General features: G+C 67.2%; 43 protein-coding genes and 1 pseudogene (2 of these 44 running past the window's edge). 25 read left to right on the forward strand and 19 right to left on the reverse strand.

Annotated features, from left to right (window positions below):
- Together EO139_RS04050 and EO139_RS04055 are read right to left on the reverse strand one after the other, a co-directional pair.
- A protein-coding gene (locus EO139_RS04050) for a carboxypeptidase regulatory-like domain-containing protein (protein WP_126969401.1) crosses the window boundary here: on the reverse strand, positions 1-2684 show its 5' portion. Its footprint begins 376 nt before the window's first position; the window shows 2684 of its 3060 coding nt (coding positions 1-2684); the start codon lies at positions 2682-2684; the stop codon falls past the left edge of the window.
- 673 nt (positions 2685-3357) lie between these two features.
- On the reverse strand, positions 3358-4218 hold the full coding sequence (locus tag EO139_RS04055; RefSeq protein ID WP_126969403.1) for a phosphatase PAP2 family protein: 861 nt from the start codon (positions 4216-4218) through the stop codon (positions 3358-3360).
- 193 nt (positions 4219-4411) lie between these two features.
- Here EO139_RS04055 and EO139_RS04060 point away from each other — a divergent pair, with 193 nt between their 5' ends.
- Together EO139_RS04060 and EO139_RS04065 are read left to right on the forward strand one after the other, a co-directional pair.
- Positions 4412-6712: a TonB-dependent receptor gene (locus tag EO139_RS04060; protein ID WP_126969405.1), complete on the forward strand. Its 2301-nt coding sequence runs from the start codon at positions 4412-4414 to the stop codon at positions 6710-6712.
- Positions 6713-6960: 248 nt separating this feature from the next.
- A complete protein-coding gene (locus EO139_RS04065) occupies positions 6961-8061 on the forward strand; it encodes a glycerophosphodiester phosphodiesterase (protein ID WP_164739721.1) in 1101 nt (366 codons plus the stop codon).
- Positions 8062-8180: 119 nt separating this feature from the next.
- Here the strand turns inward: EO139_RS04065 and EO139_RS04070 are convergent, their stop codons facing one another.
- On the reverse strand, positions 8181-8969 hold the full coding sequence (locus EO139_RS04070) for a rhomboid family intramembrane serine protease (RefSeq protein WP_104585918.1): 789 nt from the start codon (positions 8967-8969) through the stop codon (positions 8181-8183).
- Positions 8970-9454: 485 nt separating this feature from the next.
- On the reverse strand, positions 9455-10411 hold the full coding sequence (locus EO139_RS04075) for a TerC family protein (protein WP_126969409.1): 957 nt from the start codon (positions 10409-10411) through the stop codon (positions 9455-9457).
- Positions 10412-10672: 261 nt separating this feature from the next.
- On the opposite strand from EO139_RS04075, the gene EO139_RS04085 reads away from it, so the two are divergent.
- From EO139_RS04085 to EO139_RS04155, 14 genes are all read left to right on the forward strand, one after another.
- The gene (locus tag EO139_RS04085; protein WP_126969411.1) at positions 10673-11839 is read left to right on the forward strand and encodes a class I SAM-dependent rRNA methyltransferase; all 1167 of its coding nucleotides are present in this window, start codon (positions 10673-10675) and stop codon (positions 11837-11839) included.
- 31 nt (positions 11840-11870) lie between these two features.
- On the forward strand, positions 11871-12188 hold the full coding sequence (locus tag EO139_RS04090) for a hypothetical protein (RefSeq protein WP_104585914.1): 318 nt from the start codon (positions 11871-11873) through the stop codon (positions 12186-12188).
- A gap of 736 nt (positions 12189-12924) precedes the next feature.
- Complete coding sequence (locus EO139_RS04100; RefSeq protein WP_104585912.1) at positions 12925-13512, forward strand: RNA polymerase sigma factor; 588 nt, start codon at positions 12925-12927, stop codon at positions 13510-13512.
- A gap of 2 nt (positions 13513-13514) precedes the next feature.
- The gene (locus EO139_RS04105) at positions 13515-14483 is read left to right on the forward strand and encodes a FecR domain-containing protein (protein ID WP_126969413.1); all 969 of its coding nucleotides are present in this window, start codon (positions 13515-13517) and stop codon (positions 14481-14483) included.
- 156 nt (positions 14484-14639) lie between these two features.
- Positions 14640-17402 (forward strand): TonB-dependent receptor, encoded by a 2763-nt coding sequence (locus tag EO139_RS04110; protein ID WP_206515055.1) that lies wholly within the window; start codon positions 14640-14642, stop codon positions 17400-17402.
- 11 nt (positions 17403-17413) lie between these two features.
- Positions 17414-19546 (forward strand): acylase, encoded by a 2133-nt coding sequence (locus tag EO139_RS04115; RefSeq protein WP_241235908.1) that lies wholly within the window; start codon positions 17414-17416, stop codon positions 19544-19546.
- 82 nt (positions 19547-19628) lie between these two features.
- Positions 19629-20105, forward strand: coding sequence for a hypothetical protein (locus EO139_RS04120; protein WP_126943771.1), 477 nt, complete (start codon positions 19629-19631; stop codon positions 20103-20105).
- A 116-nt stretch (positions 20106-20221) separates the two neighbouring features.
- Entirely contained in the window at positions 20222-21475 is a 1254-nt protein-coding gene (locus EO139_RS04125; protein ID WP_126943774.1) for a dipeptidase, read from the forward strand.
- Positions 21476-21736: 261 nt separating this feature from the next.
- Positions 21737-23047: an MFS transporter gene (locus EO139_RS04130; RefSeq protein WP_164739722.1), complete on the forward strand. Its 1311-nt coding sequence runs from the start codon at positions 21737-21739 to the stop codon at positions 23045-23047.
- 25 nt (positions 23048-23072) lie between these two features.
- Entirely contained in the window at positions 23073-24242 is a 1170-nt protein-coding gene (locus EO139_RS04135) for a glycerate kinase (protein ID WP_126969417.1), read from the forward strand.
- A gap of 330 nt (positions 24243-24572) precedes the next feature.
- Complete coding sequence (locus tag EO139_RS04140) at positions 24573-25751, forward strand: sugar diacid recognition domain-containing protein (protein ID WP_126969419.1); 1179 nt, start codon at positions 24573-24575, stop codon at positions 25749-25751.
- A gap of 156 nt (positions 25752-25907) precedes the next feature.
- Complete coding sequence (locus tag EO139_RS04145) at positions 25908-27659, forward strand: diguanylate cyclase (RefSeq protein WP_126969422.1); 1752 nt, start codon at positions 25908-25910, stop codon at positions 27657-27659.
- Positions 27660-27795: 136 nt separating this feature from the next.
- On the forward strand, positions 27796-28188 hold the full coding sequence (locus EO139_RS04150) for a DUF2628 domain-containing protein (protein ID WP_016902101.1): 393 nt from the start codon (positions 27796-27798) through the stop codon (positions 28186-28188).
- A gap of 634 nt (positions 28189-28822) precedes the next feature.
- Positions 28823-31300: a GH92 family glycosyl hydrolase gene (locus EO139_RS04155; RefSeq protein WP_126969424.1), complete on the forward strand. Its 2478-nt coding sequence runs from the start codon at positions 28823-28825 to the stop codon at positions 31298-31300.
- 202 nt (positions 31301-31502) lie between these two features.
- Here EO139_RS04155 and EO139_RS04160 read toward each other — a convergent pair whose 3' ends face one another.
- The 5 genes from EO139_RS04160 to EO139_RS04180 form a co-directional block, all read right to left on the reverse strand.
- Positions 31503-32918, reverse strand: coding sequence for an amino acid permease (locus EO139_RS04160; RefSeq protein WP_119129964.1), 1416 nt, complete (start codon positions 32916-32918; stop codon positions 31503-31505).
- A 214-nt stretch (positions 32919-33132) separates the two neighbouring features.
- Positions 33133-33513: a hypothetical protein gene (locus EO139_RS04165; RefSeq protein ID WP_104585894.1), complete on the reverse strand. Its 381-nt coding sequence runs from the start codon at positions 33511-33513 to the stop codon at positions 33133-33135.
- Positions 33514-33648: 135 nt separating this feature from the next.
- Positions 33649-34269, reverse strand: a complete 621-nt coding sequence (locus EO139_RS04170; protein ID WP_126969426.1) for a glutathione S-transferase — start codon at positions 34267-34269, stop codon at positions 33649-33651.
- 200 nt (positions 34270-34469) lie between these two features.
- Entirely contained in the window at positions 34470-34700 is a 231-nt protein-coding gene (locus EO139_RS04175) for a hypothetical protein (protein ID WP_104585887.1), read from the reverse strand.
- A 135-nt stretch (positions 34701-34835) separates the two neighbouring features.
- Positions 34836-35759, reverse strand: coding sequence for a LysR family transcriptional regulator (locus EO139_RS04180; protein ID WP_126969428.1), 924 nt, complete (start codon positions 35757-35759; stop codon positions 34836-34838).
- A gap of 96 nt (positions 35760-35855) precedes the next feature.
- On the opposite strand from EO139_RS04180, the gene EO139_RS04185 reads away from it, so the two are divergent.
- From EO139_RS04185 to EO139_RS04205, 5 genes are all read left to right on the forward strand, one after another.
- Positions 35856-36863 carry a zinc-binding alcohol dehydrogenase family protein gene (locus tag EO139_RS04185; RefSeq protein WP_119132646.1) on the forward strand — a complete coding sequence of 336 codons (1008 nt, stop codon included), beginning with the start codon at positions 35856-35858 and terminating at the stop codon, positions 36861-36863.
- 181 nt (positions 36864-37044) lie between these two features.
- A complete protein-coding gene (gene rmuC / locus EO139_RS04190; RefSeq protein WP_126969430.1) occupies positions 37045-38628 on the forward strand; it encodes a DNA recombination protein RmuC in 1584 nt (527 codons plus the stop codon).
- A 181-nt stretch (positions 38629-38809) separates the two neighbouring features.
- Positions 38810-39214: a hypothetical protein gene (locus tag EO139_RS04195; protein WP_180497057.1), complete on the forward strand. Its 405-nt coding sequence runs from the start codon at positions 38810-38812 to the stop codon at positions 39212-39214.
- A gap of 153 nt (positions 39215-39367) precedes the next feature.
- Positions 39368-39919, forward strand: a complete 552-nt coding sequence (locus EO139_RS04200) for a glutathione peroxidase (RefSeq protein WP_126969432.1) — start codon at positions 39368-39370, stop codon at positions 39917-39919.
- 125 nt (positions 39920-40044) lie between these two features.
- Positions 40045-40464, forward strand: coding sequence for a lysozyme inhibitor LprI family protein (locus EO139_RS04205; RefSeq protein ID WP_126969434.1), 420 nt, complete (start codon positions 40045-40047; stop codon positions 40462-40464).
- A 163-nt stretch (positions 40465-40627) separates the two neighbouring features.
- Here EO139_RS04205 and EO139_RS04210 read toward each other — a convergent pair whose 3' ends face one another.
- From EO139_RS04210 to EO139_RS04235, 6 genes are read right to left on the reverse strand one after another with little or no spacing between them, the layout of a single operon-like run.
- Positions 40628-41686, reverse strand: a complete 1059-nt coding sequence (locus EO139_RS04210; protein ID WP_126943799.1) for a VacJ family lipoprotein — start codon at positions 41684-41686, stop codon at positions 40628-40630.
- A 10-nt stretch (positions 41687-41696) separates the two neighbouring features.
- Positions 41697-41996 (reverse strand): STAS domain-containing protein, encoded by a 300-nt coding sequence (locus EO139_RS04215; RefSeq protein ID WP_126969436.1) that lies wholly within the window; start codon positions 41994-41996, stop codon positions 41697-41699.
- On the reverse strand, positions 41986-42648 hold the full coding sequence (locus tag EO139_RS04220) for an ABC transporter substrate-binding protein (protein ID WP_104586194.1): 663 nt from the start codon (positions 42646-42648) through the stop codon (positions 41986-41988). The genes EO139_RS04215 and EO139_RS04220 overlap by 11 nt, the downstream gene beginning before the upstream one ends.
- Entirely contained in the window at positions 42645-43178 is a 534-nt protein-coding gene (mlaD, locus tag EO139_RS04225) for an outer membrane lipid asymmetry maintenance protein MlaD (protein WP_126969438.1), read from the reverse strand. Before mlaD ends, EO139_RS04220 begins: the two co-directional genes overlap by 4 nt.
- An 11-nt stretch (positions 43179-43189) precedes the next feature.
- On the reverse strand, positions 43190-43939 hold the full coding sequence (locus EO139_RS04230; protein ID WP_104535395.1) for an MlaE family lipid ABC transporter permease subunit: 750 nt from the start codon (positions 43937-43939) through the stop codon (positions 43190-43192).
- Positions 43939-44733, reverse strand: a complete 795-nt coding sequence (locus EO139_RS04235; protein WP_104535396.1) for an ATP-binding cassette domain-containing protein — start codon at positions 44731-44733, stop codon at positions 43939-43941. Before EO139_RS04235 ends, EO139_RS04230 begins: the two co-directional genes overlap by 1 nt.
- A 235-nt stretch (positions 44734-44968) precedes the next feature.
- On the opposite strand from EO139_RS04235, the gene EO139_RS04240 reads away from it, so the two are divergent.
- Positions 44969-45256: a hypothetical protein gene (locus tag EO139_RS04240; RefSeq protein ID WP_104586190.1), complete on the forward strand. Its 288-nt coding sequence runs from the start codon at positions 44969-44971 to the stop codon at positions 45254-45256.
- 6 nt (positions 45257-45262) lie between these two features.
- Here EO139_RS04240 and EO139_RS04245 read toward each other — a convergent pair whose 3' ends face one another.
- The 4 genes from EO139_RS04245 to EO139_RS04260 all read right to left on the reverse strand — a co-directional run bounded on the left by EO139_RS04245 (position 45263) and on the right by EO139_RS04260 (position 47565).
- Positions 45263-45790 carry a GNAT family N-acetyltransferase gene (locus EO139_RS04245; protein WP_119129957.1) on the reverse strand — a complete coding sequence of 176 codons (528 nt, stop codon included), beginning with the start codon at positions 45788-45790 and terminating at the stop codon, positions 45263-45265.
- 36 nt (positions 45791-45826) lie between these two features.
- Complete coding sequence (locus EO139_RS04250; protein WP_126969440.1) at positions 45827-46363, reverse strand: tail fiber protein; 537 nt, start codon at positions 46361-46363, stop codon at positions 45827-45829.
- 57 nt (positions 46364-46420) lie between these two features.
- Entirely contained in the window at positions 46421-46948 is a 528-nt protein-coding gene (locus tag EO139_RS04255; protein WP_115678192.1) for a tail fiber protein, read from the reverse strand.
- A gap of 71 nt (positions 46949-47019) precedes the next feature.
- Positions 47020-47565, reverse strand: coding sequence for a tail fiber protein (locus EO139_RS04260; protein ID WP_126969442.1), 546 nt, complete (start codon positions 47563-47565; stop codon positions 47020-47022).
- Between the two features lie 451 nt (positions 47566-48016).
- On the opposite strand from EO139_RS04260, the pseudogene EO139_RS21630 reads away from it, so the two are divergent.
- The 3 genes and pseudogenes from EO139_RS21630 to recC all read left to right on the forward strand — a co-directional run.
- Positions 48017-48730 (forward strand): annotated as a pseudogene (locus tag EO139_RS21630) (Calx-beta domain-containing protein); the annotation flags it as partial.
- Positions 48731-48886: 156 nt separating this feature from the next.
- A complete protein-coding gene (locus EO139_RS04265) occupies positions 48887-54220 on the forward strand; it encodes a putative Ig domain-containing protein (RefSeq protein ID WP_241235910.1) in 5334 nt (1777 codons plus the stop codon).
- 379 nt (positions 54221-54599) lie between these two features.
- Positions 54600-57671, forward strand: the 5' portion of a protein-coding gene (recC, locus tag EO139_RS04270) for an exodeoxyribonuclease V subunit gamma (protein WP_126969446.1). The gene runs 333 nt beyond the window's last position; 3072 of the gene's 3405 nt are visible here — the first part of the coding sequence; the start codon lies at positions 54600-54602; the stop codon falls past the right edge of the window.

Here is a 57671-nt window from a genome sequence, read left to right on the forward strand (position 1 = left end):
CCGGACTGCAGAATCAGATTGCCGCCGAGCTGCCATTCCGGTGTGAGCGCGTAAGCGCCGAACAGCTTGAGTGTGTGCTGGCGATCGTTGGGTGTCGGCCCGTAGGTGCCGTCGGTGAACAGACGGTGGTCGAAGTCCTGCGTCAGGCCCGGATCTTCCTGCTCCAATGTGGAATTGACGTAGCCCTCCACATTGCCGCGCGTTCTGGCAAATGTATAGGAGCCTTGGAAATTGAATCTTTCCCCGGTGCGCTCCCAGAAGAACTCCAGTGCGGTGTGAATGCGCCGATACTCGGGAAGGCCGAGATACGAGGCTGGTAGGGTTGCCAGTTCCACTTCACCATCGCCATTCAAGTCGACATTGATGGTGACGTCGCTACCCGGATTCAGGAAGTAGCAGCTCGGGACCGAACTCGGATCAAAGTCGGTAAAGCCATTGTCTGCGGCCCAATCGATCCACGGATTGGTCGTGCAGGTATCGTCCATCCCCGATTTCACTTCGCGGCGGATCATACGTGCGCCCGCCATCCAGTTTTCCGTCAGCTGCAGTTGCCCACCCAGAATCACCTCGTCCTGATACATGGGCGAAAGATTGGTGGACGCAACCGAAGCCGGGTTTGGCGCAACCAGCGAGCCGTTGGTCTGAGTCGCACCGATCTGGGCGCCCTGGCCGACCGGTGTGCCGTCTGCTTCACTCCAGCCGTTGACGAAGTACCAGTTGGAGACCGTGGATTCGGCACCCGTTGCACGGATGCTTGAGTTCGTGGCGACCGGAATGTAGTACCGACCGGCGGTTCCGAACAGCTTCAAGCTGGCATCGCCGAGCACGTCCCACGAGAAACCAAGCCGTGGCGCGAGTTTGTAATCCGATTCTACCCAGGCAATACCGTCGCCATTCTTGTTTTCGAACTTCTCCCCGCGCAAACCAAGCACGGCGAGGAAGTTTTCCGTCACCCGCCAATTGTCTTCGACATAGAAGGCGCTGTTGATGTTTTCATAGGTGGAGCTGCTGGTCTGATAGACACGGGAGCGCGCGTAAAGCGCACCACGTGGTACCAATTGACCATTCACCGTCCGCCCCGGCTGGCCAGCAAAAGCGCCAGTGGCCACGGCATTGCCGGGAACCGTGTAATACGCCCAGTTGATTCCGCCGGCGTAGGTCTGACCGCGATGACTGGACTCGTACTTTTCCTGATCCACACCAAAGCGCACGCGGTGGTCGCCCAACACCCACTCGCCATCAACGCGAAATGCCTTGCGGATGTCCTCGTCCGGCTCAGCATTGCGATCGGCAACCGTTGAGATCGTGCCAGGGTTACAGCCGATGTAGCGATCGACCACGCTGGTAGTCAGGCCGAAGCTGTAGGCCCACGGACACTCACTGCCGGCCGGATCGGTCGGCAGGCGTGAGTCAATGAGATTGCTCAAATAGCCGTATTGCGCCGACAAGGTGAAGTTGTCAGTGAAATAGCCGGTGTATTTGAGGATGCCGACCTTGCCGCCGTTTTCCATCTCGTACTGTTCGATCGGCGCTTCGTGGCGACCGACGTTGTAACGGCTCTCGCCGTTGGCGTCCGGGTTGTATTCGTAGGTGCTGTACTTGGTTTTGGCCTGGTTGTAGATGCCGGTGAACTCCACCAGGTTGCTGTCGTTGATGTACCAGTCGAGTTTGACCAGACCTTGCGGCGTGGTGTCGCGCCGACGTTCGCTGTTGACCGATCTGAAAATATCGATCGTTTCGTTGCGGCCCTCGGCCATGGCGAAGAAGAACAATCTGTCCTTGATGATCGGACCACTCGCATACGCCGAATAGATGGTGCTGTCGAACTGGTTGTCGCTGCGATATTGGTAGAGCGGATCCGCAGCATCCGGATCACGATCACGCACGTTCTTGCCCTTCGCGGCTCCCCAATCCGGAGCCCACTCGACGCTGCCACCGTAATGCCAGTCATTGGAGCCGGACTTGGTCACGATACTTACAATGCCGCCCAGCGAGCGACCGTACTCGGCCCCATAACCACCGGTCTTCACCTGCAGCTGCGCGATCCCCTGGAACGGCACATTGGCGAACGACAGGAACGTACGCATGTTGGTGACGTCGAAGCCGTTGATGTAATAGCCGTTTTCGGCCACTGAGGAGCCACCGAACGAAGCAAGATTGCCGTTGCCGAGACCGTTGTCGCCTAGGCCGCCATCGCCTCTGGTGGCACCAGGAGCCAGCAAGGCAACCGAGGAAACGTCGCTGGCTACAGGCAGCGAGATCATCTGTTCGGCCGTGAATACCGTGGTGGATTCCACCGAGGACACGTCGATGGGATTGAGCGCGCGTGTACCCACCACATTGATCCTGTCCAACTCGGTGGTTTGCTTCCCGAACAGCACCTGCGAGCCGCTACCGACCTTGACCTCGACCTCGCGGGTGACCCCGTCTGCGGTGATCACATATCTGCCTGGAGGCAGCTGACTGAAGGTGAATCGGCCATCGGCAGCAGCGGTGGCCGAGCGGCTTACACCTGTCTGGGGGCTTTGGATGGCAATGGTGCTGCCAGGCTCCACGCTACCGAAGATGGAGCCGACCGCGCTCTGGGCCTGGACACCGCCGGCAACGCACATGCTCAGCGCAATGCTCAACGCGCTGCGTGTGATGTTCTTGGACAAAGACCTACGAACCCCTGGACGTGTCATTCCTCTTTCTCCTGATGAAGTACCTTCACAACGCCTGCAAACCGTGGGACCCAACTGCACTGCGGCGCAGTTGAGGTGGGGAGCCACTTCGAGGGAACGCCGACCAGCCCGGCGTATCACTTTCCTGAAGGGAGTCTGAAGATTAACCCAAGATTTACAGATATGTCATTTTCCGGGAACTTTTTTATGAAACAGGGCTATCGGACCAGGACCTGGTCAGCTGTTTCGTGTAGGGATGCTTATCTGATCGAACACAACCGGTTGCGATTCGCGCCTGGTGAGGGCAATGAGTACGCGTCTGACCATCCCGATAGGGAGGGCGGCTCGATCAGCAGGCGCAGCTTTGCCGCGACTGGGTCTTCGCGGTGCGGGCTGGGAGTGAGATGGCGGTCGCCGTGAACAGGCAAGCGCTGCGCCGGTTGTCAGGGCTGGCGGCTAAGGGCCTGCATCGGTCATGCAGGGCGTATGCAAGCAACCGGCGGCGAGCGGACGCATAGAGTGATCCAGACCAGATGGTCTCAATCGGCGCTTGGCCGAGTTACCCGATGCGTTTGCGGCCACTTAGTGTCCGGCCAGGAGAGACGTGGCCAGGGACTCGAAAAAAAACGAATGACGTACAGGCGACAGATCGCTGGCGCACGGTGTTTGTAGCAGGTTGCAGGAGCCTGACTTGCTACATCACCCCAGGCAGCACGGTCTGCAGTGCAGCGTTCTCTGCCGCGCAGGCTGGCGATTCCGCCAGCGCGACCGGCTGCTTCGCACGTGCCTTGGCGATCTCGCGACGTGCGGCGGTGAGATCCTTCTGGAACTCGGCATTGTCGTGCAACGCGGCGACGGTGGCGGCGCCCATGATGCGGCCCTGCAGGACATCGCTCTGCCAGTGCACGTTGCAGACCAGGCGGCTGTCGCCGAAGGCGCGGCCGCGGGCGAGCAGGGCATCGCGTTGGGCGGGGACCAGCTCGGCCAGGATCAGGCCCCAGCTCCAGCCGATGGCAGTGTGGCCGGAGGGATAGGAGCCGTTCTTACGCAGTGCCGCGTCGTCGCCGGGCGTGCACATCGGTTGGTCGTTGCGCATGAACGGGCGGGGGCGTTGGTAGCGCGCCTTCGCTGCGCTGGTGCTGGTACTGGCATCGCGCATGCTGCGCTCCAGCAGGCGCAGCAGGTGCGGGGTGTGGGCCTGGTCGATCTGGATGCCGAGCGCGCAGCTGAAGTGGGTGGCGGCTGCGGGAAACCCCAGCGCGGCGTCCCGTGTGGCCAGGTCCCAGCGCGGTGTGCCGCGCAGGGCGAGCATGGACGTGGCGATGGCCTGATCGTTGGCGAGCGCGGCGCTGCCGTCCTGCGGCGGCGGCGGTACCAGGCGCAGGCTGTCGGGCACGTGTGTCTTTTCCAGGTAGCCATGTGCATCGGTGGCGATCACCGAGCCCGTCGCGGCGACGTTATCCCGCGCGCTGGCGATGCCGCATCCCCAGGCCAACACGGCGATGGCGGCGCTGGTCAGCGTCCGGGAACAAGCGCGGGCAATGCGATGGGACATGGACCAACCCTCGGACAACACAGATGGATGAGGTCGCAGATTACGACGCGCAGATGACATCTGCATGCAAGCGCGGCGCAGCGCTTGCGCGGGATGCACTGCGACTGTCGCGGCACTGTCACCTGGCCGTCGCATCGGCGCAAGACAGCTGTCGCACGCTTGCCGTCATCTTTTGACTCGTTCCCTGCCGCCCATGCCCAAGACCCATCTCTTAAGTGCCGCTGTCCTCACCGCGCTCGTGCTGTCGCCGGCCGCCCATGCTGCCGACCCCGACGTGACTGCCGACACCGGCACGACCGTGCAGCAACTCGATGCGGTCTCGGTGATCGGCCAGGGCGAAACGCGTCAGGTGCAGCGCATCACCCAGCAGGACATCCCGGTGTTGCCGCCGGGTACCAGCATCCAGAAGCTGCTCAACCGCATGCCGGGCGTGAACGTGCAATCCAACGATGCCTTCGGTGCCAACGAGGAGTCGCAGACGATCAGCCTGCGCGGCTTCAACGGCACGCGCCTGGGCTATACGCTCGACGGCCTGCCGCTGGGCGACAACGCCTACGGCAACTACAACGGCCTCAACATCAGCCGCGCCCTGATTGCGGAAAACTTCGGCGGCGTGGAGCTGGCCTCGGGCATCGGTGCGCTGGGCACTGCATCCACCAGCAATCTGGGCGGCACCATCCAGTACTACTCGGCCGATCCGTCAAGCGTGTTCGGCGGGCAGCTGTCGCAGACGGTGGGCTCGGACGCCAATCGCCGCACCTTCCTGCGTGTGGATACCGGCGACTACAACGGCTTTTCGGCCTATCTGTCCGGCATCAATGCCGAAGCCGACATGTGGACGCGCCCGGACTCGCCGACCACCACGCGGCAGTTCAATGCCAAGGGCGTGTACCAGTTCGATGGCGGCAAGCTGACCGCATTTGCCGATACCTCGCGCACCTCGCAGGCGGACTATGCGTATCTGTCCAAGAGCGGCATGGCGCGTGGCCTGGGCTGGGACTGGAACCTGTACGCACCGGACTGGAACCGCGCGTTGGCCGCGGCGTACTGCGCACCGGCCACGCGCAATGCGGCGCGCTGCGGTTTCAGCGGCGGCGTGGACAATGTCGACGATGCCTACTACCAGAGCCGCGCCTTGCGCGACGACGATCTGTTCTACGTGGCCGGCGACTTCCAACCCAACGATGCGATCAGCCTGCACACCCAGGTCTATCACCACGAAAACAAGGGGCAGGGCCACTGGTGGTCGCCGGGCCAGGCATCCAATCCGGGGACGCCGCAGGCGCTGCCGATCTCGATCCGCAGCACCAATTACTGGATCAACCGCACCGGCGGCATCGCGTCGCTCGGCTGGAACCTGGGCGCGCATCACCTCGAAGCCGGGCTGTGGTACGAGCGCAATCACCACGATGTGGAGCGCAATTTCTACTGGATCGACGGGCCGGTCAGCGACGACAAGTTCCTGCAGGATCCGGATCGCCGGCTGTTCTCGCAGAACTACATCATCACCACGCGGCAGTTCTACGTGCAGGGCAACTTCAAGTTCCTCGACGAGCGCCTGAGCGTGGATCTGGGCATCAAGAGTCCGAGTACCGAAATGACCGCGCGCGAGACGCCGGGGCTGGCGGTGGAAGCACCGGTGGCGACCGGCTCGATCAAGGCCAGCGAGTCGGTGCTGCCGCAGGTCGGCCTGGGCTATCGCATCGCCGACGGGCAGGAGGTGTTTGCCTCGTACGCGGAAAACATCGCCGCGTTCCAGGGCGGCGGCGCCGGTGGTCCGTTGCTGGTGACGCAGGCCTCGTTCGATGCCAGCGCCGGTGCGCTGGAGCCGGAAAAGTCGCGCACCGTGGAGGCAGGTTATCGCTTCGTGCGTGACCGCTTCGAAGCCTCGCTGGTCGGCTACGACGTCACCTTCGACAACCGCCTGCTCTCGCTCAATCCCTGCGCCAGCATCCAGCAGGGCACCACGCCGGCCTGCACCACACGCTTCTTCAACGTGGGCTCGGTGAGCAGCCGCGGTGGCGAACTGACGGTGATCTGGAAGCCGACCAGCTACCTGCAGTGGTACAACTCGGCCTCGATCAACCGTTCGACCTACGACGACAACTATGTGCAGAACGGGGTGACCATTCCGACCGCCGGCAAGACCACGGTGGATACGCCAAAGCGCATGTTCGCCAGCGAAATCGCGTTCAACTACGCCAACTGGAACATCAATCTGCGCAGCAAGTACACCGGCCAGCGCTACTACACCTACACCAACGATCAGGGCTTTGGCGGCTACACCTCGTTCGACGCAGGCGCCGGCTACGACTTCGGCCAGGCCGGCGTGCTGCAGGGGCTCAAGCTCTCGCTCAACGTCACCAACCTCACCGACAAGCGGTACGCGTCCAACCTCACCGCGTTCGCCAACAGCGATCCGACTGGCCGCCAGCTGGCGTTCCATGCCAGCGCGCCGCGGCAGGTGTTTTTGACGCTGGATGCCAAGTTCTGAGGACGGGAATTGGGAATCGGGATTCGGGAATCGTAAAAGCGGGTCTTGTTGCTGTTTAGGAATTCCCGATGCCGGATGATGCTGGGCGTCTTCGTGGTTGGCAAACGTTGTGACGCGTCGTTAGGTGGGCATCGACCGTGCTCGGCAACGCAGCGCATCAGCGATCCATGAGACGGTAACCAGCACCTGCCACGCCGGCTTGACGATCAGGGCCAGCGTTTGATGGCAACACTCAGTTGGAGAAAGGCATGATGCAGTTCCACCGTATCTGGCTGTTGGGGGCAATGATGGTCGGCATGAGCGGGCCCGCGTTGGCAGAGGCGCCGTTGGCGAAGACGGTGCAGATCTTTGCGCACCGTGGCGCCAGCGCACTGCGCCCGGAACACACCTTGGCCGCGTATGCCAAAGCGATTGTCGATGGCGCTGATTTTGTCGAGCCGGACCTGGTGTCCACCAGGGATGGCGTGCTGGTGGCGCGCCATGAGAACGAGATCGGCGGTACGACCGATGTGGCCAGTCACCCGGAGTTCGCTGCGCGCAAGACCCGCAAGACCATCGATGGTCAGGCGATGGAAGGCTGGTTCACCGAGGATTTCACCCTGGCCGAATTGAAGACGCTGCGCGCGCGCGAGCGTCTGCCGCAGTTGCGCGGCACGCGCTGGGATGGGCAGTTTCAGATCGTCACCTTCGACGAGATCATCGATTTTGTCGCAGCCGAATCGGCGGCAACCGGGCGCAGCATCGGGCTGATTCCGGAGATCAAGCACCCGAGCTATTTCAGCCGGCTGCATCTGGCGATGGAAGACAAGGTGCTGGCGAGCCTGCGTGCGCATGCCTACACGCAGACCGCGCCGGTGGTGATCCAGTCGTTCGAGACCGGCAACCTGCGTTATTTGCGCGGCAAGATCGGGCGCAGCAGCAACATTCGCCTGCTGCAGTTGCTGGCCGGCGCGCAGATGGCGTTGCCCGATGCGGGCGTGGGCAGCGCGCCGCGGACCTACTGGCAGATGATCACGCCCGAGGGGTTGACGCAGGTCGCCAGCTACGCCGATGCGATCGGCCCGGACATCCGCAGCATCATTCCGCTGGATGCGCAGCAGCGCCTGGGCACGCCGACCAGCCTGGTGCACGACGCGCATGCGGCAGGACTGCAGGTGCAGCCGTACACGTTCCGCCCGGAGAACTACTTCTTGGCTGCCGAAAACCGCAGCAGCGGCGCGGTGACCGAGCGTAACGACGCCGGTGCACTGGCCGAGCTCAAGACCTATCTGGACGCCGGCATCGATGCCTTCTTCGCCGACGATCCGGGCCTGGCACGGCGTGCGTTGCAGGGGCAAGCATCGCGCTAGGCAGCGCCTTTGTAGGAGCGTGCCTGCGCGCGATGGGGCGGTCCCGGTAATGCCCTGTCGCGCGCAGGCACGCTCCTACGGGAACCAGCGGCCGTTTTGGTGGTTGCTCCATGCAGGCACTAGCTGCCCGGTGGGCGCTCGCGCGGTGGGAAGTGCAGCACCACGTTGTGCGAGCCGTCTTCCTGGCGCTGCCACAGCACCGGCACCTGGCGCGGCGGTGGCGGTTCCAGCACGTCGTGCTCGCCATTGCTCACTTCCCACGCAGCATCTTCGTCTTCGTCCTCCCAGCTGTAGCGCGGCCTGGCCTGTTGCGGGTCGCGCAGGCGCAGCAGCAACGCGGCGATCAGGCCGGCCACCGCGCCGCCCAGATGCGATTGCCAGGACACGCCGGCTTCGTGCGGCAGGATGGTCAGCAACATGCCGCCATAGAACAGGAAGGCGATCATGCTGGTGGCGATCGCCGGGCGGTCGCGGCGCAGCAGGCCCAGCACGAACACCAGGAACATCAACCCGTGGGTGACGCCGCTGGCGCCCAGATGCCGGCTGCCGGGCTCGCCCAGCAACCACGCGCCCAGGCCCGAGCCCAGCCACAACAACGGCAGCGCCAGGGCGGTGGCACGCGGATACACGCTGCCGGCCAGCGTGCCCAGGATCAGTAGCGCGGCGGCATTGGCGCCCAGATGCGCGAGCGAGCCATGCAGCAGCGGTGCGGTGAGGATGCCGAGCAGGCCGTCTGCCTGCAGCGGTGCCACCGCCCAGGCGCGCCAGTCGAACATGCCCTGGGCGGTGAACACCGCCACCAGCAGCAGCACGGCGGCCAGGCTGAAGTTGAAGGCACGCAATACCCGGGAACGATCCAGGCGGTCTTGCGCGGTGGCGTCGGCGGCGGTAACAGGAGGCGGTGTCATACCTTCACGGATGGCGTCGCGCGGATTTTTTACAAGCTATCCGCCTCGGGATAAGCAGGCCCGACGACGGGATAATCCAGCCCCGCCACCGAACATTGGCGCAGCGGCCGCACGGCACCATGCAGGTGACCGGGGCGCGACACGAACATGCGCGGCATCACGCCCTCGCCAGTTCGGCCCGGGAACGCTCCAGCGACCTGGCGCCTGAAATCCCGGCGGCCTTGAGAGGGGATTGAACGGTGTGGATGCCTCGGTCCTAGGGCAGACGATCTGCGGCTTGGCTGCAGGGCCCTTGCCCTCCCACCATCGCGGGACACGCCGCAAGTACGTCCATGTAGGCTCTTACGCGGCATCCATGCCGCGTAAGGTCCCGCGACGGTGGGCGGGCAAGGTCCCGTCGAGAGAGTCGGTGTGCGTAGTTACCAGCAATGCACGTGTAGCTACCGCTCCCGATTCCCGAATCCCGAATCCCGAATCCCAGCCCCTCAGTGCCTGGCCGGCTTGGGCGGCCGCAGCAGGCTCAGCACGATGGTGAAGACCAGGATCACGATCACCACTGCCAGCGAGACCAGCACCGGGATCTTGTACAGATCGATGATCATCATCTTGGTGCCGATGAACACCAGGATCACCGCCAGCCCATACGGCAGCAGGTGGAAGCGGTCGGCCATGCCGGCCAGCAGGAAGAACATCGCACGCAGGCCCAGCACCGCGAACACGTTGGAGGTCAGCACGATGAACGGGTCGGTGGTGATCGCAAAGATCGCCGGGATGCTGTCCACCGCAAAGATCACGTCGATCACCGCAATCAGGATCAGCACCACGAACAGCGGGGTGAACCAGCGCTTGCCGTCCTTGATCACGCTCAGCGCATGGCCGTGGTATTGCGGACTCAGGCGCAGATGCCCGCGCATCCAGCGCAGCACCGGGTTGGCTTCCAGATCCAGCTCCTTGCCGGCGGAGAACCACATCTTGATGCCGGTCAGCAGCAGGAACGCGCCGAACACATACAGCAGCCAATGGAACTTGGTCAGCAGCACCGAGCCGGCAAAGATCATGATCGCGCGCAGCACGATCGCGCCCAGCACGCCGATGATCAGCACGCGCTGGCGCTGTTCCTCGGGAACGCCGAAGTAGGTCATCACCATCAGGAACACGAAGATGTTGTCGACCGCCAGCGATTTCTCGACCAGGTAGCCGGTCAGGAACTCCAGCCCGATGCGGTCGGCTGCCGCGTCGCCCATGCTGCCCTGCAGGTACCACCACAGGCCGGCGTTGAAGGCCAGCGCCAGCAGCACCCAGCCGATGCTCCACCAGGTGGCTTCCTTGAAGGTGACCTTGTGGGCACCGCCGTGGCGCATCAGCACCAGATCGACCAACAGCGCCACGATCACCACGATCGCGAAGCCGCCCCATAACCAGACATTGCCAATGGTTTGCATAAAAGAATCCCGAAAGTGAAACGACCTGGACAGCCGGTGGGCTGAGGCCTTGTGACACGGAAATCGTGGATTCCGGGTGACGGACCTTCGCCTGCGCGGCGAAGGTCTCGCTCACAACCGGCCTGGCCGGTTGCCGTTGCACCGGAGCCTGGCGGGCAGGACTCGTCATGACGGCGACAACGCTGGGAGCTACTCCCCTTCTGCGCCCGATTCTGCGTGCCGGAGGGCAGGCACGTCAATCCAGCCGGATACAATGGGCGGATGAATACTCCAGTCCCCGTCGTCCGACTCAAGAATGCCTGGCGCTCCAGCCACCCGTGGATCTTCCAGAAGCTGGTGGAAAAGCCCGCCGCCAAGCCCAAACCCGGCACCATCGTCGATGTGGTCGGCGTGGACGGGGAGTGGGTCGGCCGCGGCTTCTACAACGGCCACTCGCGCATCGCCGTGCGCATCCTGGAAACCGACCAGTCGGTGCCGGTGGATGCGGGCTGGTTCTCGCGCAAGATCGCCGCGGCAGTGAGCCTGCGCCGCGACTGGCTCAAGCTCGACGCGGTGTCCGATGCCTGGCGCGTGGTGCACAGCGAAGGCGACGGCCTGTCCGGCCTGGTGGTGGACCGCTACGGTGACCTGGTGGTGGTGGAGTTCTTCGCCGCCGGCATGTTCCGCCACCGCGAGTGGATCTACGAGGCGCTGCGCGCGCAGTTCCCGAACTGCCGCTTCCACAGCTTTGCCGACGAACACGTGCAGAAGCAGGAAAGCTTCGATTTCCACGGCAATACCACCACCGAAGCATCGGTGATCACCGAGTACGGCATCAGGTTCCGCGCCGACCCGGCCGGTGCGCACAAGACCGGCTTCTTCGCCGACCAGCGCGAGAACCGCCAGTGGCTGAGCGAGCAGGTCGAGGGCAAGAGCGTGCTTGACCTGTGCTGCAACACCGGCGGCTTTGCGGTGTATGCGGCCGCGCGCGGTGCGTCCGAGGTGCTGGGCGTGGACATCGACGAGGACGTGATCGCCATCGCCAAGGGCAACGCCAAGCTCAACAACGTGCGGCCCAAGTTCGTGCAGGCCGACATCTTCCCGTGGCTGCGCGATGCGTCCAACCGCGGCGAGCAGTTCGATGTGGTGATCCTGGACCCGGCCAAGATGACCCGCGACCGCGAGCAGGTGATCCCGGCGCTGAAGAAGTACCTGGACATGAACAAGCTGGCGCTGGGCGTGGTCAAGCCCGGCGGCCTGTTCGCCACCTTCTCGTGCACCGGGCTGGTGGCCGAGCAGGAGTTTCTGGACATGCTGCGGCGCGCCTCGTATTTCTCCGGGCGCACCATCCAGATCCTGAAGGTGGCCGGTGCCGGTCCGGACCATCCGTTCATGGCGCACGTGCAGGAATCGCGCTACCTGAAGGCTGTTTTCTGCCGCGTGATCTAGCGCGGCGACCAATCCGTGGAGCGGCCAGTCGATGACACCGGACGATGAGGAACGCAAGGCGCTGACCCGGTTGCTGCGCGAGATCGAGCGGCCCCACGCCAGCCTGCTGGCCAGCAACTGGCCGGTGTTCGGCGTGTGGCTGCTGTTTTCCGGGGCCTTCATGTATCTGTTCCAGACCGGCAGCGGCTCGCCGTTGCATCCGTTGACGTTGGCGCTGGGCTCGACCTGTCTGGGCGTGTTCGGTGCCTGGATCGTGTTGCGCTCGGTGTGGGCGCGGCAGTGGCTGCACCTGCGCGAGCACGTCGATGTGGAGAGCGTGCGCGCGCGCCTGGCCGAACTGGGCGACTGAACACGACGCGCAGCACCACTGCGCGCCGATCGGCGCGTGCGATGGATTGCGCGCAGGCCAGATCAAATCGTTTGCGTGCTGCGTGCTGCCAACTGCGCACGCCCGATCGCTTCTGCCAGCCGCTCGAAGGACCGCTGGTCGCAGGCCATCTTCGGCCTGCGCGTATCCGGCCCATCCGCCGATGACCTGCGGCTGGTTGCAGCGGCAACCGATCACCAACCCACCGGCCCTGCGGCGATGTCCGGCACCGCCTGGCGCAGATCGGCCCCGAAACCGGACTTTGTCACGGTCCCCGGATCGACATCGCCACAGCACGCCCGGCCCCATAAACACCGTACTCGCTAGCGCATCGGCGCCGCTCGTCGCGCCCGGATGCCACACGTTCAGACCGCCAGATACTGCAGTGCCCTGCACGGCGGCGCCCATCACCACGGGGTTGCCATTCGCGTTGCCATTGGCGTGGCGGCGCGCCCGTGTTCGCGGCGCGCCTGCATAACCCAAGGCAGTCAGGTCATTGCCAACGGCCATTTCGTTGGCCGCATCCGACCGGACATTGTCGATGTCCGGCGCGCGCTGCGCGGGTAGTGCCATCGCAGCGGGCCACCCGTCGGAGTGCATGGCGGAGTTGCGCCGCTGGCGCATCGTGACTTCAAGAGCAGGCCCTTCGCTCGAACCCCCGGAGAACGCAATGACTTCCTCACTTCGACGTGCGGGCACGTCAGCGGCCGCGTCCTAGATGCCGGCCATCGATTCCCAGCGCGCCGCCTGGCTGGCGACGCAGGTCCTGCCGCACGAGCCGGCGCTGCGGCGCTGGCTGCGCAAGCATGCCCCCGGCAACGTCGATTGCGACGACGTCATCCAGGAGACCTACGCCATCCTGGCCGGGCTGGGCGAGGTGGGTCATATCGCCAATCCGCGCGCCTATCTGTTCACCGCTGCGCAGTCGGTGCTACTGCAGCAGGTGCGCCGCGCCAGGATCGTGTCGATCGAGAGCGTGGCGGAAATCGAGCGCCTGGACATCACACAGGACGAGCGCTCACCCGAGCGCCACGCCATTGCCGGTCAGGAGCTGCGCCGCATCGGCGAAGCGCTGGCGGCACTGCCGGACAAATGCCGCCAGGTGTTTCTGCTGCGCAAGGTCGACGGCCTGTCGCAGCGCGAGATCGCCGCGCGGCTCGGAATCAGCGAGAACACCGTGGAAAAACACATCGTGAAGGGATTGCGTCTGCTGATGGCACGCATGGGCCGCACGCCCGCATCGGCACCGGCCGCGGGCCACGCCGCGCCGGCCACGCGCCTGGCCGATCCGCAGCGCGGCAGCTGAGCATGCGCAGCATCGACGACATTGCCGCCGCCTGGGTGGGACGCGAGGACCGCGACCCGCTCACGCCGGCCGAGCGCGTGCAGCGCGACCGCTGGCTGGCCGAAGACGTGCGCCATCGCGGCGCCTATGCACGGGCGCACGCGGTGCATCTGCATTTCGATCGTGCGCGCGCGCTGGGGCAGGGCTTTGCCGCGGAAGCGACGTATTCGCGGCGCACGCACCGACGCGGCAGGTGGCTGGCCGCACTTGCCGCCTGCATGGTCGCTGCGGCCACCGGCATGCTGGCATTGCAGCCCGCCGTCCCCGACACTGGCGCGCCCGGCAGCGGCCATCACCTCACCCGCATCGGCGAGGTGTTGCGCCTGCCGTTGGCAGACGGCTCGGCGGTGACGCTGAATTCCGGCTCGGAAGTGGTGGTGGAGTTCAGCGCCGACCGTCGCCAGATCCAGTTGCTGCGTGGCGAGGCCTTGTTCGACGTGGCCAAGGACCGTCATCGTCCGTTCGTGGTGATGGCGGCCGGCGCGGAAGTGCGCGCGGTCGGCACCAGTTTCAGCGTGCGTCGGCGGCAGGACGATGCGGTCAAGGTCGTCGTGCGCGAAGGCACCGTCGAAGTGGAGGCCGACCGGCGCACACCGCAGCGGGTGGCCGCCAACATGCTGGCCATGGTCAGCCCGACGCAGGCGGTGCAGGTGCAGCCGCTGCCAGCACGGCGCGTGCAGCAGTTGCTGGTCTGGCGCGAGGGAATGATCGCCTTCGACGGCGACACCTTGGCGCAGGCCGCGGCCGAATTCGCCCGCTACAACGACATGCGCATCCTGATCGACGACCCCGCGGTGGCGCGGCGCACCGTGGTCGGCCTGTATTCGGCCAACGATCCGGAAGGCTTCGCACGCTCCGTTGCGCTGAGCATGGGCCTGCAGATCGAACACACCCGTGGCGGCATCCACTTGCGCGGCGCGCTCGCGCAGTGAGGTGCACCGCTGCACGTCACCACCCGCGATGTCGATGGCGGAAAAGCGGCGGCCACGCATCCAACAGACAGGGGGCCACACAGCAACGGTGACGACGACCGGACAGCGGCGCACGCGCGCCAGCGGAGAGCAGTGATGCAGGCAGCAAGCAGGCGTTTGAGCAAGGCCATCGGCACGGCCGTGGCGACGATGGCAGCGGGAGCGGCCTTGGCAGCCTCGCCGCAGGGGCGCACGTTCTCGCTCCCCGAGAGCAATGCGGTGGTGGCGTTGCCGGAATTTGCGCGGCAGGCCGGCGTGCAGATCGTGGCACCCGGCGAATACCTGCAGCAGGTACGCACGCCGGCGGTGCAGGGCACGCTGGAATCGCGCGTGGCATTGCGGCAGTTGCTGGCCGGCACCGGACTGAGCGTGGTTCAAGACGATGGCGAACGCATCACGCTGGCCTCGGCGCAGCCGATGACGGCCGCGTTGCACGGATATCCCGCCGTGGGCTACGCACAGGTGGACGCATCCGCACCGACGCCACCAGCCGCTGCACCGCCAGCCGATGCCGCAGTCGGCAACCTGGATGCGGTGGTGGTCACCGGCGCACGCGGCGTGCAGCGCACCGTCACCGAAAGCCCCACCCCGATCGATGTGATCGGCGCGGCGGAACTGGAAAAGACCGGTCGCCCGGGCCTGCTGTCGGCGCTCAACGATCTGGTGCCCTCGTTCAATGCACCGGCCAAATCCGGCAACGGCACCTCGTATGTGATCGCCACCGGCGGGCTGCGCGGGCTCAATCCGGATCACACCCTGGTGCTGGTCAACGGCAAGCGCCGCCACCGCACCGCCAGCATCAACATCGCCGGCATCGTCGGGCGCGGTTCGGTGCCGGTGGACATGAGCCTGATCCCGGTCTCGGCGGTGGATCACATCGAGGTGCTGCGCGACGGCGCCGCCGCGCAGTACGGCTCGGACGCAATCGCCGGCGTCATCAACATCCTGCTCAAGTCCGATGCCGAGGGTGGCAAGGCCGACCTGCTGTGGGGCCAGAACATCGACCGCGCCGATGGCGACAGCAGCAGCGCCAGCATCGGCAAGGGGCTGGCGCTGGGCAGCGACGGCTTCGTCTATCTGGCCGCCGACGCCAGGTACCAGCAGAGCTCCAATCGCGCAGTACCGGTGGCCGACGATTACCGGCTGTACTACCCGGTCAACGGCCAGCCGGACCCGCGCGAGGCCACCGCCAACCGCCTGATCACGCGCAACTTCGGCCAGCCCTGGCAGAAGGGCGCCAACCTGTCCTACAACGCCGAACTGGGCCTGGGCGGCGAGCTGCGTGGGTATTCCTACGCCACCTACAGCCGCCGCCTGAGCGACCTGGAATGGTCGTTCCGCAATCCCAACGCCAACAACACCCTGCAGGAGATCTATCCGGACGGGTACAGCCCGCGCCTGCGCATCGACGAGACCGATTACGAGTTCACCGCCGGCATCAAGGGCCTGTGGGGCCAGTGGGATTGGGACCTGGCCACCAGCTACGGCAGCAACGCCTCCGAACGCGACGGCCTGCACACGCTCAACGCCAGCCTGGGGCCGACCAGCCCCACCGCGTTCTATCTCGGCCAGCTGACCTCCACCGACTGGACCACCAGCCTGGACATCACCCGCGGCCTGCAACTGGCCGAGCGCCCGCTGCAGGTGTCGTTGGGTGTGCAGCATCGCTACGAAAAATACGAGATCCAGGCCGGCGAGCAGGCGGCCTACGCGGCCGGCAGCTACGTGTTCCCGGCCGGGCATCCGCGTGCCGGGCAGGCGCCGCCGCCCGGCGCGCAGGGCGCGATCACCTTTCAGCCCGACGAAGCCGGCAGCCTGGATCGCAACAGCGGCGCGGCCTATGTCGACCTGACCTGGGACGTGGCCGACAGCGTGTCGCTGGGCCTGGCCGGACGCTACGAGCGCTTCGATGATTCGGCCGGCGACACCGCGGTGGGCAAGTTCACCGCGCGCTGGGCCATCACCCCGACCTTCGCGCTGCGTGGCGCGGCCAGCACCGGCTTCCGCGCGCCGGCCCTGGCGCAGGCCCTGTACGCGGCCACCAACAGCAGCTGGCGCACGCTGGACAACGGCGACCGCGAGCTGTTCCTGGCCAAGACGCTGCCGGTGGATTCCCCCGCCGCGCTGGCACTGGGGGCCGAACCGCTGAAGCCGGAGGAATCCACCAATGCCAGCATCGGCTTCACCTACAACCCCACGCGCGCGCTCAGCCTCACCGTGGATGCCTACCGCATCGATCTGGACGACCGCATCGGCATGACCGGCTACATCACCGGTGCGGCGATCACCGACCTGCTCACCCGCGCCGGCGTGTCCGGCGTCGACAGCGCGCAGTACTTCACCAACGCCATCGACACCCGCACTGAAGGCGTGGACGTGGTGGCGACCTGGCGCATGGAGGCCGGCGACTGGGGCCGGGTCAACTGGAACCTGGGCTACAACTACAACACCACCGAGATCACCCGCATCGCCGACAACCCGTCCGCACTGGACTCGCTGGGCGCCGGCTACGAACTGTTCGACCGTGCCTCGCGCGGCTACCTGTCGCGCACCCCGCGCAGCAAGCTGCTGCTGGGCGGCAATTGGGTGATCGGCGACTTCGCGCTCAACGTGCGCGTCAACCGCTTCGGCAGCTTCGACGTGCTGGAAAACAACCCGGCCAACGACGAACACGTGCCGGCCAAATGGATCACCGATCTGGAAGCGTCCTACGCACTGTCCGGGCGCATCACCTGGACGCTCGGCGCCAACAACCTGTTCAACCAATACCCGAACAACATCGGTGCGGTCGCCAGCACCGGCAGCGGTTTCTATGTGACCAGCGTGCCGTACGGCTTCACCGGCGGGTCCTACTACACCAAGTTGACCTACACCTTTTGAGGAGTGACCCAGTGCCGCGACTTTCTTCGATGCGGGCGCATGCGCGCAGCGCTTCCATCTGCGCAGGGCTGTTGATCGCGTTGGCGTGTGTCCCGCTGGCGGCGCTTGCCGGCGCCGGCAAGGACACCGGCGAGATCCTGTGGGACCGCTACGGCGTGCCGCATGTCTATGCCAGGACCGAAGCCGGCACCTTCTACGGTTTCGGTTGGGCGCAGACCCATAGCCATGGCAATCTGCTGCTGCATCTGTATGGCGAAGCGCGCGGCCGCGCCGCCGAATACTGGGGCGAGAAGTACGCCGAACAGGATCGCTGGCTGGTCAGCAACGCTGTCTACCCACGCGCGCAGCAGTGGTACCGGCAGCAGGCCCCGGGCTTTCGTGCCGACCTGGACGCCTTCGCGCAAGGCATCAACGCCTACGCGGCCGCACATCCGGAGGCCCTGGACGCCAACGTCAAGGTGGTGCTGCCGATCACCGGCGTGGACGTGGTGGCGCACGCGCACCGGCTGATGAATTACGTCTACATCGCCTCGCCGGCCAAGGTGCTGGGCGAAGCGCCCAAGGACGGCCAGGCCCGCGATGGCTCCAATGCCTGGGCGCTGATGCCGAGCAAGACCCGCGACGGCCATGCCATGCTGCTGGCCAACCCGCACCTGCCCTGGGGCAGCGGCTTTTTCACCTATTACGAAGCGCATCTCAACGGACCGGGCGTGGATCTGTACGGCGCCACCCAGGTCGGCCTGCCGATCCTGCGTTTCGGCTTCAACAAGCAACTGGGTTTCACCAATACGGTGAACACGCTGCTGGGCCAGACCACCTACAAACTCACGCTGTCGGGCGAGGGTTATCTGCTGGACGGCAAGGTGCTGCCGTTCAAGCGGGAGACCAGAACGCTGAAGATCCGTCAGGCCGATGGCGCGCTGAAAACCCAGACGCTGGACGTGCGGCAGTCGGTGCACGGCCCGGTGTTCGAACGCTACGACGGCAGTACCGTGGCGCTGCGCGTGGCTGGCCTGGATCGCCCCGACATGCTCAAGCAGTACTGGGACATGGGCAAGGCGCAGGACTTTGCGCAGTTCCAGCGCGCGCTCAAGCAGCTGCAGGTGCCGATGTTCAACATCGTCTATGCCGACAACGCCGGCAACGTGCTGTTCCTGGACAACGGCATCCTGCCCAGGCATGCGCAAGGCGATCTGAAGTACTGGAGCGGCCTGGTGCCCGGCGATACCGCGTCCACGCTATGGAGCGATGTGCACAGCTACGACGAGCTGCCCAAGGTGATCAATCCGGCCGGCGGTTTCGTGCAGAACACCAACGACCCGCCGTGGCTGGCGAGCTGGCCGCGCGCGCTGGACCCCAGCGCATTTCCGGCCTATGTCGCCCCAACCGGGCCGATGTCGTTGCGCGCGCAGAACTCGGTGAAGATGCTGGCCGAGCACGACAGCATCGACTTCGACCAGCTGGTGGCACTCAAGCGCACCGCACAGGCGCTGGCGGCCGATCGCACGTTGCCGCAGCTGTACGCCGCAGCCGCAGACAGCACCGATCCGGACATTGTCGCTGCGGTCGACGTGCTCAAGGCCTGGGACCGCCACTTCGAAGCCGACAGCCGCGGCGCGTTGTTGTTCGAGGAATGGGCGCGCCTGTTCACCGGCGATGCGCGCTACCTCTCGCAGGCCGGTTATGCCACGCCGTGGTCGCTGGACGCGCCGCTGACCACACCCAGCGGCCTGAAGGACCCGGCGCTGGCGCTGCGCCGACTCAAGCAGGCCGTCGCCAGCACCAAGAAGACCTATGGCGCCATCGACCGGCCGTATGGCGAGGTGTCGCGCTTCCACCTGGGCGCTGTCGATGTGCCCGGGCGCGGCGGTTTCGGCAATCTCGGTGCGTTCGATGTGATCACCTGGAACCCGCCCAATACCGATGGCCAACGCCTGCCGCAGCACGGCGAAACCTGGGTCTCGCTGGTGGAGTTTTCCACGCCGCTCAAGGCCAAGGGCCTGATGAGCTACGGCAATGCCAGCCAGCCTGGTTCGGCGCACATCAGCGACCAGCTGCCACTGCTGTCCAAGGGCGAGTTCCGCACCTTGTGGACCACCCGCGAGCAGGTCGAACAGCACCTGGAATCGCGCACCGACTTCTGATGCCCAGCTCCCGACGATCGCCCGACGCCAAGCAGCTACCCGACAGCACCGCCCACTATCCCAGCCTCCAAGGACACCGCCCATGCGCACCTTTCTGACCGCCGCCCTGTTCGCCGTCTCGGCGTTGACTGCCACGTTCGCCGCATCGGCGGCCGATCCGCACGACGGCGCCTGGACCCTGGTGGAATCCAAATCCAACTGGAGCGACGGCAAATTTCCCAAGGGCATGCGGCTGACCATCAACGTGCAGTTCTCCGACAACCGCATCGAGTACCACTCCATCAACACCACCCGCCCGGACACGCCGTACAAGGTCGATTACGTCACCACGCTGGACGGCAAACCCAGCCCGCTCAACGAGCAGGCGCGCTTCAACCAGATCGCGGTGAGCAAGACCGGCGCCGACACCTACCAGATCCTCAAGATGAAGGACGACGACGTGATCGTCGGCGAGTTCTGGACGTTCTCTGCAGATGGCAAGACGCTGATCCGCAATGGGGTGGGCAAGTCGCCGGAAGGCAAATCCAAGGCCTATCACGAGTTCTTCGAACGCAAGTGAGCGCCGGGGCGTGGTCGGCGACGACGCCCCGGACCACGCAGGCGAACCTCCTGATCGTGCAGCGGCTGAGGCCAGCGCGGCTATGATCGATACACCCCCAACTTCTGCGAGCTGCCATGACCCTGCATCGCCTGTGCACCGCCATCGTGCTGAGTCTGGCCGTGGCCGCACCCAGCCACGCGCTGGAGTTTTCCAGGGCCGAACTGGCGCGCGCCACCGCTCTGCAACAGCGGCTGGTCACGCTGGATTCGCATCTGGACACGCCGGCCAATCTGGAGCGCCCCGACTTCGACGTCCTGCAGGCGCATGCCGGCAACCGGCTGTCGCAGGTGGATTACCCGCGCATGGTCGAAGGCGCGCTGGATGGCGGCTTCTGGGCGGTCTACACCGGGCAGGGCGATCGCAGTGCGGCCGCGCACCTGGACGATCGCGATGCCGGCCTGCAGCGGTTGTTGAAGATCCACACGCTGCTGGCCGCGCAACCGCAGCGCTTCGCCTTCGCCACCACGCCGGCCGATGCCGCGCGCATCAAGGCCGCTGGCAAGCGCGTGGTGTACATCAGCATGGAAAATGCCAGCCCGTTGGTGGCCGACCCCACGCTGCTGCGGTTCTATTACGCGCAAGGCCTGCGCCTGATGAGCACCGTGCATTTTCTCAACAACGAATTCGCCGACTCGGCCACCGATCCCAAGGGACCGGAATGGAAGGGCCTGAGTCCGGCCGGCAAGCAGCTGGTGCAGCAGGCGCAGGCATTGGGCATCGTGATCGATCAATCGCATGCCTCCGATGCGGTGTTCGACCAATTGATCGCGCTGTCGCCGGTGCCGATCGTGCTCTCGCACAGCGGCGCGCGTGCGGTGTTCGACCATCCGCGCAATATCGACGACGCGCGGCTGAAGGTGCTGGCCGCACACGGCGGGGTGATCCAGGTGAATTCCTATGGCGGCTACCTGGTCGACAGCGGCGCCAGCCCCGAGCGCAAGGCCGCCGAGAAGGCGCTGACCGAGCAATACGGCGGCTGGGAGCACATCAAGATCGCCGACGGCACCGCCCTGAGCGCCGCGCTCAAGGACCTGGATGCGCGCTACCCGATCAAGCGCGCCACCGAGGAGGATTTCTTCGCCCATCTGGAGCATGTGCTCAAGGTGGTCGGACCCGAGCACGTGGGCATCGGCATGGACTGGGACGGCGGCGGTGGCGTGGTCGGCCTGGAAGACGTCTCCGACCTGCCGCGCATCACCGCCTGGTTGCTGCGCAAGGGCTACACCGAGCCGCAGATCGCCGGCATCTGGGGCGGCAACCTGCTGCGGGTGATGGGGCAGGCGCAGGCGTATGCGGCGGGGAATGGGGAATCGGGAGTGGGGAGGTAGTGCTGGGATTGGGCAGTCGGGAGTCGGGATTCGCAAAGGCGAGACGGTCTGTCGTGCGTGCGCTCCGAGTCCGGCGTATGGCTCGCGTGCCTCCTGGGGAAGTTGGGCATTTGCACAAAAACTAGCGCCGATCTGCCATGGACTGGCAGCAGGCTGACGATGCTTCCGGGAAAAAGCACCAACTAGAATGCGCCGACCCCTGTGTGGCGTCGGTGCCAACGCACTGCGCACCGGTGGGCTTACCCACTGCTGGAGCGTGCGATGACCCAAGCCTCCCGGCCTCTGCCGCCCTCCGACGGCCTGGGCCCGACCTACCGCAGGATCCTGTGGCGGCTGATCCCGTTCCTGTTCGTCTGCTACCTGTTCAACTACCTGGACCGGGTCAATGTCGGCTTTGCCAAGCTGCAGATGCTGGGCGACCTGGGCATGAGCGAGACCGTGTATGGATTGGGCGCGGGCATCTTCTTCATCGGCTACCTGGCCTGCGGGGTGCCGAGCAACCTGATCCTGCAGCGCATCGGTGCGCGCCGCTGGGTGGCGATCATGATGGTCAGCTGGGGCCTGCTGTCGACCTGCCTGATGTTCGTGCGCACGCCGGCCGGCTTCTACACCCTGCGCCTGCTCACCGGCGCGGCCGAGGCCGGCTTCTTCCCCGGCATCGTGCTGTACCTGACGCGCTGGTTCCCGCGCGCCCAGCATGGCCGGGTCATGACCGTCTTCATGTCGGCCATTCCGATCTCCGGGGTGCTGGGCGGGCCGTTGTCGGGCTGGATCCTCAGCCATTTCTCGGCCGGGCAGGGCGGTCTGGCCGGCTGGCAATGGATGTTCCTGCTGCAGGGCCTGCCCACGGTGCTGTTGGGCATCGGGGTGTGGTTCCTGCTCAGCGATGGCGTGCAGCAGGCGCGCTGGCTGGACCCGCAGGAGAAGCAGGCACTGACCCGCGCGCTGGCCGCCGACGAAGCAGGCAAGCCGGCCAGCGCCTCCACCTCGCTGGGCGCGGTGCTGCGCAACCCGGCGGTATGGCTGCTGGGCACGGTGTACTTCTGCATCCAGAGCGGGGTGTATGCGATCAACTTCTGGCTGCCGTCGATCATCCAGGGCAGCGGTGTCACCGACCCGACCCGGATCGGCCTGATGAGCGCCATCCCGTACCTGGCCGCGGCGGTGTTCATGGTGCTGATGGGCCGCTCGGCCGACCGCCGCGGCGAGCGCCGCTGGCACCTGGTGATCCCGTTGCTGATGGGCGCGGCGGGGCTGTGCATCGCCGCCAGCGTCACCGACAACCTCGCGCTGGCCCTGTTCGGCATGACCCTGGCCACGATGGGCGCGGTCAGCGGCTTGCCGCTGTTCTGGCCGCTGACCAACGGCTTTCTCACCGCCGCCGCGGCGGCCGGCGGGCTGGCGCTGATCAATTCCACCGGCCAGGTTGCCGGCTTCGTCAGCCCGTACCTGGTGGGCTGGATCAAGGACGCCACCCACAGCACCGAGCTGGCGCTGTACGTGCTGGCCGGGGCCATGCTGCTGGGCGCGGCGCTGGTGCTGCGGGTGCCGGCACGCGCGGTGAACCAGTGATGCGTCCGTCCCAGCGAGTGTGCCCATGAAGATCGTCATCGCCCCCGATTCCTACAAGGAAAGCCTGTCCGCGCTGGAGGTGGCCACCCAGATCGAGGCCGGCTTCCGCGAGGTGTTCCCCGACTGGCAGTACCGCAAGGTGCCGGTCGCCGATGGCGGCGAAGGCACGGTCGACGCCCTGGTGGCGGCCACCGGCGGGCGGGTGATCGCCTGCACGGTCAGCGGCCCGCTCGGCACCCCGGTGCAGGCGTTCTTCGGCCTGACCGGCGACGGCCGCACCGCAGTGATCGAAATGGCCGCCGCCAGCGGCCTGGCGCTGGTGCCGCCGGCCGAGCGCGCGCCGCTGCGCACCAGCACTGCAGGCGTGGGCGAGTTGATCCTGGCCGCGCTGGATGCCGGCGCGCGGCGCTTCATCATCGGCATCGGCGGCAGTGCCACCAACGACGGCGGCGCCGGCCTGGCGCAGGCCCTGGGCGTGCGGTTGCTGGATGCGCGCGGCGAGGCGATCGGCCCCGGCGGCGGCGCGCTGGCGGCGCTGGCCCGCATCGAGACCGACGGCCTGGACGTTCGCCTGCAGGACTGCCACTTCGAAGTGGCCTGCGATGTGGACAACCCACTGATCGGCCCGACCGGTGCCTCGGCGGTGTTCGGCCCGCAGAAGGGCGCCACGCCCAGCATGGTGCGCCAGCTCGACAGCAACCTGCAGCGCTATGCCGATGTGCTGCAACGCGACCTGGGCGTGCGCCTGCACGACCTGCCCGGTGGCGGTGCGGCCGGCGGCCTGGGCGCGGCGCTGGTGGCGTACCTGGGCGCGCAGTTGCGGCCCGGCGTGGACATCGTGGCGCAGGCGCTGGGGCTGGATGCGCTGGTCGCCCAGGCCGATCTGGTCATCACCGGCGAAGGCCGTCTCGACAGCCAGAGCCTGCACGGCAAGACCCCGGTGGGCGTGGCGCGGCTGGCGCAGCGGCACGGCAAGCCGGTGATCGCCATCGCCGGTTGCCTGGGCAACGGCGCCGCGCGGCTGCATGGGCACGGCATCGCTGCGATGTTTGCGGTGGTGCACCGCGCCTGCACGGTGGAGCAGGCGCTGGCCGAAGCCGCCAGCAACGTGCGCATCGCCGCACGCAACGTGGCGGCGACATTGCAGGTGGGGCAGACGATGGCGCGTACGTCGGGAGGCGCTGACCAGCAGTGATGGCCGCACGCAGCTGCCTCGCACAGATCCTGCTGCTGCAGAGCGGCGTGCGTTGCATGGCTGCCGCATGAGGGCATGGCCCACGCAGCGCGGCGCGTCGGCCGAAAGGACAAGGTAACCACGTCGTTGCCTGCAGCCTCGGACGCGCACTGCCGTGCGGGCGGATGAGCGCAGCGTGCCGGTGGCGTGCCCGGTTCACGGCCCGGACGCCGCGCAACCGCAGCATGGCCGCGACGCGCGCTCATCGGCGCGCCTTGGCGTCATGCTTGGCGACGTGCATGCCGACCATGGCACCGCAGCCTCCCTCACCCCGTCAACAGACCCCAGCCCATGCTCACGCTCGACCGCACCCTGGCGCAGTCCATCGTCGACCGCGCGATGACCATCATCGACGGCAACGTCAATGTGATGGACCACACCGGCGTCATCATCGCCAGCGGCGAGCCGGCACGCCTCGGCCAGCTGCACGAAGGCGCGCTGCTGGTGCTGTCCAGGCAGGGCCGGGTGGAGATCGATGCGGCGCTGGCCCGGCAGCTGGACGCGGTGCGCCCGGGCGTCAACCTGCCGCTGATCGCCGATGGCCGCATCGTCGGCTGCGTCGGGCTGACCGGCGACCCGCAGCGGATCGGGCAACAGGCCGAACTGGTGCGCATGGCCGCCGAAGCGATGCTGGAACAGGCCGGCCTGCTGCGCCTGCTGGCCCGCGATGCGCGCCTGCGCGAGGAAGTCACGCTCGGCCTGATCCGCGCCGACGGACCGACCCCGGCACTGGCCGGCTGGGCCGAACGGCTCGGCATCGCGCTGGACCTGCCGCGCGTGGCGGCCGTGATCGAACTGGAAAGCGACACCCTCGACCTGGACGCCATGCTGGTGGAACTGCAGCGCCTGCACACGCTGCTGGCCACGCCCGAGCGCGGCAACCTGATCGCCGCCACCGCGCTCAACGAACTGGTGGTGCTCAAGCCCGCGCTGGACCGCCGCGGCCACTGGGACGTGGGCGAACAACGCCGTCGCGCGCATACCTTGCTCGAGCGCATGCGTGCCAGCAGCCCGCTGCGCATCCGCCTCGCGCTGGGGCAGTACTTCCCGCAGTCCAACGGGCTGGCGCTGTCGCACCAGATCGCGCGTACCACCATGCGCATCGGCAAGGCGCGCGCGCCGCAGGCCGACGCGTTCTTCTACGACGACCATCGCCTGCCGGTGCTGGTGGACGACCTGCGCCAGGCCTGGCAGGCCGACGAATTGCGCAAGCCGCTGCAGGCACTGCTGGCACAGGACCGGCGCGGCGACCTGTTGAAGACCTTGTCGGTCTGGTTCGGCGCCGGCATGCGCATGGCGCCCACCGCCAAGGCACTGGCCATCCACCGCAATACGCTGGATTACCGCATGCAGCGCATCGCAGGACTCTGCGGCGTGGACCTGGGCAACACCGACGACTGCGTGCGCCTGTACCTGGCCCTGCAGATGGACGACACCAGCGCCTCCAGCGGCGCCGACCCCGCCGCCTAGGGCGCCGCCTAGTGCGCCGACGCGCCGGTGCCGCCGGGCAGGCCGCAGCGCCGGCGCACACCCCATCCTGTGTCGCGGCGCACGAAACCAGCGTCAGGCAGGTATGCCCGGTCCGCTAGACTGAGCGGATTGTCAGGGGAACAAGCGAGCATTCCGTTGAGCCACTGCGACACCGTCGCGTCATCCACTTCCCGCGAAACCGATCGGCTGTCGCGTCTGGCGCTGTTGCAGATCGTCGATACCGATGCCGAGCCGTTCTTCGATGCGTTGGCCGCCGCCGCGCAGGCGATTGCCGGCACGCCGATCGCGCTGGTGTCGTTGGTGGACGAGCATCGTCAATGGTGGAAGGCCAATATCGGCCTGCCCGGCGCCAGCGAAACCCCACGCGAGCTCGCGTTCTGCACCCACGCCATCGAGGACGATGCGGTGATGGAAGTACGCAATGCGCCGGCCGATCCGCGCTTTTGCGACAACACGCTGGTCACCGATGCGCCGGGGATCCGTTATTACGCCGGCGCGCCGATCGTGTTGTCCGACGGCCTGCGCATGGGCACGGTGTGCGTGATCGACCAGCGCCCGCGCGCGCTGGAGCCGGCGCAACTGGCCGCCTTGCAGCAGCTGGCCAGGGTCGCCGCCGAAGGGCTGGAGCAGCGCCGGCTGATGCTGGAGCGCGAAGCTGCCAACGCACAGCTGCAGCAGCGCCTGCGTGAGAGCGAAGCGTTTCTGGAACGCACTGGCCGGGTCGCCGGTGTCGGCGGCTGGGAGGTGGATGTGGCTAGCGGCGTGCTGACCTGGTCGGACCAGACCTGCCGGCTGCACGATCTGCCGCCCGGCTACCGGCCGACCCTGGCCGAGGGGATCGGCTTCTATCCGCTGGATGCACGCGCGGTGATCACCGAGGCGGTGGACAGCTGCGTGCGCGACGGCACGCCCTGGGACCTGGAACTGCCGCTGGTCAGCGCCACCGGGCGGCGGCTGTGGGTGCACAGCACCGGTTCGATGGAGCATGTGGATGGGCGCATCCGCCTGATCGGCGCGATCCAGGACGTCACCGACCGCCATCGCGCGGTGGATGCGCTGGCTGCCAGCGAGCGCAAGTTCCGCAACATGTTCCAGTACAGCCTGGGCCTGATCTGCACCCACGAGATGGATGGCCGGCTGATCAGCATCAATCCGGCCGCGGCGCGCTCGCTGGGCCGCAGCGTGGACGACATGGAAGGGCGCTCGTTGCTGGAATTCATCCGCCCCGAGCTGCACGCCGCCTTCCAGGGCTATCTGTCGCGGATGGTGCTCGACGGCCAGGACGCCGGCGTGATCGAGCTGGTCGCCAGCGATGGCAGCCTGCGCCACTGGCAGTACCGCAACGTGCTGGACGTGGAGGCCGACGCCACCGTCGTGCTGGCGCACGCCCAGGACATCACCAACCAGTACCAGCAGGAGAAGCAGCTGCTGGAATGGTCGTTCACCGACCCGCTCACCAACTGCTACAACCGCCGTTTCCTGGACGAACTGGACAAGCGCGACCCCAGCGTGCGCTGGGGCTGCATCGTGGTGGATCTGGACAAGTTCAAGCTGGTCAACGACACCCACGGCCACCAGCGCGGCGATGAAGTGCTGGTGCAGATGGCCTGGTTCCTCAACCAGCCGTTGCGCACCCAGGACCGTCTGGTCCGCCTGGGCGGCGACGAGTTCCTGGTGCTGCTGCATCAACCCACCCAGTCGCAGCTGGCGGCATTGGCGCGCGACTACGTGGCCGCCACCGACGACGCCCCGATCCAGTTCACCCTGGGCACCGCCCTGCGCCACGACGGCGAGGCGCTGGCGGCAGTGGTCGATCGCGCCGACCGTTCGCTGTACGCGCTGCGCCGGGCGCGCCGCGGCACCGGTGCCAGCGACCAGCGCGAGTGAGGCGCGCGGCGGCCTGCAAGCGGCCACGGCTGAAGCTGATCGGCGGCTGACCCTCCGCGTCCGACCGGTGCCGAAGGACGTGCCGATGAATACGCGATCGCCTATCATGTAATCGTTTTCAACTACATGGTTTGGAATGGATACCTTCGATCGCACCCAGCTCAGTCCCAAGTGGCAGTTCCGTTTCGATTTCTTCGACCGTCACGGTGGCCCCAAAGACCCCAGTTACAAGAACGCACTGAAGACCCTGAGCTTTGGCGAGAAGGTCAAGGTCGGCATGAACTTCTATGCCTTCTTCTTCGGCGTCATCTATTTCTTCATCATCGGCCTGTGGCGCAAGGCGTTGAGCCTGATCGGCATCAGCGTCGTGGTGAGCATCGTGGCCTCGTTCCTGCCGGCCGCGTTTCAGAACGTGCTGTGGCTGCCGCTGTCGTTGTTGACCGGCATGATCGCCAACTACGCCTACTACCTGGACAAGGTGAAGGGCAGCACCAGCTGGAACCCGTTCGAGGGCATGCGCTGGATCTGAAGCAACTGCGTCACCGGCGCGTCGGCCCCTCCCGCCGCCACGCCAGCGTCGCCAGGCCCGGTCACTGACCGGGCTTTTTTTATGGGCCATCAAGCCCCGTGGACCAAGCCCCTCTCCCCCCGGGGCGATAAGGCACGGCTTGCGCGCCACTGGCGCGCGTGCCTGGGAGCGCCCGCGCTGCTAGCGCGGGCCGGAGCGGGGGGCGGGGTGAGGGTTCGGCCCCCGACGCGCAACACGCCCAAGAGCGCCACCTTCAACCAACCGCACGCAGCGCAGACGAATCAATCCCGAGCCAACTCATCCGTCAGTGCCTCTGACACGCTTCAGAATGGCAGTACCTGAAGCGCGCAACAGATCGCCTCAAAACGTCTAAAACACCCGCAAAACTGCCAGCATCCGCACACTTGCTGCGCCGCAGTGTGCAGCAAGCGGTCGAGAATGCTTAATCTTTGCCGACACATGGCCCATGACCGCATCGAATTTAGATCGATCCAAACAAGCCAGGTCGTGCGCGAAATCGCGCTGCCGGTCGCCGTTTGAACGCGGTCGTTGTGCGTCGATCGCTGCGTGGTGCAGCGATCGGCATGGATCCCCACCTGCGGCTTCGGTCGCCCTCTCCTCCGAGGTGTCTTGCATGCTCTCCGCAGTCTGGTCCGATCGTTCCGTTTCGCAGGGCGCTCCGGCGCCGTTCTGGCGCCGCGCCGCCGCCGGCCTGTGCCTGCTCGGCATGGCGGTGTCCGCGCCGCTGGCCGCGCAGGACCCGGCGCAGGTCAACACCTTCATCGGCAGCAAGGACGACGGCAACACCTTCCCCGGTGCCTCGGCCCCGTTCGGCCTGGTCCAGGTCAGCCCGATCGGCGCACACTACGCCGGCTGGCGCTACGACGACCCCAGCATCCGCGGCTTCGGCCATTCGTTCCTGTCCGGGGCCGGCTGCTGGGAGCAGGGCGGGCAGGTCTCGGTGCTGCCGGTCACCGGCCGCATCGGCCCGGGCGGCGACTTCGACACCGCCGATGCCAAGGCCTTCGACCAGAAGCGCTATGCCGCCCGCTACACCCATGACGGCGAGGTGGGCCAGGCCGGCTACTACAAGGTGCGGCTGACCGACTACGGCGGCATCGACGCCGAAGCCACCGCGCTCACCCGCGCCGCCGCCGAGCGCTACAGCTTCGCGCCCGGCGCCGACACCGGCCATGTGCTGGTCAACCTCGGCCAGGCCAACGACCGCCACGTGGTGATCGGCAGCCAGCTGCAGGTGGTCGGCGACCGTGTGGTCGAAGGCAAACTCACCACGCAGAGCTTCTGCGGCGGCCACGAATACACCACCTGGTTCCGGCTGGAATTCGACCGCCCGTTTACCGCGCACGGTGTCTGGGGCGAAGACGGCGGCGTGCCCGGCGCGCGCCACGGCATGGGCGGCGAACTCAAGCCCAACGGCGCCTGGCTCAGCTTCCCGCTGGGCAAGAACAAGACCGCGCGCGCAGTGACCGTGGTCAGCGCCATCTCGCATGTGGATGCCGAAGGCGCGCGCAACAACCTGCGCGCCGACGGCATGCAGGGCGGCAAGCTGCTGGGCCTGGAGCAGATGCGCCAGCGCGCGCAACAGGCCTGGCGCAGGGAACTGGCCGGCATGCAGCTGGCCGGCGCCAGCGCCGACGATCGCACGGTGGCCTACACCGCGCTGTATCACGCGCTGCTGCAGCCGCTGACCGGAAGCGATGCCGATGGCCGCTATCGCGGCTTTGACGATGCGATCCACCATGCCGAGGGCTGGACCTACTACGAGTACTTCTCGCTGTGGGACACCTATCGCTCGCAGAACCAGCTGCTGGCCTTGCTGCAGCCGGCGCGCGCGCGCGACATCGGTCGCTCGCTGTTGGCCATCCACCAGCAAGGCGGCTGGCTGCCGCGCTGGGGGTACGCCAATTACGACACCAACATCATGACCGGCGACCCGGTGACGCCCTTCATGGTCGACCTGTGGCGCTTCGGCGCGCTGCAGGGCAGTGAAACCGAGGCCTACGCCGCGCTGCGCCAGAACGCCTTCGGCCAGCCGCCCATCAATTCGCGCCACGCCGGGCGCTCGGGCAACGCCAGCTACCTGGCCAACGGCTACGTGCAATACGACCGTGCCTTCCCCTCCAAGGGCATGGACGTGGACCCGCACCACGGCGGCTCGGCCACGCTGGAATACGCGCTGGCCGACTGCGCGCTGGCGCAGATGGCGCAGGCGCTCGGCCACCCCGACGACAGCGCGCTGCTACGCAGACGCGGCGGCAACTGGCACAACGTCTGGGACGCCGGCGTGCGCGATGCCGACACCGGCTTCAGCGGCTTTCCGCGCCCGCGGCTGGAAGACGGCAGCTGGTATGCCCCCTCGGACGATCACTACAGCCCACGCTCGCAGCATGGCTTCCACGAAGGCACCGCCTGGCAATACCAGTGGCTGGTGCAGCAGGACATCCCCGGCATGCTGCAGGCCATGCATGGCAGCGAGCAGGCCGGCAAACGCCTGGATGCGTTCTTTGCCTACGACGACCTGCTCAAGGACCCGCTCAACGCCGCGCGCACGCACTGGGTGGTCGGCCCGTACAGCTACTACAACCAGTACCGCTACAACCCCAACAACGAACCGGACCTGCACGCCCCGTGGATGTACACGTTGATCGGCCAGCCGTGGAAGACCGCCACCGTGGTGCGCGCCGCCCAGCAGCTGTTCACCAACGCGCCCAATGGCGTCACCGGCAACGACGACCTCGGCACGATGTCGGCCTGGTACCTGTTCAGTGCCCTGGGCCTGTATCCGGCGGTGCCGGGCAGCGGGCAGTTCCTGCTGCATGCCCCGCGCTTCAAGCGGGTCACGCTGGCGCTGGGCAACGGCAAGCGCCTGCGTATCGACACCCCCGGCGCCGACGGCCGCGCGCTGCAATACGTGGACAGCGTGCGTTTCAATGGGCAACCGCAGCGGCAGGTGTTCCTGGACTGGGCCCAGCTGCAGCAGGGCGGCACGCTGTCGTTTGCACTAAGCAAGCAGGCGCCGACCCAGGGCTGGGGCACGCAACCAGAGGCATTGCCTGCCTCGTTCTGCGCCACGCCTGCGGCGGCACCGTGATTCAAGCGCCGGTACCGCGAGCGCGGGCCGGCGCGCAGCCTGAAAGCAAGGGCACAGCTCGCATGTGCTGATCCATTCTTGAAGGCGCGTGGCGACGCGTTCGTCATCGCTGGCACCTGCCGGGTGTCCGAGGCGCCCCTCATCCGCCCCGCGAGCCCCTTCTCCCGCTGGGAGAAGGGCACACTCCCGCTGGGAGAAGGAACTATCCCACCTTCGCCAACCGGCTATTGCGCCGGCCATAGGCCACATACACCACCACGCCCAGCGCGTTCCAGGCCAGGAACCACCCCTGCGTCGTGCTTGGCAGACTCCAGAACAGATACAGGCAGCCCAGGATCGCCACCGGCCCCACCACCCATGCCAGCGGCGTCCGGAAGGAGCGCGCACGCGTGGGCTCGCGCACGCGCAGCACCAGCAGGCACGCCGCCACCGCAGTGAACGCCGCCAGGGTCCCGGCATTAGCCAATGCGGCAATTTCATCCAGGCGTGCCACGCCCGCCAACGCCGCCACCAGCACCGCCGTGAACAGGGTGATCGCCACCGGCGTGCCGGTGCGGGCATTGACCTTGGACAGGCCACGCGGCAACAGGCCATCGCGCGACATCACGAAGAAGATGCGGCTCTGCCCATACAGGAACGCCAGCAACACCGTCGGCAGCGCGATGATCGCCACCGCACCGATGACCAGCGCCGCCTTGCCGTGGCCGAGTTCGCGCATGATCAGCGCCAACGGCTCCGGGCTTTTGCCGAACACGGTGAAGCTCATCGCGCCCACCGCCGACAACGCCACCAGCACATAGATCAGCGTGCAGCCGATCATCGAGCCGACGATGCCGATCGACAGATCGCGCCCCGGGTTCTTGGTCTCTTCGGCCGCGGTGGAGATCGCATCGAAGCCATAGAACGCGAAGAAGATGATCGCCGCCGCGGCCATCACCCCGCGCTCCACGCCATCGGCACCTTCGGTCTTGGGAAAGCCATACGGCATGAACGGCTGCAGGTTGGCGCTGTCGAACGCCGGCAACGCAATCGCCACGAACACGCCCAGCGCCACGATCTTCAGCACCACCAGCACCGCGTTGAGGGTGGCGCTTTCCTTGGTGCCGGCCATCAGCATGCCGGCGACCAGGAAGGTGATCACCACCGCCGGCAGGTTGACGATGCCGCCGGCATGCGGCCCGGCCACCAGGGCATGCGGCAGGTTGACCCCCAACCACTGCAGGAAGCCGACGAAATAGCCCGACCAGCCCACCGCCACCGTGCTCACCACCAGCGAGTATTCCAGCACCAGGCTCCAGCCCACCACCCAGGCGATGCTCTCGCCAAGCGCGGTGTAACTGTAGGTGTAGGCGCTGCCGGCAGCCGGCATCATCGTGGCCATCTCCGCATACGCCAGCGCCGCACAGGCGCACACGATGCCGGCCGCCACGAACGACAACAGCACCGCCGGGCCGGCCTTGTCCGCGCCCACGCCGATCAAGGTGTAGATGCCGGTGCCGACGATCGCGCCGATGCCCAGCGCGACCAGATGCGGCCAACTCAGGCTGCGGACCAGCTGCCGGCCGGCCTCGTGCACGGTGACCTGATCGATGGATTTGCGCCTGAGCCAAGACGACATGCGGACCTCGCGGGAACAAAAGAAGGCGCGAGTGTCGCCCAACGCGCCGCAGCAAAGCTATCGGTCCAAGGTCATGCGTCGGCGCCAGCGTGGCCGCGCCCGCGCGCCCACCGCATCAGCCGGGCGCGGGCCGCACCCGCCGGTCCCCGGCCAAGCGACCGCCACCCGCGATCCCGCTTTTGCGAATCCCCAATCCCCAATCCCAAATTCCCGCTCACTCCACAGACGGGCGATGCGGTGGGCGCACATTGCGATAGACCAACTGCACCGCCCACGCGCCGATCAGGCCGACCGCACCGGCAGCGAAATGGGTCCAATCGAGTACCCGCGGCGCCGCGCCATTGGCGTCGTGGCCCCAGAAGTTGAACCACAGCAGCACCAGTGCGGTGACTCCGATGCCGATCCAGAACCACAGCCGTGTTCCACCAATGGCATAGAACAAAAACGGCAACGCGGCGCCGATCAGAAAATGCACCGGGAAGAAATACGCCGTGCCGTACGGCCGCATCAGGTACCAGACGATCGCGGCAAAGCTGCCCAGAAAAACGAACAGGCCCAGCGCGAACAGACGGGTTTGGTTGGTGGCGGTGGTCATCGGGTGGCCTGGCAGGAACGAAGCCTCACCCTAGCGATGCGCAGGTCACGTTGAGGTCAATGCGATGCGATCCGCATGCAAATCCAGCATCGCCGCACTGTCTGGCTCGCTTTGCGTAGCGGCTGCACGCCTGGTCTACGGCGCATTGCAGCCATGACGTCGAAAGCCGGCACGCGTCTTCAGGCAGGCGTGATACGCCACCACCGCCGGCAACGCCGGCCGCGCGATCGGGCTGGCAAGCCAGCGCTGCGTGGATAAGCCCAACACGATATCGGCCAGGGTGAAGTCGGCTCCGAGCACGAACGGGCCGCCGCGTTGCAGCTGTGTCTCGAGGATGGCCATGTGCCGGTTCCACTCGCGCACGCTCGCCGCAATCGCCTGTGGATCGGCATGCGCCGCGCTGCCGCGCACGCTGGCCATGAACGCGTAACGCCAGGCGTTGTTGAGTTCGGTGGCCTGCCAATCCATCCATTGCTCGACCAGCGCACGGGCAGCGGGCGCCGTCGGCAACAGGTCGGCGCGCCCTGCACGCGCGGCCAGATACCGGCAGATCGTGTTCGACTCCCACAGCACCAGATCGCCATCGCGGATCACCGGCACCAGTACGTTGGGGTTGAGCGCGCGAAAGACCTCCGTATCCACCGATGCAAACCCGCTGCCATACGCGTGCAGCGTGTAGTCCAGCGCCAGTTCCTCGCACAGCCACAGCACCTTGCGCACGTTGATCGATGTCGGCTTTCCGTAGATGTCCAGCATATGTGCCCGGGGGTGGAGGTGGTGAGTGCGCGCAGACGACTGCGCCAGTGACTGCTCTGCGTCTTGCGCGTGCGTCGATGCATCATTGCAGCAGCACGGCTGCCGCGTCTGCGTACAACGGAGCGGATGCTGCAATGGGCATGGGTATGTTCGTGCAGCCATACAGATCGATGCGTGCAACCTGCTCTGTCGCCGCGCGCCTACACCGTCAGCTTGCCCGCGTAAGCGTCGCGCACGCTCTGGCTGATATAGGTGCTCAAGCCGCGCCCTGCCTTGGCCAGGCGCTGCATGGTCGCGACCACGTCGGCGCCGGCACTGGCGGCGGTGTACACATAGGTCTCGCCACTGCGAAAGCGCACCGCGATTGCATCGTCTGCCACCGCATAGGCCACCACTCCGGAGTGGCCCTGGCGATTGCCGTAGCACTGCATCGGCGGGAAGCGGCGGGCTGTCATGCAGGCAGGCTAGAAGCTGCGCAGTGACGGGCACCTCAACGCGCGCGGCAGTCGCGCAGACCTTGCCGCGGCGCGCGTGCATCCATCGCGCCCCTGTTCCGGCGCAGCAGGTCAACGCGCAGCAGACGCCAGCGGGTACAGCGCCGTCATCGCCTGGCAGCGTTGCGCAAACAGCGCGTGCAGCTGCCGCACCGCCGGCGAAAACTGCTTGCGATGCGGGCACACCAGGTGCAGAGGCAAGCGGTCGCCGCACTCCGGGAACAGCACCTGCAAACGCCCGGCCTGCACGTCGGTGCAGACATCCAGCCAGGATTTATAGGCGATGCCTTCGCCTGCCACTGCCCAGCGCCGCACGATATCGGCGTCGTCGCACAGCATCGCGCCACGCACCGGCACGATGTGGCGGCGGCCCTCCAGCTCGAACTGCCAGCGGTCGTAGGCGCGCCCGGCCAGCAGATACAGCAGGCAGGCGTGCTCGCGCAGCGCATCCAGGGTGGCCGGTTGCCCGTGTCGTTGCAGATAGGACGGCGCGGCGACCAGCACCCGCCGGTTGCGCGGCGCCAGGGGTAGCGCCACATGCTCCGCATCGTCGATACGCCCCAGCCGGAACGCCACATCCACCGGCGCGCGGTACAGGTCCGCCACCTGGTCGGACAGATGCAGGCGCAGGCGCAGGCGCGGATGCGCGGCGCGGAACTCGGTCAGCCACGGCAGCAGCACATTGCGGCCCAGGTCCGACGGGGCGGTTACCTGCAGTACGCCCTGCAGTTCGGTGTCGTGCCCGCGCACCTGCTCGCGCCCATCGCGCAGCAGCTCCAGCACCTGGCGTGCGTAGGGCAGGTACTGCTCTCCCTCGGCAGTCAGCCGCAGGCTGCGCGTGGAGCGCGCAAACAGGCGCAGGTCCAGGGCCCGCTCCAGCCGCGCCACTGCCGCGCTGACCTGGCCGGGCAGCAGGTCGGCCTCGCGCGCGGCATTGGAAAAACTGCCCAGTGCCGCCGTGCGCACGAACAGCGCCAAGTCGTCGAAGCGGACCATCTTCACTCCAGCTGTGAAAGTGCTTGCGCAGTTTGCCGGTTTTTCTCGCAATGCCGGCGGCCGACCATGCAGTTCCCTCCCCGCAGGACGCCCGCCATGAAAGCCATCGCCTATCCCCAGCACGGTCTGCCCATCGACGACGCGCGCGCGCTGGTCGCGCTCGACCTGCCGCTGCCCGAGCCCGGCCCGCGCGACCTGCGCGTGCGTATCCATGCCATCTCGGTCAATCCGGTCGACACCAAGGTGCGCGCCAACGCCGCGGTCGACGCACCGCGCGTGCTCGGCTGGGATGCCAGCGGCGTGGTCGATGCGGTGGGCAGCGCGGTCAGCCTGTTCCAGCCCGGCGATGCGGTGTACTACGCCGGCACCTTGAACCGCCCGGGCACCAATGCCGAATACCACCTGGTGGACGAACGCCTGGTCGGGCGCAAGCCGGCCACGCTCGATGACGCCTCGGCCGCCGCGTTGCCGCTGACCGCGATCACCGCCTGGGAGCTGCTGTTCGACCGCCTGCGCATCGCCGAAGACGGCGGGCAGGGCCAGACCCTGCTGGTGGTCGGCGCCGCCGGGGGCGTCGGCTCGATCCTGGTGCAGCTGGCGCGCACGTTGACCAAGCTGACCGTGATCGGCACCGCCTCGCGCCCGCAGACGCAGGACTGGGTGTATGCGCTCGGTGCCCACCATGTCATCGACCACACCCAGCCGCTGAGCGAGAGCCTGCAGCGCATCGGCATTGCCCAGGTCGAGCATGTCGCCAGCCTGACCCATACCGACCAGCACTTCGCCCAGCTGGTCGAGGTGCTCGCACCGCAGGGCCAGCTGGCCCTGATCGACGATCCGGCCACGCTCGATGTGCTGCCGCTCAAGCGCAAGAGCGCGTCGCTGCACTGGGAATTCATGTTCACCCGCTCGCTGTTCGACACCGACGACATGATTGCCCAGCACCACCTGCTCAACCGCGTCGCCGCGCTGGTGGACAGCGGCACGCTGCGCAGCACGCTGGGCGAGCACTACGGCCGCATCACCGTCGACAACCTGCGCCGCGCCCACGCCGCGCTGGAATCGCATCGCACCCGCGGCAAGCTGGTGCTGGAGGGGTTCTGACCGCGGCGACGTTGCGACTGCGCAGCTCCGGCCCGGCTCGCCACGCCGTCAGCCGCGTCGGAGTCGCTTGATGCGCATTGCCGCAGGCGCACCGTCCCAGGCGCCTGCGCCCTGAGCACCGGTCGCCCAACCGGCATCGCATTGGCGCAGCCCCTGCGACCGGCCCGGCTACACTGCGCGCATGTCATCCCAATCCCTGATCCTTCTCGGACTGCTTGTCGTAGTCCTCGTGTTGCAGCTGATCGCGCTGCTGCGACGTCCTTCCACCAGCGGCCTGGAGCTGGCGCTGCGTGCCGAGCAACGCGACGGCCGCGGCGAATTGCGCGAGCAGCTCGAAGGCCTGGCGCGGCAGCAGGACGGCCGCCTGGAAACCTTCGCACGCAATCTCACCGAACTGTCCACGCGCACCGACCAGCGCCTGGACCTGTTGCGCGATGCACTCGGCGAAGACGCACGCAAGGCGCGCGAAGAAAGCGCCCTGGCGCAACAACGCACCGGCGAACTGCTCACCCTGCGGCTGACCGAATTGCGCACCCAGCTCGACGGCTTCGGCCAGCAGCAGGAAACCCGCATCCAGGTGTTCGGCCAGCAGCTGACCGAGCTGATCGCACGCACCGACACCCATATGGCCGCCCTGCGCGAAGCGCTGGCCGACGATGCCCGCAAGGGCCGGCAGGAGGCTGGCGAGTCGCAGCAGCGCTTCACCGAGGCCTTGGGCCAACGTCTGACCGAACTCACCCAGCGCAACGAACTGCGCATCGGCGAAATGCGCGCCACGCTGGAACAACAGCTGGCCAACCTGCAGAACGACAACGCCAGCAAGCTCGAACTGATGCGCGCCACCGTTGACGAAAAACTGCAGACCACGCTCAACACGCGCCTGGATGCCTCCTTCAAGCTTGTTTCCGAACGCCTGGAGCAGGTACAGCGCGGTCTGGGCGAAATGCAGCAGCTGGCCACCGGCGTGGGCGATCTCAAGCGCGTGCTGAGCAACGTCAAGGACCGCGGCGGCTGGGGCGAAGTGCAGCTGGAGAACATCCTCGAGCAGACGCTGACGATGGAGCAGTACGCGCGCAGCGTGCGGGTCAGGCCCGACAGCGCCGAGGCGGTGGATTTCGCGATCCGCCTGCCGGGGCGTGGCGACGACACGGTGGTGTGGCTGCCGGTCGACGCCAAGTTCCCGCGCGAGGACTACGAACGCCTGATCGACGCGCAGGAAAAGGGCGACCTCGACGCGATCAAGGCATCGACCGCGCAGCTGGAACGCGCCATCCGCATCCAGGCCAAGTCGATCAGCGACAAGTACGTCTGCCCGCCGCAGACGACCGACTTCGCGGTGATGTTCCTGCCCACCGAAGGCCTGTACGCCGAAGTGATCCGTCGCGCCGGCCTGGTCGACCTGCTGCAGCGCGAACATCGCGTGGTGCTGGCAGGCCCGACCACCTTCACCGCCCTGCTCAACAGCCTGCAGATGGGCTTCCGCACGCTGGCGATCGAAAAGCGCTCCAGCGAGGTCTGGCAGGTGCTGGGCGCGGTGAAGAGCGAGTTCGGCAAGTTCGCCGGCATCCTCGAAAAGGCCGAGCGGCAGATCAGCACGGTCGGCAAGAGCCTGGGCGAAGCCAGCCGCAAGACCCGCACCATCGAACGCCGCCTGCGCGGCGTGGAAACCCTGGCCAGCGAACACTCCCAGGCGCTGCTGGACGATGCCGGCAGCGACGACACCGCCAGCAGCAGCGACGACGACAGCAACGCCGAGCAGGAATGATCCGCCGCCCAAGGCGACCCAACAAGCCACAACGTAGGAGCGCACCCGGGCGCGACCAGGCATTACCGATAACGCCCCATCGCGGCCAGGGCCGCTCCTACAAAACACAGGTCTCCGGCATGGCTTCTTGCCGATAGCGAGCACGCCACGCAGACATCGCCACCGCGATGCTTGCAGCCACCTGATGCAAGACGAGAGTGTCAACATGGCAACCCGATGGATCCATGCAGTGGTCTGCGCGCTGCTGCTGACCGCATGCAGCACGCCTCCGGCGACCAGGCCGGGCGCTGCGGCGGGTACGCCGCAGCCACCGCACGCCGGTTCCGCCGACGCTGCCGAATGCACGGCTAAGGGCGGGCAACTGCGCCCGGTCGGCCGCATGCAGACGGTGCGTTGCGTGGTGCCGTATGCCGATGCCGGCAAGACCTGCAGCGACAGTTCCGACTGCAGCGGTGATTGCCTGGCCACCAGCATCGTGCCGACCGGCACCGCGACATCCGGCACCTGCCAGCGCGACAGCGACCGCTTCGGTTGCCGCCAGGAAGTGATCGGCGGCATGGGCCAGGCCGCGTTGTGCATCGATTGACGTCAGCGAACGTGGTGAAGCGCCTGCACGGGTCGATCAGCCGCTTGGTCCGTGCGCGTCGCTGGAGATCACTGCAAGCGCCATGAGTCAGCCGTCTCGCTCGCGCCATCGTGGCGGTTTATGCTCTCGGCTCTACCTGTCCAGGACGTATCGATGAGCCAGACGCTTTACGACATCCCGGTTGCCCGCATCGACGGTGAGCCCGCCACGCTGGCCGACTATCGCGGCAAGGTGCTGCTGGTGGTCAACGTCGCCTCCAAGTGCGGACTGACCCCGCAGTACGAGAGCCTGGAAGCGCTGTATCGCGACAAGCAGGCACAGGGGCTGGAAGTGCTGGGCTTTCCGGCCAACGACTTCAAGGGGCAGGAGCCCGGCAGCGAGGCGGAGATCGCGCAGTTCTGCCAGCTCACCTACGACGTGACCTTTCCGATGTTCTCCAAGATCGCCGTCACCGGTGCCGAGATCCATCCGTTGTATCGGCAGTTGACCAGCGCACAGCCGCAGGCCACCGGCGATGGCCCGATGCGCGAGAAACTGGCCGGCTACGGCATCGCACCCAACCCCGCACCGGGCGTGCTGTGGAACTTCGAAAAATTCCTGATCGGCCGCGACGGCCAGGTCATCGACCGCTTCGCCCCCGACGTGCCGGCAGACGATGCGCGCCTGCGTGCGGCGGTGGATGCAGCGTTGGCAGCGGCTGCCTGAAGCTCCTCTCCACCAGGACGAGACGCCACGCGTGCGCGCCAGTGGCACGCGTGGCCTGACGCAGCAAGCTGCATCCACCGTGTCGGTGCACGCATCGCGAAGGTGACTCAACAAGGACCCTGTCGATGCGTCTGCTCTTTGTCCTCCTGATGCTGCCTGGCAGTTCGTCGTTACACGCTGCGGAGCTTTGCCGCGACCTGCAGACAACCCCGGAAAGTAACGCTTGCTGGAACGAGCAAGTCGGCATCGCGCAGGCACGTCTGGATGATTATCTGGCGACCGCGCGCGACCGGGCCGTTTCCACATTGGGTATTGCCGCCGACGCTTTCGACAACGCACAGACGGCGTGGAGGACGTACCGGGATCTTCAGTGCGGCAATGTGCAAACGCGCTGGCGCGATGCGACAGTCCTGCCGGCCAAGGTAGCGAGCTGCATCGTCGACCTCAACGATCAGCGCGCGCACGATCTATGGAAGCACTATCTCACCTATATCGACCGCACGCCGTCGATCAGGCCCGAACCGGAGTTGCGCGCCGGCAAGTGACCTGGCAACTGCACCTTTGATCCTTCGGTCTGGATTGCCCGAGGCAAGCCTGCGCCTAGGCAGCCTAGTCCTTGGTGCCACTTCGCATGCTGGTGGCGGAAAATAAAAAGCCCGGGATCGCTCCCGGGCTTTCATAGTTACGCCAAACCGCGCGCTAGATCGATCAACGAATCCACTGCGGTATCGGCATTGCATCCACCGGCACGGTGCTGTCCTTGTCCTCGCGCAGGTAGTCGGGCAACTCGTTGTCCTTCTGGCGATGGCTGCGCAGGTCGCGCACGATCTGGTAGTTGCGGCGCTGCATCCATGCATCGCGGGTCAGTGCGTATTCGTCCGGTGCCTGGTCGCGCAGCGAATCCAGCGACATCAGCTGCGCGCGCGTATCCACCAGCTGCAGGCCCTGCAGGGCGAAGCGCGCGCCGCTGTCGTCGACCTGGCGCAACGGCGAGAGCGGAATGTCGCCGCCCAGGCCGAAGGTGTCGCGCACCGTGCGTGGGCCGAACAGCGGCAACTCGAAGTAGCGCGAATTGCGCCAGCCCCACACACCCAGGGTCTGACCGAAGTCCTCGCTGCGGCGCGGAATGCCGGCTGCGGAGGCCGGATCGAACAGACCGGCCACGCCCAGCGTGGAATTCATCACGAAGCGGCCCAGCGACTGCATCGCATACACCGGGTGGCCCTGCAGCAGCTGGTTGACCATGGTCAGCGGCGTGCCGAGGTTGTCGAAGAAGTTGGTCACGCCCAGGCGTGCCGGACGCGGCACCACCTTGGTATAGCCGGTGGCCAACGGACGCGCCACGCCCCGGTCCACGGCCAGGTTGAAGCGGTGCATGCCGCGGTTGTAGCGCTCCCACGGATCGTAGGGTGGCGCATCACCGGGCTGGCCCGGTGCACCGTTGGCGCCGGCCTGCGGGGTGGTGGGGCCGTAGAGCGCAGCGTAGTCGTCCTCGGCCGAGGTGGCGGCACCTGCGGTCCCGGCGCTGGCATCGGCGCCGGTCTGGTCGGCCGGGGCTGCGGCGGTGGCCGGCAGGGCGTCCGGGGCGGCAAAGCCGGCAGTGGCCGGCTGCGCCGTCACAGCGTCGTCGTCGCGTACCGGCGCCGGGGTCGCGTCCGGGGCGGTCTCGGCCGCGGACGCAAGCGGCGCGGATTTCGGAGCGTGGCTGGCGCAGGCACCAAGCAGCAGGCAGGCGGCCAACAGGGAAAGGGGGCGAAGCTGGGTCATGGGGTGGCGCTCAGGCCTGGAAATCGAAAGTAGGGGACAAACGGTAGGCGGCGCGCAATTCGTCCAGACCGGACGCCTCACCCACCACCGTGACGGGACCGGCACCGGTGGCGCGCAGCCGCGCCGCCAGCTCGGCCAGCATTGCAACGCCGGCACTGTCCAGGCGTTGTACACCCGACAGGTCCAGCGTGCGAATGCCGTCCAGTTGCGCAATCGCCTGCGGCCAGGCCGCCGTGACCGCGTCGCGGTCGAGCACGCCGGTCAGTGCCAGCGTCTGGCCATTGCGTTGCACGGAACCGTTACTTGCCATTGGCCGGTGCCGGACCGACCTGCAGATTGCCGCTACGCAGCTCTGCGGCGACCTTGGCAATGCCCTTTTCGCGCAGCGGGGCGTCGAACTGGGTCTTGAAGGTCTGCACGTAGGAGATGCCTTCGATCATCACATCGAAGATCTTCCACTGGCCGCCGACGTTACGCATCATGTAATCGACCGGGGTCGGGTCGTTGCCGGCGCGCAGCAGGTCGGTGGACACCTTGACGCCGCGGTTGCCCGGCAGCGCGCTCTCGGACTTGGCGCGGAAGGTCGGCTTGCCTTCGAAGTTGAGCAACGCGGTGCCGTAACGCTGCATCAGGTTGTCGGCCAGCGCATCGGCAAACAGCTTGACGTCCGCATCGGAGGCACCACGGCCGTTGACGCCCAGCACCAGGCGGGCCGAGTAGTCGCGGTCGAAGGCCTTGTTCAATTCGCCATTGATGTACTGGCGCAGCGCGGCCGGGTTGCTGCGGAACTCGGCGCGCCGCTGGTCCAGCGTGCTCAGGATGCGGGTGCTGCTGTCGATGACGGTCTTGGTGGCCGCGCCCTGCGCAGGCGCGCTGGCGGCAGCCGGCTGCGCCAGCACGGTGGCCGGTGCGCACACCAGCAGGGTCGAGGCCAGGACAGCGGAGAGCAGTGTGGTTTTCATTGGTGCGGTTCCGTAGAGGGAGAAGCGGGCTGGGCAGGCGGGGCAGCCTGACCCTCTGCGGCGGATTTATCACCGCCGCCACTGAACATGTACTTGCCGACCAGCTGCAGCAGATCCACCGCCGGCTGGGTGAAGCCGATTTCTTCGCCCGGCTTGAGCACTTCCGGGTCGCCGCCCGGCTGCAGCCCGATATAACTCTCGCCCAGCAGGCCGCTGGTGAAGATGCCGGCCGAGGTGTCGGCCGGCAGATCCTTGTACTTGTTGTCCAGCGACAGGGTCACCACCGAGTCGAACCTGGTCGGATCCAGGCTGATGTCGGACACCTTGCCGATGGTCACCCCGCCGATCTTCACCGGTGCCTGCGCACGCAGCTGGCCGATCTGGCTGAAGCGCGCGGTCAGCGTGTACTGGCTGGAGCCGAAGCCCCAGCGCTGGTTGGTCGAGGCCACCGCCAGCACCAGCAGCGAGGCCAGGGTCAGCAGCAAAAAGGCGCCGACGGCGAATTCGAGTCGTGGTCCACGCATGGCCATAGTTATTCCACTCACCTAAACAACATTGCAGAAAGGACGAAGTTGAACATCAGCACCAGCAGCGAGGCGTTCACCACCGCGCGGGTGGTGGCGATCGAGGTGCCTTCGATGGTCGGTTCGGCGTGGAAGCCCACGTAGGCGGCGACCAATGCGGCGGTGCCGCCGAAGATCGCCGACTTGAGCATGGCCACGCCAAAGTCGTCCCAGAAGTCCACGCTGTTGCTCAACCCCGACCAGAATGTGCCGTTGTCGATGCCCAGCACGTGCACGGCTTCGAAATAGCCGCCGGTGATGGCCAGCGAACAGAACACGCCGGTCAGCAACGGCACCGTCAGCACCGCCGCCCAGAAGCGCGGTGCCACCGCCTTGGCGACCGGATCGATGGCCATCAGCTCCAGCGCCTTGATCTGGTCGGTGGCGCGCATCAGGCCCAGCTCGGCCGCGATCGAGCTGCCGGCGCGGCCGATGAACAGCAGCGCGGTCAGCACCGGTGCCAGCTCGCGGTACAGCGACAGCCCCAGCAGCGTGGACAGCGCATCCGACGCACCGTAGGTGGTCAGCGTGCGGTAGCCCTGCAGGGTCAGCACCAGGCCGACGAAGGCGCCGCCGACGGCGATGATCGGCAGCGACCGCGCGCCGACCTTGTAGATCTCGCGCACCAGCTCGGCGATGAAATCGCGCGTGGGCACCGAGCCGCGCAGCACGGTCAGCGAAAACAGCCCGGCGCGGCCGAAGGCGCGGATCGACTCGACCATGGCCATCAGGCGGCACTCCGGTCGCGCCGCGGCGCCGCATCGAAGGCGATCGGCCCATCCGGCTGGCCATGCAGGAACTGCTGCACCAGCGGATCGGTACTGTCCTGCAGCTGCTCCGGCGTGCCGGCGAACACGATGCCGCCATTGGCGATGACCACGGCCTGGTCGCTGATCGGCAGGGTTTCGTGCACGTGGTGGCTGACGATGATGCTGGTCAGGCCGAGGCTGTCGTTGAGGCGCTGGATCAGGCTCATGATCACGCCCGAGGCGATCGGGTCCAGCCCGGTCAGCGGTTCGTCGTAGATCATCAGCGGCGGGTCCAGGGCCAGCGCGCGCGCCAGCGCCACACGCCGCGCCATGCCGCCGGACAATTCGCGCGGCCAGGCATCGGCGGCGGCCAGCAGGCCCACCGCATGCAGCTTCATCTGCACCAGGCGCTGCAGCACCGGCGCCGGCAGGCGCGTATGCGTACGCAGCGGCAGCGCGACGTTGTCGGCCACGCTCAGGTCGGTCAGCAGGCCATTGCCCTGCAGCAGCACGCCGACATTGCGACGCATCTCCAGCAGTGCACGGTTGCCATGCGGGATCGCGTTGCCGAACAGGGTGACCGTGCCGGCGACCGGACGCAGCTCGCCGGTCAGCGCGGCCAGCAAGGTGGATTTGCCGCTGCCGGACGGACCGAGCACGGCAGTGATGCTGCCGCGTGGCACCTCAAGCGAGACGTCGCGCAGGATCGTGCGACCGCCGCGATCGATGCGGACACCGGACAACTGCACGACAGGGGATGCGGACGCCGTCATCGAAGCCTTTAACAGAATTCCAACGCGATAGAGTAGCCGTCACACGGCTGAACATAACCGAACCGGTGCGTCCAGTATTATCGCATGACGTCTGCATCGCAGCGGACGCGTTGCAGCCGGCATGCATGCAACAAGCCGTCTCATGCATGACCCAACGCAGTCTGCGAGCGCAGGGGTGTTGTGGCAGGTATGCCCTAGGTGGATGATCGGAGTTCCGGCCGACCACGAGTACGTAATGGATCTACTGACCCTGGAGCACTTTGCAGGCAGCGTCAATGAAACGTTCTCTGCCGCATTGAACGAAGGCGAGGTGCCATTCGTGCTGGTCGAGGCGCGGCCGCTGCCCACCACGCATGCCGTCCACCGGGCGCCCTTCTCGCTGCTGTTCCGCAACAGCTCGGCGTTCCTGTTTCCGCAGCAGACCTATCAGCTGCGACACACGCGGCTGGGCGAGATCGGCGTGTTCCTGGTGCCGGTGGCGCGCGAGCGCGACGGGTTTCTGTATCAGGCCGTTTTCAACTGAGTGCGTTCAACCGCGGTGCTCGGGAAAATGCCAGTGCATCTGCAGATGCGTCTGGTTGCTCATACCCGCGACGAAACCGTGGCGGATATACAGTCGTTGCGCGGCGGGGTTTGCGTGCAGCACGTGCAATGACAATCCGCATCCCGCCTCGCGCGCCACCGCCTGCGCGTAGGCGAGCAGTTGCGAGCCGATGCCCTGGCCGCGCCAGTCCGGCATCAGGCTGATATCCACCAGCGTATGTTGCGCGGCAGCGCGGTGCAGATACAGGCGCCCGATACGCAGATCCTTGGCCTGGACGATCAGAAAGTCGCCGCCTTCAAAATGTTGCTGGTAGTGCGCGCGCTGCAGCGCAAACTGCTGCTGAAGAAAGGCACGTTTGCTCGCCTCCGGCCACGGTACCGGTGCCAGCTCGTCGCTGCGGGTGCTGGCATAAAGCGCCTGCAGCCACGCGATGTCGGCTGGCTGCTCGGGGCGCAGGGCAAGATCCACCGCGCCCCGATTAGCGGTAGCGCTCGTTACGAACTGCATCTTCATCGCCGCCTCTGCAACGCGCCCGGATGACGGCAGCGCTCAGTCGAACGCCGGATAGTCGCCCTGCAGCGCGATGCAAAAGTTCACGGCCAGATAGGGCTGGCGGTTCTCGTGCGCCTGTCCGCTGCCGGTAGGCAACAGCATGGTCGGGGAGAATTGCTTGTCCGGCGCGACCGCCAGGAACGGGCGCTCGGTGTTGACGTTCAGCGACGACAGCGCCACACCGTTGGCTGGCGTGCCCGTCTTCTTGGTCACGTCCGGCTGCGAGAGTATGTTGACGCCATGCTGGTGCATCGGGATCTGCGTGCTGAGCAGGCTTTCCGACGCGGAGCCGAAGTTGCTACCCAGCGAGTGCGGGGTCAGGCCCGGCCCCGCGCCCTGCTGGCAACCGGCGCGTGCGGAAAAGTTCGGTAACTGGAAGGTGCTGTTACCGTTGCCGCCATAGGCCACGCCGAGCAGGGAGTACAGCGTGGTGTTCTGCGTGATCGGCAGTGTGGCGCCATTGCAGAACGCCCAGCCGTAGGGGTTGTAGTCGAAGCCGAACAGCTGGATTTCGCCGATATAGGGTTCGGTCATGAACAGAGTCTCCGATGAAGCGGATGCATACCGCGGCCTGCCGGCGCGGCGCGGGGATCAGGCCTGCTGCGGAAAGATGCCCGTGGTGGCGATGCAGTACTGCACCGTCAGTGTCGGCATGAGGTTGTCGTGCGGCTGGTTGCCGCCGGCGAACGAGGTGCTCTGCGTGGACATCGCCAAGGTGGTGCCACCGGTTGCATCGCTCACGTAGAACGTGCTGCCGTTGACCGCCGCCGGCAATAACCCCGCCGGTGCGGTCGCCGTCGCTGCGGTGGTGGTGGCCTGAGCGGTATGCGTGTGCGCCGGCATCTGCAGGTCCGTCAACGTCACCGTCTCGGTGCCGGCGTGCTGGGCGAGCACGTAGTTGCTCAGGCCCGGTCCCTGGCCCTGGTGGATCGGCAGGCGGCCGCGCAGATCCGGCACGCCGAACGTGCTGGTGCCATTGCCACCGTAGACAGTGCCGAGCAGGACGTACAACGGTTCGTATTCGGAAATCTGCAGCAACGAGCCGTCGCATGCCTGCCAACCCTGGGGAGTGCGGCCAAAACCGAACATGCGGATTTCGCCGATGAAGGGAGTACCCATGAAATTCTTCCTGGTCGATGGGGCGTCGTACGCAAGGCTGCGTACGACGGCGCCCCCGGATACGGATGCGCCTAGCTGCGCGAAGGGAAGATGCCGGACAGCGCGATGCAGAAATTGATTGCGGTATAGGGCTGCAGGTTCGGATGCGCCTGGCTGCCGCCGCTGTTGGCGATCGTGGACTGGGACAGCGGCACCATCGCGCCAGGCGCGGCGTACAACGCGTGCGCAGTCCCGGAGGCGACGTTGTTGTTCGCGAACAGACGGCCTGTCGGTGTGCGGTTGTCGCCGTTGGCGCTACTGCAATCCATCAGGTGGCTGTGCGGGGGCAGGTTGTCTGCCACCAGCGTCACCGTCTCCGCGCCTGCCGCCTGGCCCATGGGAGCGGCAGGCGGCTGCCAGTTCGGATCCGCCGACGGCCCATAGCCTAGCGGGGTGCGCCCACGCATGTCCGGCAAGCCGAACGTGGTCCTGCCATCGCCGCCGAAGCGCGTGCCGAGCAGACTGAACAGGGCCTGGTTCTGATTGACTGGCAGCAATTGCCCGTTGCACTGCGCAAAATACTTCGGCGCGAATGCGAAACCGGTCAACATGATCTGGCCGATGAAGAACTCACTCATGTAGCTCTCCCTACGTAGGTGCGCCGCCGACCGACTGTCGGAGGCTGACGTAGTCATACCTGCCGACATTGCATACCACAAGCCACCAAGATCCTAATTGAGATGAAGTATTAATTTTTCATTCTTTAACTGGCAGTCAGTTCCAGTTCAAATAGCGCTATAGTTGAATCACATGCCTCTTAAGGCATTGCGTTGCGCTGATCCGAGGCACCAGGACCGCTGCCGACGCCATTGGGGTGGCGTGCTTTTTCGGGGAAAACTTATGTCTACGACCTTCGCCGCCTCGGGTGGCGTGCGCCTGCTGCTGCGTTGGATGCTGGCGCTGTTGCTGTTGGCGACCTCTCACGTCGCCCTGGCTGCCTACTGCCCGACACCGAAAAGCGCCACCGTCAACTCGGGTGGCTCGGTGTCCTTCGAAGTCGGCGACTGCGATGGCCCTTCCAATATCGGCATGACCGATCCCGGCGTGCCCCCGGCGCATGGCACATACAGTCTTCCCGGTCAGAATCCTGACAGCACCGAACAGGTGACCTATACCAATAACGGCGATGGTGCGACATCGGACTCGTTCTATCTGTTGGACGAAGACAACAACCAGATCGTCTTCAACATCACCGTCAACCCCTCGCGCACTGCCAGCATCGCGGTGAGCCCGGCCAGCCGCAACGAAAATAGCGGTGCAGCGTTCACCTACACGGTGACGCTGAGCCAGACCAGCAGTTCGGCGACCACGGTAAACCTTAGTCGCAGCGGCACCGCCACCAGCGGCACCGATTACACGGGTGCGCCGAGCAGCATCGTGGTGCCCGCCAACGCCACCACGGCCACCTTTTCCGTCACCCCGGTCGCCGATACCACGGTGGAGGCCGACGAGACGGTGGTGATCAGCGTGGCCAGCGGTAGCGGCTATGGCATCGGCAGTCCGTCCAGCGCCACCGCCACCATCGTCAACGACGACTTTCCGGCCGCATCGATCACGGTGTCTCCGTCCAGCGTGCCCGAGGACGGTACGGCCAACCTGATCTACACCGTCTCGCTCGACCAGGCCGCGCAGAGCGCTGTATCGGTCGCCTTCAGCGTCGGCGGCAGCGCGACCTCAGGCACCGACTACGCGGCCGTGAGTTCGCCGCTGGTGATCAACGCCGGCCAGACCACCGGCACCATCACCATCAATCCGACCGCCGATGCCACCATCGAACCGGACGAGACGGTGGTGATCAGCCTGGCTGCGGGCAGTGGCTACAGCGTGGGGTCGCCCAACAGCGCCACCGGCACCATCCTCAACGACGACCAGCCGGCGCTGTCGATCAACGACGTGTCCGTGAGCGAAGGCAACGCCGGCACCACCAATGCCACCTTCACTGTCTCGTTGAGCCAGCCGGCCGGCGCCGGCGGCGTCAGCTTCGATATCTCCACTGCCGACGGCACTGCCACTGCCGGCGTGGACTACGTCGCCTCCAGCCTGGCCGGGCAGACCATCCCCGCCGGCAGCAGCAGCGCCACCTTCACCGTGCAGGTCAACGGCGACTCGCTCAGCGAGCCCGACGAGACCTTCTTCGTCAACGTCAGCAACGTCACCGGCGCGACAGTGGCCGATGCGCAGGGCCTGGGCACCATCGTCAACGACGATGCGGTGCCGTCGCTGTCGATCGACGATATCAGCGTGAACGAAGGCAATAGCGGCACCGCCACGGCCACGTTCACGGTGAGCCTGAGCGCGGCCAGCGGCCAGACCGTATCGGTCAATTACGCCACCGCCAACGGCACCGCCACCGCAGGGAGCGACTACGTCGCGCGGTCGGGCACGCTGACATTTCCGCCGGGTACCACTGCGCAGGGCGTGGCGATCACCGTCAATGGCGACACCGCGGTCGAGGCCAGCGAGACCTTCAGCGTCGGCCTGTCCGGTGCCAGCAACGCCAGCATCGCGCGCGCCACCGGCACCGGCACCATCCTCAACGACGATGTGGTGGTGATTGTCGGGCCGGCCACGCTGCCGGCAGCCACCGCCGGCAGCGCCTACAGCCAGAACCTGAGCGCCAGCGGCGGCACCGCGCCGTACACCTTCGCCGTCACGGCCGGTGCGCTGCCGCCCGGGCTGACCCTGAGCGCTACCGGCGTGCTGTCCGGCACACCCACCGCCACCGGCAGCTTCAACTTCACCACCACCGCTACCGATAGCGGCGGCAGCCCCACCAGCGGCAACCGCGCCTACACGCTGACCGTGGCCGGCGCGACGGTGACCCTGCCGGCGACCAACCTGCCGGCCGGCACTGCAGGCCAGGCCTATTCGAGCGCGCTCACTCCGGCGACCGGCGGCATTGCCCCGTATACCTACGCCGTTACCGCCGGCGCCCTGCCGGCGGGCATCACGCTCAATGGCAGCAGCGGCGCCCTGACCGGTACGCCCGGCACCGCGGGCAGCTTCAGCTTCAACGTGACCGCCACCGACAGCACCAGCGGCACGCCATCGCAGGCAACGCAGAGCTACTCCCTGACCATCGCCGCGCCGCCGATCGTGGTTGCGCCGTCCACGCTGCCGGCCGCCACCCGCGGCACGGCCTACAGCCAGACGTTGAGCGCCAGTGGCGGCACCGCGCCGTACACCTACACGCTAGCAAGCGGCACGCTGCCGGCAGGCCTCACCCTGGCCAGCAACGGCACACTGTCGGGTACCGCGACGGTGGAAGGCAGCTTCAACTTCACCGTGACCGCGACCGATGCGGGGAGCTTCACCGGCAACCAAGCCTACAGCCTGACCGTTGCCGGCCCGAACGTTGTACTGCCGGCCAGCACCTTGCCCGCAGGTACGGCCGGGCAGGCGTACGCGGCGACGATCACGCCCGCCAGCGGCGGCACCGCGCCCTACAGCTATGCACTGACCGGCGGCGTCCTACCGGCGGGTGTTGTCGTGGACGCGGCCACCGGCAGTCTCAGCGGCACGCCGACCGTGGCAGGCACCTTCACCTTCACCCTGACCGTGTCCGACAGCACGCCAAGCCCGGCGGCGCAGGCCAGCCGCAGCTACACGCTGACCATCGCGGCACCGGTGATCGTGGTCGCGCCCACCACGCTGCCCGCCGCCACCCGCGGCACGGCCTACAGCCAGGCGCTGAGCGCCAGTGGCGGCACCGCGCCGTACACCTACACCCTCGGAAGCGGCACGCTGCCGGCTGGCCTGACCCTGGCCAGCAACGGCACGCTGTCCGGCACCGCAACAGTGGAAGGCAGCTTCAACTTCACCGTGACGGCGACCGATGCGAACGCCTTCACCGCTGCGCAGGCCTATGCGCTGACGGTGGCCGGCCCGAACCTGGCGTTGCCGGCCAGCACCCTGCCGGCAGGCACGGCCGGGCAGGCGTACACCGCGGCGATCACGCCCGCCACTGGCGGCACCGCGCCCTACAGCTATGCACTGACTGGCGGCGCATTGCCGGCGGGTGTTGTCGTGGACGCGGCCACCGGCAGCCTCAGCGGCACGCCGACCGTGGCAGGCACGTTCACCTTCACCCTGACCGTGTCCGACAGCACGCCAAGCCCGGCGGCGCAGGCCAGCCGCAGCTACACGCTGACCATCGCGGCACCGGTCATCGTGGTCGCGCCCACCACGCTGCCGGCCGCCACCCGCGGCACGGCCTACAGCCAGACGCTGAGCGCCAGCGGCGGCACCGCTCCGTACACCTACAGCCTCGGAAGCGGCACGCTGCCGGCTGGCCTGACCCTGGCCAGCAACGGCACGCTGTCCGGCACCGCAACAGTGGAAGGCAGCTTCAACTTCACCGTGACGGCGACCGATGCGAACGCCTTCACCGCTGCGCAGGCCTATGCGCTGACGGTGGCCGGCCCGAACCTGGCGTTGCCGGCCAGCACCCTGCCGGCAGGCACGGCCGGGCAGGCATACGCGGCGACCATCTCGCCGGCGACCGGCGGCACCGCGCCCTACAGCTACGCACTGACGGCCGGCACGTTGCCGAACGGCGTGGTGCTGGATGCTGCGACCGGTGCGCTCAGCGGCACGCCGACCTTGTCGGGCAACTTCGCCTTCACCCTGACTGCCAGCGACAGCACGCCGAGCCCGGCGGCCCAGGCCAGCCGCAATTACACGCTGACGATTGCAGCAGCCACCCTGGTGCCTGGCCAGCCCACGCTGCCGCCAGCGGTGCGTGGCAGGCCCTACAGTCAGGTGCTGACGGCGTCTGGCGGCGTCGCGCCGTATACCTACAGCGTCGCCAACGGCCGCTTGCCTGCCGGTCTGACCCTGTCGGGCAACGGCACGTTGTCCGGCACGCCGACCGCTGAAGGCGTCTTTTCGTTCGCCATCGCGGTGGCCGACGCCGGCAATGCCAGCACCACCCAGGCGTATACCTTCACGGTGGACGGCCCGAACCTGGTCCTGCCAGCAAGCACCTTGCCGGCCGGCACGGCCGCTCAGGTCTACGCCGCGACCATCGCGCCCGCGACCGGCGGTATCGCGCCTTACAGCTATGCACTGACAGCCGGCGCCCTGCCGAGCGGTATCGTCCTCGATGCGGCGACCGGTGGTCTCAGCGGCACGCCGACCTCGTCGGGCACGTTCAACTTCACCCTGACCGCGACCGACAGCACGCCCAGCCCGGCGGCCCAGGCCAGCCAGCGCTATACGGTCACCATTGCGGCGGCGACGCTGGTGCTGGCGCAGCCCACCCTGCCACCGGCGACGCGCGGCAGCGCGTACACCCAAGTGCTCACGGCCAGCGGTGGCGTCGCGCCTTATCGCTACAGCATCGCCAGCGGCACCTTGCCGGCTGGCCTGACGCTGGCCAGCGACGGCACGCTGTCGGGCACGCCGACGACGCAGGGCACCTCGTCCTTCACCATCGCGGTGGCCGACGCCGGCAATGCCAGCGCCACCCAGGCCTACAGCTTCACGGTGAGCGATGCGGCGCCGGTGGCGGTGGCGGATGTGGCGGCCACCATGAGCGATGCTGCGGTGACGGTGGCGGTGACCGCCAACGACACCGGCAACATCGCATCGATCGGCATTGCCACCGCGCCGACCAACGGCACCGCCGTGGTCAACGGGCTGGAGCTGGTCTACACGCCGGCCGCCGGTTTCGTCGGCACCGATGTGGTGAGCTACACGGTCACCGGCAGCGGCGGTACGTCGGCGCCGGTCACGGTGACCATCGCGGTCAATGCACGTCCGGTGGCGGTGTCGGTGACTGCCGCGGCCGTGCCCGGCGAAGCGCAGCAGGTCGACCTGACCCGCAATGCCACCGGCGGGCCGTTCGTGGCTGCAGCCGTGGTCGCGGTGCTGCCGGCCTCGGCCGGTACCGCCACCATCACCCGGACTGGCGGCACCGCCACCGCGGCGGCTGCGCGTGCCTCCGGCCCGTCGCCGGCGGCGGCTGCGATGGCCGAGACGCCCACGTTCATGTTGACCTTCACCCCCAACCCGGCCTTCGTCGGTCAGGCCACGGTGCAGTTCACCTTGTCCAATGCGTTCGCCACCTCGGTGCCGGCCAGCGTGGTGTTCACCATCGCGCCGCGCCGCGACCCCAGCGTGGATGCGGAAGTGCGTGGCCTGATCGATGCGCAGTCCGAGTCCACCCGGCGCTTTGCGCGCGCGCAGATCGACAACTTCCAGCGCCGCCTGGAAGCCACCCACCGCGGCGGCAGCACCTTCAGCAACGCGGTGAGCTTCCAGCCGACCTCGCATTGCCGCCAGGCCGACCGCGGCATCAGTGCGCAGCCGTGCAGCCCGGACACGCAGGAGGCCGACAACGACTTCCGCGATGCGCCAGCAATGGCCAGCAGCGGCAACAGCACCGCGCAGGGTCAGGGCGATCTGGGGCTGTGGGTGGGCGGTGCAATCCGCTCGGGCAGCCTGGACAAGCAGTCCAACAGCAACGGGGTGGACTTCCAGACCGACGGCCTGAGCGTGGGCGCCGATTACCGGGTGGCACAGTCGCTGGCGATCGGTGCGGGCCTGGGTTGGGGCCGCGACGACAGCGATGTGGGCAGGAACGGCAGCCACTCCAAGGCCACCGCCTACACCATGGCGCTGTATGCCAGCTTCCATCCGGGCAAGGCGTTCTTCTTCGACACCCTGGTCGGCTACCAGCTGCTGTCCTACGACCTGCGCCGCTTCGTCACCGACGATAGCTCGATGGCCGAGGGCAACCGCGACGGCAAGCAGTGGATTGCGTCGGTCTCCACCGGTGCGGACCTGCAGCGCGGCGAACTGCAGATCACCCCGTATGCACGTGTGGATGTGGCCCGCGCCACGTTGGATGGCTATGTCGAAGACGGCGTGGCGCCGTTCGCGCTGCGCTATGACGACATGGACGTGGCCACCACCACCGGCAACCTGGGCCTGCGCCTGGAATGGCGCCGCGAAGTGGCCTGGGGCCGGCTGACCCCGCAGTTGCGCGTGGAATACCAGCGCGACTTCCAGGGCCGCGGCGATGCCACGCTGAGCTATGCCGACCTGAACGGCGGGCCGTTCTATCGTGCCGGGCAGAGTGCGTTCGACCGCAACCGCCTGATGGTCGGCATCGGTGCGGCGCTGCTGACCGAGCAGGGCCTGTCGACGCGGCTGGAATACCGCGGCATCACCGACGGCGACAGCAACGACGATCAGACCTGGATGATCAATCTGGAAAAGAAATACTGATCGTCTCCAGCGTCATGCACTGAGCAACGCGATGGGCCGGGCGACTACCCCGGCCCATCGCGTTTGTGATGCCGCCGGCGGTATGTGTTGCATGGCGGCGCTGGTGCTGCGCTGCGCATTGGTCGACGGTGGGTTGTAGACAGACCGCCACGCGCATCGGCCGCAGTGCATCGAAGCCAGCGTGCAGCCTGGTCCGCCTGTCTGCTTTCCTGCCGGTGCCAGGTTTGGTCGGGTCTGCCGCGTGTCGGCAGTCGATCGCCACGCGCGGCTGAGCAGTTGCCCATGTCACAGGACAGCCCTGGGCATCGGCACCGACCGCTGCATGCAGATCCTCGGCAAACAGCGCAGCACGGCCGCATCCGGCACAATGCACGCACGCATGCACGCCACTTCCGCGCCCGATTTCCGCCTCTATCCCTCAAATGCGCTGGATACGCTGGCCGCCTTGCTCGCCCAGGAGCTGCGCCGGCCGGTGCCGGAGCAGCCGTTGCTGCAGCCGGAGGTGGTGCTGATCCCGCAGGTGGCGATGCGGCGCTGGCTGCAGTCCACGCTGGCGGCCGAGCACGGCGTGGCGGCCAACCTGGAATTCCTCACCCCCGGCGAATTCGTCGCGCGCGCGCTGGAGTGCAATCTCGGCCCGGCCGACGACGATCTGGACATGGCCACCACACAGTGGCGGTTGTATGCCGCATTGCAGGCCGACCTGGGCAGCGATGCGGCATTGGCGCCGTTGGCCGGTTATCTGTCCGACGGCGATGCGCTCAAGCCCTGGGCATTGGCCGGCGAGCTGGGCAACGTGTTCGAGAAGTACCAGGCCTGGCGACGCGACTGGTTGCTGCGCTGGGAAGGCGGCGCCGACCCCGATGACCCGCAGGCGCGCCTGTGGCGCAGCATCGCCGCCGGCCGGCAATACCGCGCGCGCCGCATCGGCCAGTACCTGGATCGCTATGTGCGCCCGGACGGTCCGCTGCCGCAGGGCTTGCCCAGGCGCCTGTTCGCCTTCGCCATCTTGAATATTTCGCCCGACGTGCTGCGCGTGCTGGCCACGCAGGCGCGCGTGGGCACGCTGCATTTCTATCTGCCCACGCCCACGCAAGGGTACTGGGGCGATCTGCAGACCCTGTGGCAACGCCGCCGCGAAGACGGCGCGGTGCAGCTGTTTGCCGAGCAGGTACAGGAAAACCCGCTGCTGCAGGCCTGGGGTGCGGCCGGGCGCGACTTCATGGCATTGGTCGGCGATTACGAGGTGGTGCATCCGCTGGCGGAGATCGCCGTCTACGCCGACCCGCTGGAGTCCGGCCGCCGCGCCCTGGCCGGCGGCGGCCTGGGCGACAGCCTGCTGCGCCGCATGCAGAGCGACCTGTTCCATCGTCGCGCGCCAGGCGTGCCCGCCGCATTGCCGACGGTGAATCTGCACGACCCCAGCCTGCAGGTGCATGCCTGCCACACGCGGCTGCGCGAGCTGCAGGTACTGCACGACCAGCTGCGCGCCTTGCTCGACGACCCACGCTTCGACCCGCCCTTGCAGCCACGCGAGATCGCGGTGCTGTCGCCGGACATCGACCCGTACGTGCCGTACCTGGACGCGGTGTTCGGCAGCCACGGCAACGACGACGCGCTGCCGTACGCGCTGGCCGATGCCAGCCCGTTGGCCAGCGAGCCGCTGGCCGAGGTGTTCCTGACCTTGCTCGGCCTGCCGATCGCACGCTTCGGCCTGCACGAGATTCTCGACCTGCTGGCCAGCGCGCCGATCGCCGAGGCCGCCGGCCTGGACGAAGCCGGGCTGGAACGCCTGCGCGGCTGGCTGCACGCGGCCGGCGCGCGCTGGGGGCTGGATGCGGCGCACCGGCACCAGCACCAGGCACCGAGCGACGATGCCTACACCTGGCGCTTCGCACTGGACCGGCTGCTGCTTGGCCATGCCAGCGGCGCCGACGACGATATCGAGGGCGTGGCGCCCTGGCCGCAGCTGGAAGGCAGCGCGTTGGCCGCACTGGACACGCTGTTGCACTTGCTGGGCGTGCTCGAACGCCACCAGTCGGTATTGGCCAAGGCGATGACGCCAGTCGAGTGGCGTGAGCGTCTGCTCAGCCTGCTGGAAGAGCTGATTCCAAAGACGCCCTCGGCACCGCGCGCGCAGCGCGCGCTGGACCGCTTGCGCAGCCTGATCGACCAGTTCGCCCGCGATGCGGTGCGCGCCGACTACGCTGGCAAGGTGCCGGCCGAGGTGGTGCGCGCGCACTTCGCTGCGGTGCTGGGCGAATCGGACACGCGCGCGCCGCTGCTCACCGGCGGCATCAGCTTCGGCCGCATGGTGCCGATGCGCCTGCTGCCGTTCCGCGTGATCTGCCTGCTCGGCATGAACGATGGCGACTTCCCGCGCCGCGACCCGGCCGCCGGGCTCAATCGCCTCACGGCCGAGCTGGGCACCGAGCGCCGCCGGCATGGCGATCGTTCAACCCGCGAGGACGACAGGTTCCTGTTTCTGCAGTTGTTCGCCTCCGCGCAGGAGGTGTTCTACCTGAGCTATCTCGGCGCCGATGCGCGCGATGGCAGCGCGCGCGAACCGTCGGTGCTGGTCAGCGAATTGCTGGGCAGCGCCGCGCAGTACCACGCCGACCCGCAGGCGATCGCCACGCTGGTGGTGGAGCACCCGTTGCAGCCCTTCGCCGCCGCCGCCTTCGGTGCGCCGGGCGACCACGGCGCCGACCCGCGCCGTTTCAGTTATCGCCGCCAATGGCGACCCTCGGTGGACAGCCTGGTCGGCCAGCGCCAGCCGCTCGCGCCGTGGGTGGCCGGTGCGTTGCCGGCCGACGACAACGCAGTGCCGGGCAGCGTCTCGATCGACGACTTGCGCCGCCTGTTTTCCGACCCGGCCGGGCAGTTCCTGCGCCATCGTCTGGGCATGCGGTTGCCCGACCCGGCCAGCGAAGACAGCGACCTGGAGCCGCTGCTGGCGCCCACGCGCGGGCTGGACCAATACGGCCTGCAGCAGCAGGTGTTCGACGCCGCACTGGCCGGCGACACCGGCCGGCTCTACGAGCGCCTGCGCGCGCGTGCGCTGCTACCGTCCGGGCCGCTGGGGCGACGCCAGCTCGATGAGCGGGTGGCGCAATTGCGCCCGTATGCCGAGGCATTCCGGCAATGGCGCGGCGAGGCGCCGGCGCAGTCGCACCGGCTGCAGGTGCAGATCGGCGATGTCGAGGTGCACGGCCGCGTGCCCGGCTGGTATGCGAGGGGGGTAGGGCGGGTGCAAGTCGGCGCGCTCAGTGGCCGCAGCGCGATCCGCCACGGCCTGGAATGGCTGCTGCTGCGCGCTGCCGGCGAGCATGCGCCGTATGTACGCTTCTTCGAACACGAAGACGGGTTAGGCCCGCATCCCATCGACCTCGAACCGCTGTCGCAGGCGCAGGCGCAAACTGCATTGGCCGCACTGTTGCAGCTGTATCGG

The sequence above is a fragment of the Xanthomonas sp. BRIP62411 genome (assembly GCF_003993525.1).
Classification (GTDB): domain Bacteria; phylum Pseudomonadota; class Gammaproteobacteria; order Xanthomonadales; family Xanthomonadaceae; genus Xanthomonas; species Xanthomonas euroxanthea.

Excerpts from the sequence above, each read along its gene's own strand:
- EO139_RS04055 (WP_126969403.1), bottom strand. The coding sequence starts at position 4,218 with ATGTCCCATCGCATTGCCCGCGCTTGTTCCCGGACGCTGACCAGCGCC.
- EO139_RS04060 (WP_126969405.1), top strand. The coding sequence starts at position 4,412 with ATGCCCAAGACCCATCTCTTAAGTGCCGCTGTCCTCACCGCGCTCGTG.
- EO139_RS04065 (WP_164739721.1), top strand. The coding sequence starts at position 6,961 with ATGATGCAGTTCCACCGTATCTGGCTGTTGGGGGCAATGATGGTCGGC.
- EO139_RS04070 (WP_104585918.1), bottom strand. The coding sequence starts at position 8,969 with ATGACACCGCCTCCTGTTACCGCCGCCGACGCCACCGCGCAAGACCGC.
- EO139_RS04075 (WP_126969409.1), bottom strand. The coding sequence starts at position 10,411 with ATGCAAACCATTGGCAATGTCTGGTTATGGGGCGGCTTCGCGATCGTG.
- EO139_RS04085 (WP_126969411.1), top strand. The coding sequence starts at position 10,673 with ATGAATACTCCAGTCCCCGTCGTCCGACTCAAGAATGCCTGGCGCTCC.
- EO139_RS04090 (WP_104585914.1), top strand. The coding sequence starts at position 11,871 with ATGACACCGGACGATGAGGAACGCAAGGCGCTGACCCGGTTGCTGCGC.
- EO139_RS04100 (WP_104585912.1), top strand. The coding sequence starts at position 12,925 with ATGCCGGCCATCGATTCCCAGCGCGCCGCCTGGCTGGCGACGCAGGTC.
- EO139_RS04105 (WP_126969413.1), top strand. The coding sequence starts at position 13,515 with ATGCGCAGCATCGACGACATTGCCGCCGCCTGGGTGGGACGCGAGGAC.
- EO139_RS04120 (WP_126943771.1), top strand. The coding sequence starts at position 19,629 with ATGCGCACCTTTCTGACCGCCGCCCTGTTCGCCGTCTCGGCGTTGACT.
- EO139_RS04125 (WP_126943774.1), top strand. The coding sequence starts at position 20,222 with ATGACCCTGCATCGCCTGTGCACCGCCATCGTGCTGAGTCTGGCCGTG.
- EO139_RS04130 (WP_164739722.1), top strand. The coding sequence starts at position 21,737 with ATGACCCAAGCCTCCCGGCCTCTGCCGCCCTCCGACGGCCTGGGCCCG.
- EO139_RS04135 (WP_126969417.1), top strand. The coding sequence starts at position 23,073 with ATGAAGATCGTCATCGCCCCCGATTCCTACAAGGAAAGCCTGTCCGCG.
- EO139_RS04140 (WP_126969419.1), top strand. The coding sequence starts at position 24,573 with ATGCTCACGCTCGACCGCACCCTGGCGCAGTCCATCGTCGACCGCGCG.
- EO139_RS04150 (WP_016902101.1), top strand. The coding sequence starts at position 27,796 with ATGGATACCTTCGATCGCACCCAGCTCAGTCCCAAGTGGCAGTTCCGT.
- EO139_RS04155 (WP_126969424.1), top strand. The coding sequence starts at position 28,823 with ATGCTCTCCGCAGTCTGGTCCGATCGTTCCGTTTCGCAGGGCGCTCCG.
- EO139_RS04160 (WP_119129964.1), bottom strand. The coding sequence starts at position 32,918 with ATGTCGTCTTGGCTCAGGCGCAAATCCATCGATCAGGTCACCGTGCAC.
- EO139_RS04165 (WP_104585894.1), bottom strand. The coding sequence starts at position 33,513 with ATGACCACCGCCACCAACCAAACCCGTCTGTTCGCGCTGGGCCTGTTC.
- EO139_RS04170 (WP_126969426.1), bottom strand. The coding sequence starts at position 34,269 with ATGCTGGACATCTACGGAAAGCCGACATCGATCAACGTGCGCAAGGTG.
- EO139_RS04175 (WP_104585887.1), bottom strand. The coding sequence starts at position 34,700 with ATGCAGTGCTACGGCAATCGCCAGGGCCACTCCGGAGTGGTGGCCTAT.
- EO139_RS04180 (WP_126969428.1), bottom strand. The coding sequence starts at position 35,759 with ATGGTCCGCTTCGACGACTTGGCGCTGTTCGTGCGCACGGCGGCACTG.
- EO139_RS04185 (WP_119132646.1), top strand. The coding sequence starts at position 35,856 with ATGAAAGCCATCGCCTATCCCCAGCACGGTCTGCCCATCGACGACGCG.
- rmuC (WP_126969430.1), top strand. The coding sequence starts at position 37,045 with ATGTCATCCCAATCCCTGATCCTTCTCGGACTGCTTGTCGTAGTCCTC.
- EO139_RS04200 (WP_126969432.1), top strand. The coding sequence starts at position 39,368 with ATGAGCCAGACGCTTTACGACATCCCGGTTGCCCGCATCGACGGTGAG.
- EO139_RS04205 (WP_126969434.1), top strand. The coding sequence starts at position 40,045 with ATGCGTCTGCTCTTTGTCCTCCTGATGCTGCCTGGCAGTTCGTCGTTA.
- EO139_RS04210 (WP_126943799.1), bottom strand. The coding sequence starts at position 41,686 with ATGACCCAGCTTCGCCCCCTTTCCCTGTTGGCCGCCTGCCTGCTGCTT.
- EO139_RS04215 (WP_126969436.1), bottom strand. The coding sequence starts at position 41,996 with ATGGCAAGTAACGGTTCCGTGCAACGCAATGGCCAGACGCTGGCACTG.
- EO139_RS04220 (WP_104586194.1), bottom strand. The coding sequence starts at position 42,648 with ATGAAAACCACACTGCTCTCCGCTGTCCTGGCCTCGACCCTGCTGGTG.
- mlaD (WP_126969438.1), bottom strand. The coding sequence starts at position 43,178 with ATGGCCATGCGTGGACCACGACTCGAATTCGCCGTCGGCGCCTTTTTG.
- EO139_RS04230 (WP_104535395.1), bottom strand. The coding sequence starts at position 43,939 with ATGGCCATGGTCGAGTCGATCCGCGCCTTCGGCCGCGCCGGGCTGTTT.
- EO139_RS04235 (WP_104535396.1), bottom strand. The coding sequence starts at position 44,733 with ATGACGGCGTCCGCATCCCCTGTCGTGCAGTTGTCCGGTGTCCGCATC.
- EO139_RS04240 (WP_104586190.1), top strand. The coding sequence starts at position 44,969 with ATGGATCTACTGACCCTGGAGCACTTTGCAGGCAGCGTCAATGAAACG.
- EO139_RS04245 (WP_119129957.1), bottom strand. The coding sequence starts at position 45,790 with ATGAAGATGCAGTTCGTAACGAGCGCTACCGCTAATCGGGGCGCGGTG.
- EO139_RS04250 (WP_126969440.1), bottom strand. The coding sequence starts at position 46,363 with ATGACCGAACCCTATATCGGCGAAATCCAGCTGTTCGGCTTCGACTAC.
- EO139_RS04255 (WP_115678192.1), bottom strand. The coding sequence starts at position 46,948 with ATGGGTACTCCCTTCATCGGCGAAATCCGCATGTTCGGTTTTGGCCGC.
- EO139_RS04260 (WP_126969442.1), bottom strand. The coding sequence starts at position 47,565 with ATGAGTGAGTTCTTCATCGGCCAGATCATGTTGACCGGTTTCGCATTC.